The organism is Candidatus Hydrothermales bacterium (assembly GCA_039630235.1).
Lineage (GTDB): Bacteria > Hydrothermota > Hydrothermia > Hydrothermales > JAJRUZ01 > JBCNVI01.
The window spans coordinates 130,543-171,192 of sequence record JBCNVI010000001.1 but is presented as its reverse complement, the minus strand read 5'-3'; the positions used below and the strand labels follow the sequence as shown (position 1 = coordinate 171,192).

At 32.2% G+C, this 40,650-nt stretch carries 40 protein-coding genes; 30 read left to right on the top strand and 10 right to left on the bottom strand.

Annotated elements, in window-relative coordinates:
• From ABDH49_00775 to ABDH49_00725, 11 genes are all read left to right on the top strand, one after another.
• Nucleotides 1-1,103, top strand: a 1,103-nt coding sequence (locus tag ABDH49_00775) for a hypothetical protein (protein ID MEN3045513.1), incomplete at its 5' end; no start/stop codon positions are given.
• A gap of 104 nt (nt 1,104-1,207) precedes the next feature.
• On the top strand, nt 1,208-2,860 hold the full coding sequence (locus tag ABDH49_00770) for a hypothetical protein (GenBank protein MEN3045512.1): 1,653 nt from the start codon (nt 1,208-1,210) through the stop codon (nt 2,858-2,860).
• Between the two features lie 29 nt (nt 2,861-2,889).
• Nucleotides 2,890-3,030, top strand: a complete 141-nt coding sequence (locus ABDH49_00765; GenBank protein ID MEN3045511.1) for a hypothetical protein — start codon at nt 2,890-2,892, stop codon at nt 3,028-3,030.
• Between the two features lie 145 nt (nt 3,031-3,175).
• Entirely contained in the window at nt 3,176-3,661 is a 486-nt protein-coding gene (locus ABDH49_00760) for a hypothetical protein (GenBank protein MEN3045510.1), read from the top strand.
• Complete coding sequence (locus tag ABDH49_00755; protein ID MEN3045509.1) at nt 3,658-3,900, top strand: hypothetical protein; 243 nt, start codon at nt 3,658-3,660, stop codon at nt 3,898-3,900. The genes ABDH49_00760 and ABDH49_00755 overlap by 4 nt, the downstream gene beginning before the upstream one ends.
• 129 nt (nt 3,901-4,029) lie before the next feature.
• On the top strand, nt 4,030-4,950 hold the full coding sequence (locus ABDH49_00750; GenBank protein MEN3045508.1) for a hypothetical protein: 921 nt from the start codon (nt 4,030-4,032) through the stop codon (nt 4,948-4,950).
• A gap of 220 nt (nt 4,951-5,170) precedes the next feature.
• Nucleotides 5,171-5,656, top strand: a complete 486-nt coding sequence (locus ABDH49_00745; GenBank protein MEN3045507.1) for a hypothetical protein — start codon at nt 5,171-5,173, stop codon at nt 5,654-5,656.
• Between the two features lie 98 nt (nt 5,657-5,754).
• Nucleotides 5,755-6,051 (top strand): hypothetical protein, encoded by a 297-nt coding sequence (locus tag ABDH49_00740; protein MEN3045506.1) that lies wholly within the window; start codon nt 5,755-5,757, stop codon nt 6,049-6,051.
• A 13-nt stretch (nt 6,052-6,064) separates the two neighbouring features.
• Entirely contained in the window at nt 6,065-6,700 is a 636-nt protein-coding gene (locus ABDH49_00735; protein MEN3045505.1) for a hypothetical protein, read from the top strand.
• Entirely contained in the window at nt 6,676-7,401 is a 726-nt protein-coding gene (locus ABDH49_00730) for a right-handed parallel beta-helix repeat-containing protein (GenBank protein MEN3045504.1), read from the top strand. Before ABDH49_00735 ends, ABDH49_00730 begins: the two co-directional genes overlap by 25 nt.
• Nucleotides 7,402-7,581: 180 nt before the next feature.
• Entirely contained in the window at nt 7,582-8,397 is an 816-nt protein-coding gene (locus ABDH49_00725) for a NosD domain-containing protein (GenBank protein MEN3045503.1), read from the top strand.
• A 153-nt stretch (nt 8,398-8,550) separates the two neighbouring features.
• On the opposite strand, the gene ABDH49_00720 is transcribed toward ABDH49_00725, so the two are convergent.
• Nucleotides 8,551-8,787 (bottom strand): hypothetical protein, encoded by a 237-nt coding sequence (locus ABDH49_00720; GenBank protein ID MEN3045502.1) that lies wholly within the window; start codon nt 8,785-8,787, stop codon nt 8,551-8,553.
• A gap of 540 nt (nt 8,788-9,327) precedes the next feature.
• On the opposite strand from ABDH49_00720, the gene ABDH49_00715 reads away from it, so the two are divergent.
• The gene (locus ABDH49_00715) at nt 9,328-9,819 is read left to right on the top strand and encodes a hypothetical protein (GenBank protein ID MEN3045501.1); all 492 of its coding nucleotides are present in this window, start codon (nt 9,328-9,330) and stop codon (nt 9,817-9,819) included.
• 83 nt (nt 9,820-9,902) lie between these two features.
• Nucleotides 9,903-11,096 (top strand): TlpA disulfide reductase family protein, encoded by a 1,194-nt coding sequence (locus tag ABDH49_00710; GenBank protein MEN3045500.1) that lies wholly within the window; start codon nt 9,903-9,905, stop codon nt 11,094-11,096.
• Nucleotides 11,097-12,130: 1,034 nt separating this feature from the next.
• Here ABDH49_00710 and ABDH49_00705 read toward each other — a convergent pair.
• The 5 genes from ABDH49_00705 to ABDH49_00685 all read right to left on the bottom strand — a co-directional run bounded on the left by ABDH49_00705 (nt 12,131) and on the right by ABDH49_00685 (nt 19,252).
• Nucleotides 12,131-13,330, bottom strand: coding sequence for a nicotinate phosphoribosyltransferase (locus tag ABDH49_00705; GenBank protein MEN3045499.1), 1,200 nt, complete (start codon nt 13,328-13,330; stop codon nt 12,131-12,133).
• Nucleotides 13,331-13,397: 67 nt separating this feature from the next.
• Nucleotides 13,398-15,659: a vitamin B12-dependent ribonucleotide reductase gene (locus tag ABDH49_00700; protein MEN3045498.1), complete on the bottom strand. Its 2,262-nt coding sequence runs from the start codon at nt 15,657-15,659 to the stop codon at nt 13,398-13,400.
• A gap of 102 nt (nt 15,660-15,761) precedes the next feature.
• Nucleotides 15,762-16,991 carry an adenosylhomocysteinase gene (locus ABDH49_00695; protein ID MEN3045497.1) on the bottom strand — a complete coding sequence of 410 codons (1,230 nt, stop codon included), beginning with the start codon at nt 16,989-16,991 and terminating at the stop codon, nt 15,762-15,764.
• Nucleotides 16,992-17,011: 20 nt separating this feature from the next.
• Complete coding sequence (locus ABDH49_00690) at nt 17,012-18,088, bottom strand: hypothetical protein (protein MEN3045496.1); 1,077 nt, start codon at nt 18,086-18,088, stop codon at nt 17,012-17,014.
• 15 nt (nt 18,089-18,103) lie between these two features.
• On the bottom strand, nt 18,104-19,252 hold the full coding sequence (locus tag ABDH49_00685; protein ID MEN3045495.1) for an NAD(P)/FAD-dependent oxidoreductase: 1,149 nt from the start codon (nt 19,250-19,252) through the stop codon (nt 18,104-18,106).
• 21 nt (nt 19,253-19,273) lie between these two features.
• Between ABDH49_00685 and ABDH49_00680 the strand changes: the two genes are divergently transcribed.
• Nucleotides 19,274-19,660: a hypothetical protein gene (locus ABDH49_00680; protein MEN3045494.1), complete on the top strand. Its 387-nt coding sequence runs from the start codon at nt 19,274-19,276 to the stop codon at nt 19,658-19,660.
• Here ABDH49_00680 and ABDH49_00675 read toward each other — a convergent pair whose 3' ends face one another.
• On the bottom strand, nt 19,661-21,925 hold the full coding sequence (locus tag ABDH49_00675; GenBank protein ID MEN3045493.1) for a M14 family zinc carboxypeptidase: 2,265 nt from the start codon (nt 21,923-21,925) through the stop codon (nt 19,661-19,663). It abuts the gene before it with no gap.
• A 97-nt stretch (nt 21,926-22,022) separates the two neighbouring features.
• On the opposite strand from ABDH49_00675, the gene lipB reads away from it, so the two are divergent.
• From lipB to ABDH49_00660, 3 genes are read left to right on the top strand one after another with little or no spacing between them, the layout of a single operon-like run.
• On the top strand, nt 22,023-22,658 hold the full coding sequence (gene lipB / locus ABDH49_00670; GenBank protein ID MEN3045492.1) for a lipoyl(octanoyl) transferase LipB: 636 nt from the start codon (nt 22,023-22,025) through the stop codon (nt 22,656-22,658).
• The gene (locus ABDH49_00665; GenBank protein ID MEN3045491.1) at nt 22,645-23,925 is read left to right on the top strand and encodes a transcription antitermination factor NusB; all 1,281 of its coding nucleotides are present in this window, start codon (nt 22,645-22,647) and stop codon (nt 23,923-23,925) included. Before lipB ends, ABDH49_00665 begins: the two co-directional genes overlap by 14 nt.
• Nucleotides 23,926-23,928: 3 nt before the next feature.
• Nucleotides 23,929-24,936: an AIR synthase related protein gene (locus ABDH49_00660; protein ID MEN3045490.1), complete on the top strand. Its 1,008-nt coding sequence runs from the start codon at nt 23,929-23,931 to the stop codon at nt 24,934-24,936.
• Here ABDH49_00660 and ABDH49_00655 read toward each other — a convergent pair.
• Nucleotides 24,933-25,523 carry a class I SAM-dependent methyltransferase gene (locus ABDH49_00655; protein MEN3045489.1) on the bottom strand — a complete coding sequence of 197 codons (591 nt, stop codon included), beginning with the start codon at nt 25,521-25,523 and terminating at the stop codon, nt 24,933-24,935. The genes ABDH49_00660 and ABDH49_00655 overlap by 4 nt on opposite strands.
• 373 nt (nt 25,524-25,896) lie before the next feature.
• Between ABDH49_00655 and ABDH49_00650 the strand changes: the two genes are divergently transcribed.
• Together ABDH49_00650 and ABDH49_00645 are read left to right on the top strand one after the other, a co-directional pair.
• Nucleotides 25,897-27,072, top strand: a complete 1,176-nt coding sequence (locus tag ABDH49_00650; protein MEN3045488.1) for an MFS transporter — start codon at nt 25,897-25,899, stop codon at nt 27,070-27,072.
• On the top strand, nt 27,056-28,198 hold the full coding sequence (locus ABDH49_00645) for an MFS transporter (GenBank protein MEN3045487.1): 1,143 nt from the start codon (nt 27,056-27,058) through the stop codon (nt 28,196-28,198). Before ABDH49_00650 ends, ABDH49_00645 begins: the two co-directional genes overlap by 17 nt.
• 407 nt (nt 28,199-28,605) lie before the next feature.
• Here ABDH49_00645 and ABDH49_00640 read toward each other — a convergent pair whose 3' ends face one another.
• Both ABDH49_00640 and ABDH49_00635 read right to left on the bottom strand, forming a co-directional pair.
• Nucleotides 28,606-28,878 carry a hypothetical protein gene (locus ABDH49_00640; GenBank protein ID MEN3045486.1) on the bottom strand — a complete coding sequence of 91 codons (273 nt, stop codon included), beginning with the start codon at nt 28,876-28,878 and terminating at the stop codon, nt 28,606-28,608.
• 25 nt (nt 28,879-28,903) lie between these two features.
• Nucleotides 28,904-30,067 carry a hypothetical protein gene (locus ABDH49_00635; protein ID MEN3045485.1) on the bottom strand — a complete coding sequence of 388 codons (1,164 nt, stop codon included), beginning with the start codon at nt 30,065-30,067 and terminating at the stop codon, nt 28,904-28,906.
• 44 nt (nt 30,068-30,111) lie between these two features.
• On the opposite strand from ABDH49_00635, the gene ABDH49_00630 reads away from it, so the two are divergent.
• The 11 genes from ABDH49_00630 to ABDH49_00580 all read left to right on the top strand — a co-directional run.
• Entirely contained in the window at nt 30,112-31,533 is a 1,422-nt protein-coding gene (locus tag ABDH49_00630; GenBank protein MEN3045484.1) for an aldehyde dehydrogenase family protein, read from the top strand.
• Between the two features lie 101 nt (nt 31,534-31,634).
• On the top strand, nt 31,635-32,279 hold the full coding sequence (locus ABDH49_00625; protein ID MEN3045483.1) for a hypothetical protein: 645 nt from the start codon (nt 31,635-31,637) through the stop codon (nt 32,277-32,279).
• Nucleotides 32,279-32,878, top strand: coding sequence for a hypothetical protein (locus ABDH49_00620; protein ID MEN3045482.1), 600 nt, complete (start codon nt 32,279-32,281; stop codon nt 32,876-32,878). The genes ABDH49_00625 and ABDH49_00620 overlap by 1 nt, the downstream gene beginning before the upstream one ends.
• Nucleotides 32,875-34,200, top strand: coding sequence for an oligosaccharide flippase family protein (locus tag ABDH49_00615; protein ID MEN3045481.1), 1,326 nt, complete (start codon nt 32,875-32,877; stop codon nt 34,198-34,200). Before ABDH49_00620 ends, ABDH49_00615 begins: the two co-directional genes overlap by 4 nt.
• Nucleotides 34,184-34,879: a fructose-6-phosphate aldolase gene (fsa, locus tag ABDH49_00610; protein MEN3045480.1), complete on the top strand. Its 696-nt coding sequence runs from the start codon at nt 34,184-34,186 to the stop codon at nt 34,877-34,879. Before ABDH49_00615 ends, fsa begins: the two co-directional genes overlap by 17 nt.
• Entirely contained in the window at nt 34,876-36,147 is a 1,272-nt protein-coding gene (locus tag ABDH49_00605) for a trypsin-like peptidase domain-containing protein (GenBank protein ID MEN3045479.1), read from the top strand. The genes fsa and ABDH49_00605 overlap by 4 nt, the downstream gene beginning before the upstream one ends.
• The gene (locus tag ABDH49_00600; protein ID MEN3045478.1) at nt 36,119-38,158 is read left to right on the top strand and encodes a PBP1A family penicillin-binding protein; all 2,040 of its coding nucleotides are present in this window, start codon (nt 36,119-36,121) and stop codon (nt 38,156-38,158) included. The genes ABDH49_00605 and ABDH49_00600 overlap by 29 nt, the downstream gene beginning before the upstream one ends.
• Before the next feature lie 44 nt (nt 38,159-38,202).
• Nucleotides 38,203-38,406: a DUF6800 family protein gene (locus ABDH49_00595; protein MEN3045477.1), complete on the top strand. Its 204-nt coding sequence runs from the start codon at nt 38,203-38,205 to the stop codon at nt 38,404-38,406.
• Between the two features lie 70 nt (nt 38,407-38,476).
• Nucleotides 38,477-39,079 carry an isochorismatase family cysteine hydrolase gene (locus tag ABDH49_00590; protein ID MEN3045476.1) on the top strand — a complete coding sequence of 201 codons (603 nt, stop codon included), beginning with the start codon at nt 38,477-38,479 and terminating at the stop codon, nt 39,077-39,079.
• The gene (gene thiD / locus ABDH49_00585) at nt 39,072-39,866 is read left to right on the top strand and encodes a bifunctional hydroxymethylpyrimidine kinase/phosphomethylpyrimidine kinase (GenBank protein MEN3045475.1); all 795 of its coding nucleotides are present in this window, start codon (nt 39,072-39,074) and stop codon (nt 39,864-39,866) included. The genes ABDH49_00590 and thiD overlap by 8 nt, the downstream gene beginning before the upstream one ends.
• The coding region (locus ABDH49_00580; protein ID MEN3045474.1) for an aminotransferase class IV at nt 39,851-40,650 on the top strand (800 nt) is incomplete at its 3' end. The genes thiD and ABDH49_00580, both read left to right, overlap by 16 nt.

Genomic DNA, 40,650 nt, shown 5'->3' with positions numbered 1-40,650 from the left:
CTCGAGGAGATAGCTTTTACTCATTTAAAAATACCCATATAATTACCGACTCAAATTATTTTCTAATTAATGAAAAAATACCTATCACAAAAAATATTATTTTCCCTCAAGCGGAATTTAAAATTCTTTCTTTTATAGTAAACAAAGATGCAGATACACAGGAGTTAATAAGCTGGATTTTATCTCCTGAAATCGATAGCTTCTATATGTTTTCTTTAGCACCCCAAAGAATACTTACATCCGGTAACTCTATCGCACTCGTTCCTATATTTAAAAACCCATCAAACAAAAAGATAATAAATGACTCACTCTTTGTGCGAATATTGCTTTGGGGAGGTATGGACGGTTCAATTCAAAGAGAATTTATCTTAGCAAAAGGCTGGATCGATAGTGCCGGTCACAGAAACACAATTATTTTGAAAATAACGGATTACAATCTCGAAATTCCACCCATTTACATGGGCTATTGTTATAGAGGCTATGTGAATGGTAGGTTTTGCTCAGTTTTTAAAAGAAGTGGCATCCCTATATACACTCATTTTATGCTGTTTGGATACACAAGAATTATAGGGGGAGGATCTGGTCCTTATAATGATATACTTAATCCTTATGGGGGACCATGTAGGATCTTAATTCCAGGTAAATTCCATAAGTTCTATTATAAAATCTTTGGTTACACAGATCTGAAATTCAGAAGCTGGGGATATTTTAAACCACCCTCTGCAGAAAAAAAAGAATGGAACTTTGTAATTGAACCAGGAAAAACAGTTATTATTCCTGACTCATTTTATGTACCAGATAACGTTGGGATAGGGGAATATTACGGAGAAGGCAAATTCCCGTTCAACACACTAAGTGATACTCATGTCTGGGAAGTGAGATCCCCCCTAATTATGGACCTTGGAGTTCCCTTTACTATAGAAATTAAAAATCCCAACGACTCAGTGCATATTCCACTTTTAAATTACGGTAGCTTTCCAGAAGATTTGAATACTCGTTTATCCACGGAAACACTCACTACGAAAAAGAGACACTATACTTTGAACCACTTGAGACTAAAACCCTTTCATTTCGTGGATTACACTTTCCGAAAAACTCTTTAATTCCCTTAAAGCTAAGATTTCACCAGAAAATAACCGGAATAAAAAACAGCATTATGCGCAACGTGTTTTATAGAGAAGGCCCTTGTGATAGCATAAATCTAAAAATGAATAGAGAAATTTATCTTCCTCAACAAGAAAAAATTATAAATATAAGATATTTCAATAATTCTTCAATATATCCCTCTCATGAGAGAAAATTCCTTTTAAAAGTTGGCACCTATATTTCCTACATTGATTCTGTTCATTTTAGTGCAAAAGATACTATTAACTATTACTTGGTTGAACTTCAGGGTGTCAAAAACGATAGTGAAAAATTTGTTTTAGATGATACAACTCGTTTCTTTCAAGAAGACTATTATTATCTACAGTATCCGAGAGATAAAAAGGCTAAAAATAAAGATAAAACTAGTTTTAACTATACAAGTTCACGTGCCTATATCCTTGGTAAAGATAGCCTTATTTATGCCTTTGTATTAAAAGACACATTAAGAATAGCTCTTGGTAAAAAATTTAGGTGGATATCACGATTTTTAGATACCCTATCAATTCCAGGTGTTTCTTCAATTTATGCTTTAACGTTTATGGATAATTACATTTACATCACTACTGATGGAAACAGAATTTTTAAAATAAAATATGAACCTACAAACTTGAATCCTCGTAGAACAGGAAAACTCGGGTATATAGAAAGTATTTGTAGAGATTTTATTGATCCAAAGGGAATAACCTCAAAAGATGGCTTTTTGTATCTTGTAGAGTCGGGTAAATCGAGAGTTATTAAACTTGACAAAAATTTCAATCTTTTAGACGTTATAGTTGATACAGCCCTTGTTGACCTTGTCGATATAAAAATTGATAAGGAAAATTACATATGGGTAAGCGATAAAGGCAAAAATAAAATAATTAAATTAACTTTGTCGGGAGATAAAGTTTTAGAGTTCGGTGAAAAAAGCTACGAACTTATATTTATTGATCCCTTTAATTCAGTATGGGCACAAACTACTTTTGGAACCCTTGAAAGATACACAAAAAATGGAAATAAGATAGAGGTTAAAGAAGATTACTTCATAGGAGAAGCAATGGGATTCAACGTAGAGGAACTCCAAAACCCCATTCTTTATTCCCTAACTCTAACAGATACTTCATACCTCCTCGTTTCTGTTAATAAATTTTTCTTTGCAGGTGGCTTATTCGGGAGAATCGTATTCCGCGGGAGCGGAAGCTCAGAAGAAAATGAAATAAAATTTATAAATTACAAGTTTGACCATAAGGAGAACCACGGCAAAATAAGTTCATACTTTATGGGATTTTCCTGGGGATGGAAGAGAAAAAGATACGCAGAACTTTTTAAATGGTATCCCCTTGACTCTCTCCTTCAATATGTCTTCAAATTTCCATGGGGTTACAACGGATTTATATTTCATTTCTATTTAAAAAGAGATAAAATCACAGATGTTCCTCCCTCGATTTATAAATTCAACGCAGAATATACATCTGTTAAAATTAAAGAAATCTATAGAGGAGAGATATTTAAAAATAATTTTAATCCTCATAGCTCATGGGATACAACCTTTTCTATTCCGTCTTTTTACCATTTTCCACCTGGAAAATACGTAGCGAAACTTTCTCTACTTGGTAAAGACGATTTTCCACTGAATAAAAATTCTTTCCACTTTTTTGAAGTTGTTCCACAAGAATTGGGAATTAAAATTTCACCCTCTTTTGATGGCTATCCGTTTATGGTGACTCATCCTTAATAAATTTAAAAATATGGAATCTCTCTAAAGTGCCCATCTATGGTGAGATAGGATTTATCCGCGATAACGATACACTTTTAAATAAAGAAACCCTAATCGATACAGACGAAATCGAAAACTATAAGCTTAAAATTTTTAACGATAAAAAAATTATAAAACTTTTCGCTTAACTTTAAAGAAAAAAATAGAAACTTTCTACTCCACTATAAAAATAATAGTATCTACTTAATAGATTCACTAAAAATATTACCCCAAGATGTTGATATAATTCCAGAAGTATTTTCGCACGATATATTCTATTATGATCCTATATCCATGAAACTCACTCTAAATCCTTTTGCCTGTGAAGGGAAACTGTTTTCAAAGATTATATTCCAGGGAGATACAATAAAAGATACGTTCCGTATAAAAATCGGTGAGAAGATTAACCGCAACTACCATATAAAGCCAAAATTTGCAAAAGATGACACAGTCTATCTTTTACTTTCAACATATACCCAAAATAAATTATACAAGCTTAAAAAACTATATTTTAGGGGTGAAGGAAACTTAAAAGTCGATACAAACCTGATCTATGAGGATACATCATTTACACTTGGTTATAGGATTACAAATCCTTCCGACAAAAACACCTTGTATAAAACATACTTTTATATAAAAAAAGATGGAGAAATAGTAAGAGTTTATTCTAAAGAGGATGAAGTTGAGGCAAATTCTGAAAAGGAGAAAAGTATTTCCTGCAGTGTACCTTATCCCGCAGTTTATACAGTATCCGCGATTTTGAAAAAAATACTGAGATGATCCTCGACTCATCAGAAAGCGTACTCTATGCAGGTCTTGTAGGTTATGTAAAAATTGACACCATTATTTTAAAGGGCGCAGACGAAAATGGACTTATGAAATTCATCTTCCCAATTTATCTTCCCTACGCAAATTTAAGATTCTTAAGGGCGATCCTAACACACCCCTCAGGAAAAGACACTATAGAAAGATATTTTTCAAAAAATGGTACACTTATATTCACTGTTTATCCTTCCTGAAAAAAAGGTGAATATAACATAGAGCTTGACATTTTAAGCTTAAATGGTAACGTTTTAACTTCAAAAACATGGAAGAAAAAGTTTAAACCAAACTTTTATCTTATTACACAGGATACATTCTATGTTCATGTGGATGATTCTTTAATTTTGGTTCCTTTTAGCGTTAAAAACAAGAGAACAAGTAAAGGTGCTGGCTTTTTAGAAGTAAAATGGTTCGAAGAGTCTGATCTAAAAGAGTTTTATCTTCCCGTAGGCTCAACTTACTCTGATACTTTCTATCTAAGAAATATGCTATACATTCCTGAAGGAATCTATACGATGGAATTTAGTTTAAACGGTGAAACTTTATGGAGAATAGTAAAATATAAAAGTTATCGTATCTCTGCAGTGTCTTATACTGATAAAAGGTTTTACTCAAAAAATGATACTGCAAGATTTTATTTAAAAATTAGAAATTTAAATGAGCTTAATCCAAGGATACTTTCAAAAATTTCTCTACCTTTTTATGAAAAGGATACACTTTTATTTGTTACAGGATTTGTAAAAAATATAAAGGTTGATTCTACTGGACTAAAACTTCTAAACCCCGATTCAGAGGGGATCTATATCTCGCCTTTACTTTCAGCAACTAATCGAGATACAATAAGTGGAATACTTTACTCATCTTCAGAAAAGATTCTGAAATTTAGAAAATGTAATATTTACTGTAAAGCAGAGACTAATTGGGAAGAAAAACTTAACCCACCTATAAAATATTATCAGTTTAAAATTTTGATACCACCAAATGACACAATTATCAAAAAATTTTCTTTACCTGAAAAAATAATTAATTACAAATTTGTCTTAGACTCCTTGCCCGTTAACGTATTTTACGGAATTTATCTATGGCCATCGATGAACGCAATGCCTTTAAGAGAGTATCCTCTATACGAGGGTAATAGTTTAATTGCGGTTTATCCTGAAAAACCTGAGTATTTCTTCGGTGAACTGATGAAACTGAACGTTCTTGTAAAAAGGAGCGGTAAACTAAAAATCAAATTTCTAGGATAACGACTTATTTACCCTTTATATAGAAAAAGATACCTTCTTTTATAAGAGACTCCCTCCAAAGGGCTTAACCGACTTTTACAGGATCAGCTATAGGTTCCTTTCTGATACAGTAATAAGACAAAGAGAGTTTGAGATAAAACTAAGAGGGATAGATGTTAGAATAAGGAACTTAACTACATCTCCTGATACAATCTATCCCAATGATACTTTAAAGATAAGTATGCAAGCACATGTCTTTGATATTCCTCCTGAGACAACCTATATAAGCTTTGATATTTTAAAGGAAGATACCATAAGGGTTCTAAAGGATACATTATTTTTAAAGAAAGGAGTAAACCTATTAAGATTTTCCTTTGAATTTCTTAATGTTTCAGGAGGGGACGCCTTTTTAAGATGCAGGCTCAACGCAGACTCTGTGCTTATTCTTTATTCTAGAAAATGGATAAACGTCGGATTGATTGATACATCTCCTCCAAAAGTCACACTTATTTACCAAAAGAAAGTTTACGAAGATAACTCGATTTTTATAAAGGCAAAAATAAAAGATCATAACAAAACCCTTGATACACTCTTTTATAGGTTAAACGGTGAGATCTCATGGAACAAAACAAGCGGTAGAAGAATAGATGATACGTTACTTATATATAAACTAGGAAAATATAGCGGAAATAGTGAAGTTGAATTTTCGGAGTTTATAGAGACATAAAGGGAAATAAAAGAAGGGAACCTATTTATGGCGAAAATAAGATACTTATCCTTAAAGGGCTTAAAGCAGACGTATCCTTGTTTGATACTTATAACTCTTTGCCAAGAATACATTGGCAAAGTATATCAGAGGAGTTTATCGTAGATAAAGGAATCCCTATTTTTAAAAGTCTCTATGATACACTGAAATTTAGAGTTCCTTCTCTAAGAGGCAGAGCTCTTCTTTCAAAAATTAAATTTTACCTAAAAAATCCTTACGTTTATCCTTCCAATCTTAACGTTATAATTCAAGATGAAAGCTACACTTTTGAAGTTCCCGGAGATACCTCTGGTTGGTTTGAATTTTCAGTAAACAAAGATATACAAGATTCACTGAGTATAATGATAATTCCTTGAGGAGTCATTCTTTATGCAGATAGAGAAAACCCTGTTTACTCTTACTACAAAAAGTTTGGTGAATGGAAAAAAATTTATCTACGGGAATATACTTATAAGGCCAAAAGTTAAATACATATCAGATACTCTCTCACCAGTTATAAAATATAACGTTTATAGGGGAAGCGGTAGCTCGTCTTTTCTAATAAGAAGCACAAGAGATACATTCTTTATAGATAGCTTAGCAGTTGACGAAAATATTTATACATATTTCATCGGGACCTTACTAAGGGAGCCTACGAGGGAGTTTGCTGGAAAGCCCTATACTGTTATGTTTGACCATATTCCGCCAAGGTTTTCCGATACAAATATTATAAAGCTTCCTGATAGATATATATTTAAAACGAGAATTTACGACGGACTAAAAGTAAAAGATGATTCAATTTATGTTCCTGAATTTTCATACAAAGCTACTCACGACAGTACGCGCCTAGATACCTTCTTTTTCACAATTTCTGAATTTTCTCAAAATATAAAATTTTATTTGAAAGCATGGGATACTAATAATAACTTAAGGAGATTCCCTGATACAGGATTTATTTATATAAAAGAGGGAGTATTTGGAGTTATACCTGTGATACGATTTTGCAGGGTGAAATTCATTCAGTAGGAGACGTTATAGTTCCAGAAGATGTAAGGGTTGATGTCAAAGAGAGTACAAAATTTGTTATCTCAAATAGAGATATTCTAAAATCTGGAATTGATACGAATCATGTAGAAATAATAATTTATGGAGAGTTCTATGCTAGCGGTAAAAGAGAAAAAAGAATAAAGTTTGAAGTACAGGATACAGGCGAATGGTTCGGAATAAGATATCTCCCAAAAAGTAGAGTTAAGATCGAGCATTCTGTTATAAAAGATGCTATAAAGGGTTTATCCCTAGAAGCCGAAAGTGTTTACGTTGTCCTAAATGATATAAGCAAAAATCAGGAAGGAATAGAAATTTTTGGAGGAAACTCCTTTATATTTGCTAATAAAATATATTCAAACAAAATAGGAGTAAAAGCCGAAATTAAAAGTGGCTTTGCTATTTTGAGTTGGAATCATATATTTAAAAACGAAAGCACAGGTATTCTAATTAAAGATAAACCACTTTTAACACTAGGAAACGTTTATAATTCTGATACTCTCGATGATGGAGTAAATAGAATCTATGGAAATGGAAATTATGATATTATAAATTTAACCCAACATAAAATACATGCACAGGGGAACTTCTGGAACAGTAAAGACTCAACGTTTATAAAATCAAGAATAAGGGGTGATGTTGATTTCAGGAAGTTTTATATATGGGGAGAGATAAAAACATAGGACAATATGGGAGGACATAGTAAGCATTGGTGGAGATCTAACTATTACTAAAAATGCTCATCTTGAAATTAGGGGGGAACACGAATAAGATTTATAAAAAGATTTGATGCTTTAAAAACTGGAAAAGTAGATAGTTTATCTGAGTTAAGAATTTCCGGAAAGCTCATATACAAAAAACTTTTGATTACCTCGGATGGATACATAAAAGAAAAGGGTGACTTTTATGGATTAATAGTTGAAGCGGATAGGAGAAATCAATTTGAAGAGTTTAGAAAAGATGGGGAAAGCACAATATCTGAAAAACCTCCTCACATTTACAAAAATCTGGAAATAAATTTCTCCCATAGAGGTATAGAATTTCTAGAAAGTAGTAAATTTAAATTGAAAAATTTACGGATTAGAAATTCAAACTACGGCATATACTTTAAAGGTAAAGAATTAATAATTGAGAACTCAGATGTTTCTCTATGTGATACAGGTATCTATCTTTTAAAGGGTAATGGATATATAAAAGAAACGAGGGTAGCAAGTAGTGAAGTAGATGTTGTATATAGAGGAACATCTGAAATAGATATTTGTAGATCTTACATAGTAAACAACAAAATAGGAATATATGTGGATGAAAACTCTAAACCGGACCTAAGGAATGGTTATAGTTATATATGTCATAATTTGCATTATAACCTCTACAATAATACAAGATTTGATTTAGAAGCCTACATGAACTGGTGGGGTACATTAAATAAAGACTCAATATCACTTTTAATTTATGACTTTTTTGATGATACCTCAAAGGGAATAGTAAATTTTGAACCAATCTGGATACCAAATATAAAAGTTTCATCAGGTATTCAAGTAGAACAAATAGAAAAGGAAAAGACAGTTGATTTAGTTAAAATAAATAATGTTGCCTTTAGATATATAGAAATAGAATTAACTCTGAGCAAAAATCAAAAGTCTCTTTGGATATTTACGATGTTTCCGGAAAAAAGATAAGAACCATAAATAAAAACCTAAACTCGGGTACTCATAAATTAAAAATCAATAATCTTAAAAGAGGCGTTTATTTCATAGATGTCGAAGTTAACGGAATAAGAAATAGATTTAAAGTTCTAAAGATTTATAACTAAAAACTCCTGAACATTTTCTTCAAATGTTAAAATCCTGTAGTGTAAATTTTTTCAAGTTATCCATAACTCTTTTTCTTACCTCACTTACATTTTTAAACACATTACTATATTTCCACCTTACAATATATTTTATAAAAGCAAAAATCATTTCTTTCCCATATTTAGGACACCAAAGCTTTCCCTCAACCTCTGTTATATCCATCGCATTATCTATCACCTTCGCATTAGATAAAGACGTACCCAACCCAAAAACCATCAGCCCCCACCTCCACTAGCTTTTTTACCTCTATCCCAGCAAAGGCAAAAGAGGGTGAGGAAGAAATATGCGCTGATCCTGGAAATAGGAAATGGATAAGGGGAAAACATCGTTATCTTTATCTTGATGAGTTTTCAGATGATCTCTCAACTTTACTTTTAGAAATGAATAAAATAATTTTCATTAATTTTTGTCTAATGACCTTTCTTTTTTCTCAGAGTTTTTACCGCCTTTCGATTATTATATTGGTTCTGATTATGGGCCGAGGAATTTGAATGAAGTTAGCACTGGGAAGTGGGTTATAACATTCGGAGAGGGAGATATGCTTGCCTGCTTGTGCAACTGCAGAAAAAAATTTTATTGAAATTAACTGTAATCAAAGGTGGATAGAGAATAGGAATAGCGGGAAGTAATGAAAGAGGCAGAATGTATAATTCCCTAATTAATTTATTTATTTGCTCATGAATATCTTCGGCTAGATTTTTGATGAGCTGATTCGTTTATTTGAAAGTTTCCTTATTTTTATCTAATAATGTCTGCATGAACTTCTTAATATTTTTAATTTTCAGTTTAAATTTACAAATAGAGCCCAAGGATCCAGCTCCGGAGGATAAAATTACAATAAATTTATCAAAAAGATTTTCGGGCTATTTCTGGTGGATTGAAATTTCAGGCGGTGATCCCTATAAACTTATTCCACATGTCGAAAAAATTGACAATGTAAATAAGATTTCCCTAACCTCCTCCGATAAAAACACCTCTCTCATTATATTTTTCTTTGAGGATAAAAAAGGTAAGTTTATAATGGACACAAGCTTTTACATGATCTATTATAGGGAAAATAAACCATTGCCACACGCATTTTCTTTACTTGCCCTTTTCTATTTTTATGAGAAATCACTTTTTCCAAACTTTCAAAAATTTGAGTCCCTTTGGCTAAAAGAAAGGAGATACTATGAAAATCATTATGATTTCATGGATAATTTCTATGAGTTTGCCCTAAAGCTCGGCAAAAAAAAACTGAAGATATAAAAAATGAAATAATAAATAAACTTGAAAAGGAAAAAAATAATCCTTCTTTTTTACATGCCGCATACCTTACAAGTTATTGGGTTTTGAAGGATACAATTTTAACGAAAGAAATCTTAAAAAACGCTGAGAAGCTCGATGAAAATAAATATAAAATCGCAATTAAAATAAATTATTATCTTTCAAGAGATGATAGGAAGGGGCTTTTTTCATATATAAAAGATAAAAAGCTTGATCCGTTAATACCAAATTTCAGAACTTTTTCAAGACAAAAATTTCTATCTCCTAATTTTCAGCCTGAAAGTCTTATCATATGGATTAAAGAAAGAGAAAAAGAAAAGTTTGAAGACTTAGAGGGAATTATTTCTTACGTAAGTATGACAGAATCGCATTTAAAAGAAAAAGATTATAAATCTCTATATTCGTGGATATATAAAGCAAAGAAACTCGCAGATGATCCCTGTTATATTAGAAAATCATTCGCCTTTTATGCCTTACCTTTTGTTAATCATAAAGATTTTTACAAAATATTTAAAAATTATATCGAGGAATATATTGAAAAATTGAAAGAAAGCGTATACTTTAGGCTCTCCTCTTTTTATTTTGACAAGAATAATATTGATTCTTCTTATTCTTATATAAAAGAAATAGTTGAGAATAAAGATTTTACACAAGTTGACCCCTGGATTTTAAATCACTATGCCAGAGTTATGTATAAAAAAGGCATGCTCGAAAGATCAAAGCTTGCCTACGCTTACTCAGTGTTTTATCACGGTGATTCTACTCAGATAGATACTTTAAAAAAAATTTGTGGGAAAAGTTATGAAAAAGAAATAAAAAAACTTAAAGAAAAAGTCTTTAAAAAAGTAGGGAAGGTATCAGATTTTGAACTAACTTTACTTGATGGAAGTGTTTTCAAATATAGAGAAAACAGGGATAAAATAATAGTTTTAAATTTTTGGAGTACAGGATGCGCACCATGTAGGGAAGAAATCCCTGAACTTAACGAACTTGTTGAAAAGTTCAAAAATAATGAAAAAGTAATATTTATTGCAGTTACACGGGAAGGCAAAAAAACAGTAGAAAATTTCCTGAAAAAGAAAGATTTTAAATATACTATAGCAATTAATGATACTTACCTTCACAAAGAATTGAATATCTTTGGCCTTCCAACTCATTTAATAATTGATAGAAATGGAAGAATTATATTTAAACAGATGGGATACGCAAAGGGTACAGGTGAAAAAATAGAAGAAAAATTAAGAACTCTATTGAAATAAACCTATTGTCTCCAAAAATTGTCTAAATCATAATTTTTATGCTAAGCTACTAATCCATTTCATGCTTCCGCTTATTATACTCCTTAAAGCAAGGGATTCTAAATGAAAAAGTCTCATTAGTAATTCTATATATCACCTTTATACTCTTTGCTAAAGACTTATGGAGCTCCTTCCGGGATGAGGATAGAGTAGGGTTTCTTAGCTTTTATGGAGGCACTTATCTTTGTCGTATTCCAGACTTTGTAACTACAAGACTCGGGATTTCTAAAAAGCCGTCTTTGAATCTCTTATTAGCTTCTATTTTTTGTCCTATTCAAAATGGATAAGCTGAGATAGATAGTTTTATTCAAATTCAGGGAACTCTTAGATATCTTGAACATGAAAAAATGAATGTTTATTCAAAGGATGAAAGTAATTTTATAATTGAATCACTACCTGGAGAGATAAGCCATACTCCTCTTCTTCTGGAATTACAATACTTTCTTGGTTTCAGTCTAGAACATTTTCCTTCTGACTATTTTTCAATAAGTCTTGATACCCCTTCCGGTTTTTCTTTTACAAGTTAAAGTGATCTCCGACATAAACACAACCTCTTTTAGTCTCGGAAAGCATAAATTATTTATTTATTTATTCACTCCGATAATTATTAGAAATTTAAAAAGAAAGTAACTCAGTTAGTTTTTATATAATTTTTAAAATTTTTCTTGCCTTTAGTTTCAAACTCAAATTGGCACGCAGCCTTTCTAACAGTTAAAAGTCTAATTGTTCCCTCTTTTTATAAATTCTTCCCTCGTCGAACATTTTCTTTAATTTCCTACACACAAAGAGTTTTCCTTGATCTTCAGATGATATAGAGGAATGAGGGTTTATAAAGAGTCTTTCAGAAACTAAAAAGTCTATAGGTTTTTAAATAAATTAAGTCGAAAAGAACACAGCTTACACAAATTTGAATTAAAAGCCAGGCACTTCAAAAAGAATTACTTTTACTTTATATTTACAGGCAATAATCGACTATTAAAAATTTTTAGACACTTCTAAATATTAAAATCCTCCAGCGTAAAATTTTTCAGCTTTTCAATAATTCTCTTTCTTACTTCGCTTACATTTTCAAATTCATACACTATATTTCCGTCTTCCATATATTTTATAAAAGCAGAATTCATTTCTTTACCACATTTAGGACACAATACAGAGTCTTTATTAAACTCCTCTACGATTATTGTTCTATCCCTCTCACATATAAAAGGCTTCTTTTTTCCACCAAACTTCCCCTTTTTTGCACAGGGCTTTCCCTCAACCTCTGTTATGTCCATCGCATAATCTATCACTATTGCATTAGATAAAGACGTACCAACTCCAAAACCATCAGCCCCCACCTCCACTAGCTTTTTTATCTCATACTCATCCAGCCCCCCAGAAATAAAAACTTTAACACGCTCTTTACCCCTAATTTTTAACTCCCACTTTATTTCCCTAATTATCCTTGCCATATCACCCCTTCGAGATGAAGGAGTATCAAGCCTAACTCCAGCTAAATCTGAAATAGCCTCACAAGCTTTAATTGCCTGGACCTTTTCATCGCCATAAGTATCTATAAGAGCTATTCTCGGAACATCAGGTGGCATATCCTCATCAAAAGCTTTCCAAGCCTCCTTTTCGCCCATCAGGATAATAAGAGAATGCGGCATTGTGCCTCTTGGACTTTCTCCTATCACCTCAGCCCCCACTAAGGAAGAAACTCCATCACAACCACCCATATAAGCGTAAAAATCTATAAAGGGTGCTAAAGCAGGATGCATCCTCCTTATTCCAAAGGAAAGAACGATATTTTCTTTCGCAGCCTTTCTTATCCTAATTGCCTTAGAGAGTATACCAGAAGCATGACATATAAAACCAAGTATCGGAGTTTCATATTCACAAAATTCGACATATTTGCCCTCTATAGCCATTACCGGTATTAAAACTCCATTTATATCAGATGAGGGCACAATTTCACCTTCTCTAAGAGCCCATAAATTTACTTTTTTACCCTCTAAAAGCTCTAAAACTTCTCTTATCCCAGCAAAGGCAAAGTAAGGATAAGGAGGAGATGAGACAGTAAATTCAGCCCATACTCTTTTTTTAATCCCACGTTTCTCAAGTATCTTTTTTGTTCTAACAAAGTATATATCAGTCGTTTTACCCTCTTTTATTAGCTCTTCCTTTGCGACTAAAAAGGGAAATTTGTCTTTCATTTTCATAGATCTTAAAAAAAATTAGTCACACTTAGAAAAACCACAGTGTGGGCATGTTAAACAATTCTCAGCAAGTATCATTGCACTTCCACATTCTGGAGCAAATCTCGCCTGTTGTTATAAAGTTAATATTTCTTGAACCAAACTCATATGCTATCCTTTTTTGTTTTTTGTCTTCCGGAAAAATTCCTAGCTGTTCTCCTTTTATATGTTTTTCAAGTATTTTACCTATACCATCAGGACAAGACAATATAACTTCACCCTCATCCCAGGTGGGAATTGACCTTATACCCTTTAGCTGATCTACTACTTCAATTGGATCAATACCTGATCTAAGGGCAAGAGAAATCAGTCTCCCTATAGCTTCAGTTAGGGCATTTGCTGAACTCCCGCTTTTTCCTAGTTGAATAAAAACTTCATGAGGTCCGAATTCATCTTCGTTAATTGTTATGTACACTGTCCCTAATTCTGACTTTATTTTATATGTTTTACCAGATACAACCTTAGGTCTTGGTCTGGGTTTTATTTTTTTAGGTTTTTTCTCCTCTTCTTTTTTTACCGTATCATAAACTTGACCTGGACGTGAACCCCACCTGTAAACTGTTATCCCCTTGCAACCTAGTTCATAGGCAAAAAAATATACCTTTTCCACATCTTCTGGTTTTGCTTCTTCTGGAAGGTTAATTGTCTTTGATACCGCATCTTCAACATACTTTTGAAAAGCTGCTTGAATCTTAACATGTTGCTCTGGTGAGATGTCAAAAGTAACCTCAAATATTTCTCTTATATGAAGAGGAATCTCTTCAAATTTTTTGATAGTGGGAAACTTTGATAGAGTATCCATTAATTCTTCAGAATAAAAGCCCAATTCTTCCGCTGCTTGTTGAAAGTATTTGTTTACATAAAGTAATCTCTCTCCACCCATTACGTTTTTTACATATACAAGAGCAAAATTAGGTTCAATCCCCGGAGAAGTGTCCACAATCATTGAAATTGTTCCAGTAGGTGCTATTGTCGTAACTACTGAATTTCTCCTTTTTGTTCCTCTAAAAACACTTTTGTCTATCGCTGGAAAAGGCCCCTTTATCTCACCTATTTCTAAAGATCTTCTATGGGCATTTTCTTGAATGAATTTCATAATTTCTTGCCCCGCCTTTATCGCGTCTTCAGATGAGTAGGGTATACCAAGTAAGTAGAGAAGATCAGCAAATCCCATCACTCCTAAACCTATTTTTCTTGTAAGTTTTGTAACTCTCTCTATCTCTGGTAAAGGATAAGTATTAGCATCTATTACATTATCAAGAAAATGAACAGAAAGATCAACAATTTCCTTTAAGCCCTGCCAATCAATCCTTTCTTTTACCTCCTCCCACCTCGAGGGTCTCTTATGTTCAAGATACCAGGGTGTTCCTAAATAGAACTTAGCAAGGTTAATTGAGCCAAGATTACAAGATTCATATGGCAAAAGAGGTTTTTCTCCACACGGATTTGTTGCCTCTATCTCTCCCATTTCCCTAAGTGTGTGAGTCTCATTAATTCTATCTATAAAAATAATTCCTGGCTCCCCATTTTTCCAAGCTTGATAAACTATTTTTTTCCATAAATCTCTAGGATTTACCTTTTTTACTACCTCTCCATTTCGGGGATTTATTAAATTAAATTCACTTTCTCCCCTTATTAGAGCCCTCATAAACTTCTCTGTTATAGCCACAGAAATGTTGAAGTTAGTTATTTTCGTAACGTCATCCTTGCATGTTATAAATTCCTCTATATCGGGATGGTCAATACGGAGAATTCCCATGTTAGCTCCTCTTCTTCTTCCTCCTTGTTTTACGGCTTCTGTTGCTGCATCAAAAACCTTCATAAATGAAACAGGTCCAGAGGCAATTTGACCTGTGGATCTAACGACATCCCCTTTTGGTCTTAGTCTAGAAAAGGAAAATCCGGTACCTCCACCAGTTTTATGAATTAGTGCTGCATGTTTTAATGCTTCAAAAATTCCTTCCATAGAATCATCAACAGGAAGTACAAAACAGGCTGAAAGTTGACCCATTTTAGTACCCGCATTCATAAGTGTAGGAGAGTTTGGTAAGAAAAAGCCCTGTGACATCATATAATAAAATTTTTCCTCTATTTCATCAACTCTATCCCTAAAGTAAGGATAGTTCTTATCAACTTCAGCTATAGCTTTCGCAACTCTTTCAAACATTTCTCTAGGAGTCTCTATCACTTCTCCTTTTTCATTTCTTAGGAGGTACCTTTTTTCAAGTATCTTTTTAGCATTTTCAGTAACCAGAGGTTCTGGATAAGATTTAATCTTATTTTCCATTCTTAGCAAAAATTTTATAGGGATTTGAACCCTATATAAATCTAAACAATCTAATTTGTCCGAGTTTTTTCTTTATCTACTACATATGATAATTTTTTTAAATCAAGTCCCTTCTTCCCAGGATTTAAGATATTTTTCCTGTTCTTCTGTTAGTTCATCAATTTCAACTCCCATTGTCTTAAGTTTTATCCTTGCAATTTCTCTATCTATCTCCTCCGGAAGAGTGTAAACTTTCTTTTCTAATTTCTCGAAGTTCTTGATTATAAATTCACAGGCAAGAGCCTGGTTTGAAAAACTCATGTCCATAACATCAGGGGGGTGGCCTTCTGCTGCAACCAAATTGACAAGGCGACCCTCTGCAAGCAAGAATATTTCTCTGTTATCCTCGAGAACAAACTTTTCAACATTTTCTCTCACTTTCTCAACTTTCTTTGCAATTTCCCTTAATTTCGATACATTTATCTCTACGTTAAAATGGCCTGAATTTGCTAAGATTGCACCATCTTTCATTTTTTTAATATGATCTATATCAATTACGTTTTTATTCCCTGTAACTGTTACAAAAATGTCACCGATTTTTGCAGCCTCTTCTATTTTCATAACATCAAAACCGTCCATTTTAGCTTCAAGTGCCTTAATAGGATCAACCTCTGTAACGATAACTTTTGCCCCTAATCCTCTTGCTCTTATTGCTACACCCTTACCGCACCATCCGTAACCGCAAACTACAAAGTTTTTCCCGGCAATTAAAATATTTGTTGCTCTTAATATTCCATCTATAGTACTTTGTCCTGTTCCGTACCTATTATCAAAAAGATACTTGGTTTTAGAGTCATTAACTGCAATTATCGGGTATCTTAAAACGTTATTTTTTTCCATACTCTTCAGCCTAATCACTCCAGTTGTTGTTTCCTCTGTTCCACCTTTTACGTTTTTACCGAATCTATCAAAATTTTGGTGGAGATAAGAGGTTAGATCTGCTCCATCATCTAAGGTTATATCAGGATTAATAGTTAATGCCTTTTCAATGTGACTGTAATACTCTTCCCTTGTGGCTCCATATCTTGCAAAAACTTCGATTCCGTATTCTTCTCTTAGAGCCATAGCTACGTCATCTTTTGTAGAAAGAGGGTTTGAGGCACAGAGATAAACGATTGCGCCTCCTTCTTTTAGTGTAATAACTAGTGCTGCAGTTTCAGGTGTAACATGTAAACAGGCTGAAATTTTAATACCATTTAAAACTTTCTCTTTTTTGAATCTTTCCCTAATACTCAATAAAACTGGCATGTTTCTTTCAGCCCAATGTATTTTGTTTAAACCTTCCTGTAGCATTTTTATTCCTCCTTAATTGATTAAGGTCTTTTTAGGTTAAACCCCACTAAAAATTCGAAGTTTATTCCCTTTGGATTAATTTCCCTATATGTTAGGTCTATATCAGATACTAAGGTGTCTCCCCCCCTTACTTCATACGAGAAATTTCTTAAGACTCTTCCAAGGAAATATTCTGCTTTAACTGATACGCTAATATTTTTGAATTCTTTTTCATAAGTAATGGATGGTGATATAAGGTAGTCTAGGGCCCTCACTTCTTTGCCGTTTCTTTCTGGTTGCCAAACCAGGAGAAAATCAAGTGAAAAGCCAAGTTTAAATAAATTGTTTAAAATATAATTGCCTGTAATAGATAGTTTTTGTGATTCTAAATAATTTGAAGTATAAAAAAATATTCCTGGATTGAAGTAGAATAAAGAGAGGGGTTCTTGAATTTTTAATCTAAAGCCAAGACCATAAAGTAGGATTGAGCCATCCTTTATGTTTTTCTCTACCCCGTAGCCTCCTTTTTTAGCCTTTATTAATGATACTCCAGTGGATAGGTAAATAGTGTATATATAGGGTATACTTTTTATTTTTACTAATTTTTCTCCCTTTTCAGGTTTTCTATTTTTAATTAAAAGTTTACAGATTGACTCATTGGGATAAACGTTTTTAACTTTTAGGTATCCAGAGGGGTTAGTTGACTCGCCGTATATAAAAATTTCGTTTTCTTTTACTCCTTCTAAGAAACCGTTTTTTATTTTGACTAAATCATTTTTTATCTCAATTACTTCGGGAGGTTCAAAAAATATGGATTTGAGGTATATTAAAACGTTTTCACAAAATTTTTTTATAGCTTCATCAATTCCTTTTTTTGAGTAGCCCGTTATAGTTTTGAAACTCTTAATTTTATTTTTCTTTATATAAACAGATCCCTCAACCCAGAAGTTTTCATTTTCGATCACAAAATTTTCAAAAAAAATCTCGATGCTATCTTTGTATTCTTTTATATAATCCTTTTCTAAAGACTCTGAAATAGTTTTTTTTCCAAGTTCAAACAGAGAGTCAGGGAAAATAGGTGTCTTATAAATATAAAAAAACAGAAGATAGAAAATCATAGTGCAACTCCCTTTTTAGTAGGAATAATTTTCCGTGATTTTAAACTCTCTTTGCAAATTCAAGAAAAACAAAAGATTAAATATAGAAAATGGTTTAAAAAATAGGTAAAAAAATACTCTTAGCCAAGGAATTTCTTTATAAATTCTTCTGTTCATGAGTCTTCCAATTTCATCCCACTCTTTCGAATTTTTTGAAAAAAGTCTCTTTTGTCTATTCCAAAGTTTTTTTCTAAATATCGGAATCTCTTTTAATTGACTGTAATAAAAATAATTTAAATTTTTTGATTCAAAAAATTTTATAATAGTTTCAGCTGCTATTCTTCCAGTTGTAAGAGCACCATGTACTCCGCCGGCTGTAAAAGGATGAACTGCACCAATTGAATCTCCAACCCTTAGAAGTCCTTCAGGATCACTAGGAAAGGGCGGTCTTGAAAAAGGAATCTTCCCTGCTACTACTTTAATCTTTTCTAACTTGTTAAATTTATAATGACTCATTAACTTTTCTAAGGATCTTAGGTTATTTCTTCTTCCATAAAAGCCCGAACCAATTCCGGTTTCGTCGTTATGAAAGAAAACCCATCCATAAAAGGGCTTAAAATCGTTACCAAAATGAAAATGGAGGTACTCATCATCTAAATCGTTTTTTTTGAACCTAAACTCAATTGCAATAATCTCTTTAAACTTAGGGTAATTAATCCCCCTTATTCCTTTATGAGTACCAGTTGCCAAAATAACAAATCTACTATAATACTCATCTTTGTTAGAAATCACTTTAAAGTAATTATCTATTTTATTGACACATAGGACAGTTTCATCTTTTTTTAATTCTGTACCCTTTTCAACTGAAATTTCAGCAAGGTATTGGTCAAATTTGTTTCTTTTGATAAGATAGCCCTCTATTGGGAATTTAAGATAAAATCCAGAAGGAGTAAAGGTTTTAGATCCTTTTATTTTTCTATCTATGAAAATTTCCTCCTTTTTTATTTTGTTTTCTTCCAGTGCATATTCTGATAGTCCTTCACCACATTGAACAGGTTCACCTATTATTCTTTTTTTCTCAATTAAAAGTGTTTTTATTCCCTTTTCTGCGAGCTTATATGAAGAGAAACTTCCTGCTGGCCCTGCTCCTATTACTATTACATCATACGTTTTATTCACTTTCATCTCCTTATTATAATTTATTTGATGAAAGAATTCTTTACTTTTTTAGCCATCTTGATTTTTCTTTTTAGATCTGACGATTTTGATAAATTTGTTATAAAAGAGGGGTTTTTTAGATCTAATCTAGTTAAGTATGAAAATCCCACGATGATTAAGAGACTAACTAAAAAAATTGAGAAAAATTATCATATTTTTACCAGAATTCTTAACTTGTTGTCCATAGAAAAAAAAGATGTAAAAATAAGTTACTATTCTGCCTTTCTTACAGAAGATAACAAAGAGATCATAATAGTCTATTTCATTGATTTACAAGATTTAGTGCTAAGAGGGATAAAAGTTGAGTTCACATACAATTTAGAAAAAAAGAGATTTGAAAAAGTTATCTATTACATAAAAGTTCCATATGAATGATTAGTTAACAATGAATTTACCAGTTTTTCTAAAATGCTTTGTTTCAATAATATAAAAATAAAGACCTTTTACCTTCGGTTTAAAGTAGTACTCTTCACCCTCTTTCAAAAATACTCTTTCTTTTTTAATCTTTTTTCCTGAAGCATCATAAAACTCTATTTTGTAAACATTGTCAATCTTCGACTTCAAAAGGAAGCTATTTAAGTTTTTTATTCCAGGATATACACTTTCTCTTAAGACATCACTTCCCCTTTCAGAAATTTTAGTTACCTCACATACTGCAAAGTAAGGTTTTTTATATCCAAAAACTTTCACATCATCTATATAAATTCCATCTTTAACTACAGATTGATCTGTTTGTAATCTAAATCTTATATAAACACTTTGTCCCTTATAGGGAGTGAGGTCAAACGTTTCTTTTCTCCAACTGTTTCGTATTCCTGTAAATGAAGCCAATTTATGCCAAGTTAAATTATTAGTGGAAACCTCCACATAAACAAAATCATAGCTATTTTCAGTGTTATATTTAGTCCAGAATACGAGTTTAAATGAATCTAAATTTGAACTAAGATAAATGGCATTTTTAGTTCTTATCCAGGTGTCTTGATAATTAGAATAATTAGAGTTAGGACTATCGGTAAGCGAGTAATAGCCAGAGCGGCGAGTAGAATTTGTTCTCTCCCAAGGAGTACTTGATCCTTCCTCAACCCAATTGGAAAGTCCTGTTTCAAAACCGTCTTCAAAAATTACCTGGGAACGCCTATTTTCTATGAAAAAGCTTTCGGTTCTTGAATAAAAAGGATTACCCTGTATTTTAAGTAGAAAAGGAATAGCTGATGTATCCGGAAAAGAGCTATGAATAATAGCTCTAAGTGGTAACGTATTACATACAGAATTACCTGGAAAAGCAGGAATATCAGGAAAATCTATTAAAGTGTCTATAACATAAGCACACAAGCCCCCAGATTTTAAAATTAATTTAACATCTGTTAAGTTTCCGTTAACCCCTAAGTTTTTTAACCAAAGAGTAAGACTTAATGTATCCCCTGGATCAATATGAGTTGAACCATTTTGATCAACAAAGTAAATGGAGTCGATTATTACATAGTGACCTGCAGCTTTGAGAGCAAACATGTTCATAGGTAGATTTTCGTCTATTTGATCCTTTATTATGTTAGTATCTGGTTGCCAAAAAGCCTCACCTACCTCTGGAGTAAAGGCTAAAATTTTTGGTTTTTCATTTTGTTCTCCATACATCCAATCATCTGATGTTCCATTAGCGTTATACAAAAGTTCCCAGCCTGTTCCATATTCATAACCATTTTTTATAGTCATTTCCTCGCTCATCGCCCTGTAAAGATTATTATCCGGCGTATAAATGTCAGCATAATCCCAAGGATAAAGCAGAAGATTTGAGTAGGAGTGATAATTTAGAGCAATTACAGGTTTAACTTGATTACATAAAGCTCTGATTGCCTGCGTTTCAGGCTCTGAAAAGGGAGAAGGGCCCCTATAAATTTCAGAAGATGGAGTGCCTGAAGAGCCGTAATTGTCGTATCCCCACATGTATCCATAATTTCTGTTTAGGTCAACACCAAAGGATCCATCGCCATTATTTCTTCTATTTTTTCTCCACATTCCCGAAGAAGAGCTTTCGTTGTAGACATATCCATCGGGGTTAACAACAGGAACAATCCACAGCTCTCTATTATTTAAAAGCCATGTTGCATCTGGATCGGTTCCGTACCTTGTAAGTAAATATTTTGCAAATTCAAGTACAATTGAACAGCTTATAGGTTCTCTTGCATGATGAACACCTGTTAAGAGAACCACGGGTTCGTTCTCGTTTTGACTAGGATTGTCTGAGATTTTCATAGCATAAATATTTCTTCCCTCCCACGACAGCCCAAGGCTTATAGGGGGTGACGTAAGATTAGGAAAAGTAGTATGAATTTTATTTAACTCATTAACTGCTTCTTGATAGGTATAGTAGGGTCCAAAGTTTATCTTATTCTGCATTTTGGTCTTAAAGTCATGCTCAAGATCAGAAATCTTTGTTATGTAGCGGATTTTATTTTTTTCGAGAAATTCAAAAATTCTCCTTTCACAGACACCTTCTAGGATTCCCTCTTCCCTATAATACCTTTTTATTTCCTGAAGTCCCTCTCTATAAAGAGAAGGTATTATATCTTCTGAAGGGATAAATATTTGTAAAATTGAGAGAGTCTCTGTGTAAATAAAAAGGGAAAGGATGAAACCCAACATAATATTTTTAGGTTTTAAATTTAGGACTCTAACCTCACTTTGATATTATAATTAAACTTTAAAAGGAAAGTAAAACTTAACTAAAATATTTATTGCTATGAAAAAAATTGAAATCTTTAACTTAGGGATGAGAGAATATAAAGAAATTTGGAATTTTCAAAAGGTGTTAGTTGAAAAAAGAAGTAAGGATATTATAGGAGATACGCTTATTCTGTGTGAACACTTTCCTGTTTATACTACTGGAGCAAGAGGAAATAAAAGAAATCTTCTTGTAGATGAAAGTCTCCTCAAAGCAAAGGGGATTATGCTTTACCACGTGGAAAGGGGAGGTGATATCACTTTTCATGGTCCAGGGCAACTCGTAGCCTATCCAATTATAAAACTTGTTGATGCTCTTATAGGTATAAAAAAATTTGTTTACAATTTAGAAGAAGTTGTTATGAGAACTCTAAAAGAATATAAAATAGAAGCTGAGAGATTAAATAATAACATTGGAGTTTTTGTTAAAGAAAAAAAAATTGCCTCAATTGGTGTTGCCGTAAAAAAAGGTGTAACTTTTCACGGTCTTGCCTTTAATATAAACATGGATCTTTCATATTTCAAACTGATAAGACCCTGTGGACTTGATGTTGAGATGACCGATTTATCTAAAGAACTAAATAGAGAAATTAACCTAGAAGAAGTAACCCCTTTATTTATAGAAAAATTCAAAGAAGTCTTTGAGTATAACTGAAGAAAGAGTCTTGGCTTATAAAATTTTAGAGAAAGTGTTAGAGGAAGATAAATTTTTATCTCCTCTTATTATTTACTATTCAAGAAATCTTGATATAAGGAAAAGAAAATTTCTGCAAAAGATCTGTTTTGAAACAATAAAGAATCTTGTATATATTGATCACATTATAAAGTTATTTTATCGAAAGAATTTTTCAAAGCTTGACCCCAATGTTAGAACTATATTGAGAGCCTCTCTTACTGAACTTTTGATATTAAAAAGAAAACCATACGCTGTTTGTGATTCTTGGACAGAAATTACAAAAAGATTCAATTTCCCTGCCTCAAAACTTATAAACGGAATTTTGCGTAACGTTCTAAGAAAAGGGGTTCCACAGTTTAAAGAAGATTGGATAAATTACTCTATACCGAAATGGATTTACAAAAAATTAAAAAGAGATTTTGGGGATAGCTTTACCGAGAGTTTTTGCAGATGGTTCCATTCGGATTCTCCTTTTTATTTTCGAGTATATTTTGAAAAAGACGAGGAGGCTATAAGGAGTAAAATTGAGGAAGAGTATTTTAAAAAGGGCTTTTACTTAGCGAGGCTTAGTTTCCCCCCTTATGCGTACAAAAGTTTCTATCATCCCTGGGAGGTAGGGTTGGATGAAAGTCTCTATTATGTTCAGGATTTTTCCTCTCAGAGTGTAATGCATTATAAAGCTTTTGATAGGGGAATTTCTGTTTGGGATATGACAGCAGCCCCAGGTGGAAAAAGCCTATATCTTAGTTTTATCTTAAAAAATGATTTAAAAATTTTAGCAACTGAACTTAGAAAGGGTAGAGCACACCTTTTAAAAGAAAATTTTAAAAAATATAAAATAAATGGTTATGTTTTGAACACGGATGCAACTTTGTTTTTTCCAAAAGCTTTTTTTGATCTTGTAATAATTGATGCACCCTGTTCTGGACTTGGTACAATAAGAAAAAAGCCAGAAATTCTAATAAGAATGAACCAAGAGAAAATTAGAGAACTTGTGAAGCTCCAAAAAAGACTTATTGAAAATGCTTATAGATCTCTTAAAAAAGGTGGTTACTTATTTTATATAACTTGCACTATAACAAAGGAGGAAAATGAGAATCAGATAGAAAGGGCACTTAAAAAATTTGATTTTGAATTAGTAGAACCCGAGCTTTCAGACTCCTTTAAAAATGGTAAATATTTTTTTTGCAAAGGTTTTGACTTTGACTCAGATTTTATGTTTTCTTCTATTTTAAGAAAATTATAAATTATGATGGAATTAAAAGAAGGTAAGTTAAATATAGATTTACTTAAGGAACTTTTAAAAGTTCTTCCGATTAGTTCTAAAAAAGTAAAGGTAAAACCGGGTCCAGGTGCAGATGCTGCTGTTGTTGATATAGGAGACTATTTTGCTGTTATAACTCAGGATCCAATCACTTTTACGGAAAAAGAGATAGGATATTATTCTGTAATGGTGAATATGAATGACGTTCTATGCATGGGTGCCAAACCCCTTTTTTACCTCTTTACACTACTTATTCCTAAAGGAAAGGATGTAAAAGAAATTAAGAATATTTTTATGGAGATTTCCTCAGTATGTAGAAAATACGAAATTTCTGTAATTGGGGGGCATACAGAAATAACACCAGGTTTAACAAGATTTTTAATATCTGGAACAATGATAGGTTTAAGAGATAAAAAATTTGGTATTTTTCCAAAATCTGTAAAAGAAGGAGATTATCTTCTTTGTGTTAAAGAAGTTCCTATTGAGGGAATATCAATAATAGCTAAGGAAAAAGAAAAGGAGCTTAAAAAGTTTGTTGATGAGAGATTATTAAATAAGTTTAAAAATTATCATAGAAAGCCTGGAATAGGAATTTTTCGTGAGGCTTTATTACTTTTAGAAAATAAAAATGTACTTGCCCTCCATGATCCAACTGAAGGTGGAATAATAAATGGTATCTACGAATTCTGTGAGTTTTTAAATCTTGGAGTTTTAGTTTATGAGGATAAAATAAAAGTTGTAAAAAAAACTGAGAACATATTTAAGTATTTTGGGATAGAACCTTTAAAGACAATTTCTTCAGGTGCTCTTCTTGCTGCAGTAAGAAAGAGTGGAGTTAATAAAGTTGTTGAAATCTTAAGTTCAAATAAAATCAAATTCAATATAATAGGTGAGTTTAAAAAGAAAAGTTATGGAAGATGGTTAGTTAAAAAAGATGGTAAAAAAGAAGAGATTTATTCCTGTCAAGATGATATTTCTAAAATTTTTGATTAGAGTTTAATTGAGATTGAAAGGCCCTGTGGATCAGTTTGAAGCATTAAAGTAAAGTATTTTTCTGGGTTTTCTATTTCTTCGATAAAATCTATAAGTTCCTCTTTATGAGAAAAAACGTTATGAGCAAGTATTAGTCCCCCTCTTTTTATAAAAGGCTCAAATTTTTTTAGTGTGTTAAAATAAAGTTTTTTATCTACATCAAGAAAAACTATATCTATATCGTTGCCAAACTCATTACCCTTTAAATCAGCAGCGTCCCTATTAACAATGTTTAATATTTCAAAAATATTTAAATTTAAAATTTTAGAGAATTCGCTAGCTATATTCAGACTTTCTCTAAAATATTCTTCATCCTTTTCAACAGCATAAATTTTTCCCCTTTTCCCTGAGTCCAGGATTCCACAGAGCATCCATAATACTGAATATAAAAAACCTGAACCAAACTCTACAATCTTAACTTTTTCTCTACTGTAAATGTTTGTAATAAAATATAGAAACCTTGCCGACTCTTCAGGTAGTGCCATAATACCCGAATTTATCGATTTTTCTCTAAGAGATACCAGAAACTCGTAAATCTTTTTGTTCATAAATTGTCTACATAACGGTGATAACCAGATGAGAAACGATTAGCTCTATTAATTTCCATCTAACCTCACTATAATCCATTCTTGCAGAATCATAGCCTTTTATTCCTTATATGGGGAGTATTATTATTTTAAGATAACATATATAGTGCCGTAGAATCTATTAGCACCCAATATAGCTATTATACCGTCTTTTGAAAGTACTGTATCTTTAAGCTGAAATTGTTCATTCTAAGAGATAAGCGTTTTTTGGTATGATAAACAACGTATAACATTACTTTGATTAGCTGCTCAGCCATAATAGCTCTTTAATGAAAAAATCACGGGAATTTTTTTATCATTTATTGAAAAATTTATCTATAATCCCTTAAGTAAAATGTCAATAAAAAAGGAGATAATTTTTATTTCTATTGCAAGGGCATTTACGGCTGCTTCATTTTCAGTTTCCATTCCCTTTTTAAATATATACCTTTACAGTGAAAGGGCGATTCCTATGAAAGTAATAGGCCTTTTAGTTGGGATAAGTTCTCTTTTAGGCGCCTTTTCAAGAGTTCCATCAGGATATATAGGAGATAGATTAGGTTGCAAAACTATTATGGTCCTTGGGCTTTTATCAAGATTTTTTGCTTTTTTACTTTTTACTCTTTTTATTGTGTTTAAAGTTCCGCCCATTTTATTTTTATTTGGTTTTATTCTTAATTCACTTGGTTTTTCTCTTTTTGCCATTGGATCAGACTCCTATGTGGGAATTTATCTGCCAGAAAAGGAAAGACCCTCATCTTATGGAATAATAAGAATTGGAACAAATATTGGTTTTGCAATCGGTCCTGCAATAGGGGGGTATCTATCTTCCCTCTCATATACCTTGCTTTTTGCAGTTTCTGCCTTATTTACTATTTTGGTTTTACCTCTAATTCAATTTGGTGTAAAATGTCCCAAAAAAGGATTTTTATCTAATAAAAATTTTATCGTAGAGATAAAAAGTGTTTTTAGAGATAAAATTTACTTTCGCTACATTATTGCAGTATTTATGCTTTTTACTTTAGCTGGACAGATGATATCAACTTTATCAGTCTATGCAAAGGAAAAAGGTTTATCAAACACTCTTATAGGCTATTTATATACAATAAATGGCACATCTGTTGTTCTTTTTCAAATTTTTTTTACAAAACTCTCTGAAAGAATAGGTTTAAAAAATTCTCTAATTTTAGGTATTTTATTATACATTTTAGGTTACTTTTCTTTTTCTTTCGCTTCAAATTTTTATATTTTTGCATTGTGTGTTTTTATATTTACGGTAGGAGAAATGTTGAGTTTACCGATTGTTACGACTTTTGGAACAATTTATGCTAAAAGGGGAAAGGAAAATCTTTATCTTGGTTTTTTAGGACTTGCAGAAGGGCTTGGTTGGGCAAGTGCTCCCTTTTACGGTGGAACTATTCTTGATTTTTTCATTAAAGTTCCTGTTTTAATGTGGGGAATAATTACTCTTCCTGGGATCATCTCTTTTATAATAGTTACAAAAATTTTTAGAAATGAGAAGGTGGCTTAATAAAAATGTTTTTTTTCTTAGTCTTACCTCTTTTTTTAACGATATTGCTTCTGAACTTATTCATCCGCTTCTTCCCTTATTTATAGTTGAGAACTTAAAAAAGGGACCTATAGGGCTTGGTATAGTTGAGGGAATTTCTGAACTTACATCAAGTTTATTTAAACTTCTCTCAGGGAATTTATCAGATGTAGTTAAAGAGAGAAAAAAAATTATAGTTTCTGGATATCTTTTAGCTGCAGTTACAAGACCGTTAATTGGTTTTTCTGTTAACTTGCATCAAGTAATTTTTTTAAGGTTTTTAGATAGACTTGGAAAGGGAATAAGAGGTGCCCCAAGAGATGCCCTCATTTCTCTTTCTGTACCTGAAAGTGACTCAAGTAAAGCTTTTTCGTTTCAAAGAGCTATGGATCATTTTGGAGCCTTTATAGGACCCTTATTTACAATTCTACTTTTACAATATTTTTCCATAAGAGAGATTTTTTATTTCTCGATTATTCCTGGGCTTATTTCTGTCCTTTTGATTTTAATATTTGTAAGAGAAGAAAAGGTTAATTTTGGAAAAATTAAAAGTATAAAAATTTCGTTTTATTTTAAATTGCCCCTTAAGTTTTATTTTTTTCTCTTTATTTTTTTCATTTTCACTTTAGCAAATGCCTCTGATACTTTTATACTGTTAAAGGCAAAAAGCGAGGGTATGCTTTTAGTTACTATTCCACTTTTTTGGTCTATTTTAAATTTAATAAAGGCATTAAGCTCCCTGCCAGCAGGATATTTTGCTGATAAATTTGGAAAAAAGAAGGTTCTAATATTAGGTTGGTTAATTTACTCTGTATCTTATTTAGGATTTGCCCATGCTAGTTCTTTTTCTTCTTTCATAGTTCTTTTCGTGCTTTATGGAATTTATTTTGGTTTAACTGAAGGTGTTGAAAGAGCGTTTATATCCAGTTTTTTACCAGAAGAAAAAAGGGGAACTGGATTTGGTCTTTTTTATTTTGTAGAGGGTTTAGGACTTTTAATTTCCTCTCTTTTTTTCGGAACTTTATGGGAAATTTTTGGTATGAAAGTGCCGTTTCTCGTATGCTCCCTTTTATCACTTTTTGCCTCTTTACTCCTGATCATCCTTTAATTCTTTCTTATCTTTCTTATAATTTTTTCCTAAGTAAGCTAAATTTTTAATTATAACCGATTTCTTTTCTTTATGCTTTTCGACCATTTATCACATAGAGGATAGGATAGAATTGTTTAAATAGTAATATCCATGTTCGTGAATGGGAAACCTTAGAGTCCAGATTCTAAATTAAGGTGAAAAAAACTATATGCGTACTCGGAAAAACAGAAAGTATCTAAGTTTTTTTAAATAAAAGGTATAGCGGTGGATGTCAAGGACTTTAATGTTTGTAACTAATGCATTTTTTAAGGAACTCAGATTTTTGACAAGTGTAGGAGTCTTTTTCTTGGAGTAGAGAAGGGACGATAGGAATCTAAATCAATTTAAGTTATTAATGTAAAAGTCCAAATTTTTAGTATTCTTTACTAAAGTCTCTCTTCAAATCTACGATGGGGTGAAGTTGGAAAAGTAAAGTTACAAAAAGCACATTTATAAGGTGAAAAGTTTTCTTCTACTAAAAATTCATTTTTACAATCAGGACAAATAACTTTTTTTCTAAAATTAATTTCTGGCTCGATTTTTACCATTTTACCTCTACAAAGAGGACAAAAATTTGGCTCTTTATTTTCCGCTATACCTATTAAAGTTGCACAACTTTTACACTCAAAAGATGAGATAGTCTTCTCCCTCTTTTCCATAGTATATTATAAGTTAAAAATTAGATCACGATATTTCTTTGTAATATAACCTGTAGACTTTATAGGGCACCCCTCCCAGTCTTTTTATTAAATTATTAATTTCATAATTGTTTTCTAGGGTTAAGGAACCCTCACCATATTTATAGCTTAGCTCATAGCCCCTAAGTAAAATTTTTGCTGCCATTAAAACTCCAACACCTTCTTGATACTCCCTCTTTACACCAAGAATTAAAAGTCTTGCAGATTTTAATCTTGGCACTCCCGATGAAAAGGGAAGTTTATTTAAACGCCATAACAGCTTAATAGTATTTATTAAATTTAAACTACCTCCAAAATCCCTTATTGCCTCAAGAAAATTTGGAATACCTATAGCAACTCCAATAGGCTCACCCCCCTTTTCTGAAATTAACGCCCCCTCATTAACAATTAAAGGTTTCAAGTTATCCGCTATATATTCAATGTCCTCTTCTTCAAGAGGAACGGTTCCAAAATTGTCTTTCCACGCACTATTATATATCTCCCTTACTTTCTCTAGCTCTTCCCTAAATTTTTTCAAATTTGCCTTTCTAATTTTTATACCATTTTCCTTATAAAGTCTATCTTCTATGCTTATTATTTTTGATAGCCTTGGATGTATTACATACAAAGGAATGAACCATCCAAAAAAATCAATAATTTTTTTATATCCACACTCTTCAATAAGATCAGAGTAATACTCAGGATTCCATGGGGTCATAATCATTGGAAAATACTCAAACCCTTTTATTTGAACCCCATACACCCCATCATACGCAAAACTCGCAGGTCCTATAATTTTTTTACAATTTAAATCTTTAAGAAAAGCCTCTGCACTTTCAAGTAATGAAGATGCTACGTCCATATCGGGAATCGAATCAAAATGTCCAAAAAAACCCGTAATTTTCTCATCTATCCCAAAAATTTTATGAAATGCCTTATATGCACTTATTCTTCCCACAGGCTTATCATTTTTTAGAGCAATAAAATAATTTACAGCAATTTTCCTAAAAAGAGGATTATCACCCCTTGGATCTAAATGCTTCTTCTCTAAGTCTTTTAGAGGCTCTACATATCCCACAAGAGGCAAACTCTTATAAACCTCACTCTGTGTTTTTATGAAAAGCTCAAGATCCTTACTATTTTCTACTGTAACTATTTTTAAATTTCCCATAGAATTTCCTAAAATTATAAACTAATCTGCCGAGGGAGGTAAATATGAAAGAAAAAATTTTTTTTGAAGGAAAGTGGCAAGAGGGGATTAATTTTTTTCCTGTTTATAAAAAGGGAACTAAGGAAATTTTGTACAAATTTCCCGAAACAACCTATGAACAAATTGAAAGAGCAATCTCTTACATTGAAAGAAAAAGAGATATCGTAAAAGAACTCACCTCTTACGAAAGATATAAGATTCTATTAAAAGTAAGAGATTTAATTGAAAAAAGATCTGAGGAAATTTCAAGAATAATTTCACTTGAATCTGGAAAGACAATTAACGAGGCAAGGTTTGAAACAAAAAGAGCAATTGAAACCGTTACGTTTTCAGCTGAAGAAGCTAAAAGAATCTACGGAGAATATGTTCCAATGGATGCCTCTGAATTTGGAAAGGGAAGAATGGCCTTTACAATTATGGAACCTGACCCCATAGTTTTAGCTATAACTCCATTTAACTTCCCACTTAATCTTGCACTCCACAAGATTGCTCCAGCTATTGCAGCAGGCTGTAGTGTAGTTTTTAAACCTTCAAGTTTTACACCTATGACCGGAAAAATAATAACGGAAATTGTTTTGGAAGCAGGCTTTCCTCCCGAAGGGTTTTCATTTTTAACAGGTGGAGGGGGAACTGTAGGCGAACAGCTCTGTAAAGATCCGAGAATAAGACATATAAGTTTTACTGGTTCAAAAGAAGTTGGAGAAAGAATAGCTAAAATAGCAGGATTGAAGAAGAAAACCTTTGAACTGGGTTCAAATTCTGCTTTATGTGTATTTTCAGATTTTGAATATGAAGTAATGTTAGATAGAATATTAAAGGGAGCCTACTCAATTGCAGGACAGGTTTGCATTTCCATTCAAAGAATTTATGTTGAGAAAAAAATTAAAGAAAAGTTTATTGATGACTATGTGAGAGCACTTAGAAATTTAAAAGTTGGGGATCAACTAAAAGAGGATACTGATGTAGGGCCTATGATTTCTGAGGATGCTGCAATAAAGGCAGAAGAGATGGTAAAAAAAGCAATCGAAAGAGGTGCAAAAGTTCTTCCAGAATTAAAAAGAGAGGGTTCCTTTTTATATCCTCTTTTAATTGTTGATGCTCCAGAAGACTGTGAGGTCTGTGCTAAAGAGGCTTTTGCTCCACTTGCTGTCTGTAACGAGTTTGAAACAGAAGATGAACTTATCTTTAAAGTTAATAATTCTGAATATGGATTACAATGTGGAATTTTAACAAATAATATTAAAAGAGCTTTAACGCTTGCAAAAAAAATTGAGGTTGGTGGTGTGATAATAAATGATATACCTTCCTTTAGGGTAGATCATATGCCCTATGGAGGAGTAAAGGGCTCAGGTATTGGAAGAGAGGGACCAAAATATGCTCTAAGAGACTTTGTTGAAGAAAAAATTATCGTCATTAAAATTGACTGAATCTTATTGATTAAATTCTGCAATATTTTGAACAAAATTTTACTATTTTTTTATAATAGAAAAGGAAAATGAATTTGAAGATTTTTAGTAATATAAGCCAAATGAGAAGTTTAAAATTAGTTTTGTTTTTAAATCTATTATCCTGTTCAGTTTCCCTTTATAAGGGAGATATACAGATGTTAAAGGATGATTTAAAAAGTATAAAAGCTCCCTATCCTGATCATCCGATGATAGGTCTTTCTTTTGATGCAATATCTAAGGATCAAAACGCTATAATTTCTGCGTCTTTTCAAGTTGGATATACGTGGAAAGGAGAAGCAGAACCATACAGTTCTCCCAATATTTACAAAGCTGTTGAAACAAAATTTACCTATTTTCAGGGTTCTTTTAATTTTGGGATCTTACCATTTCCAAAGGTAAAACCTTATATCTATCCCTTAGTCGGTATAGGACTTGGAATATTTAACTCACAGGCTTTTGGCTTACATGATGTAAGCTTCACCACCGTACTTTATCCATTTTTAAGAGGCGGTCTTAATATATCCTATCCAATCTCCAAAAAGATAGGAAGGGTAAAAATAAGTGACTTTTCTCCTGGACTTAATTTTTCTGCAGGTTACCAATTTTCTTTTGAAAGGTGGTTACAGGGACCCTACGTAATCGTAGGATACTCTGGATTTTTCCCTCCCGAAGGCATATGGGCAGTCTTACTTGGAGGACTGCTTCTTGTACTAGGAGGTAGATAATGAAAGTTTTAATAATTTTATTTTCCTTACTTTTAAACTCCTGTATAGCTATATATCTAAACACGAATTCCCAATTTCTTGATTTAAGAGGTATAAATAGTGAATTAAAACTCTTAGGTTGTGAAACTTTGAGAAATTTTTCTCAAGGATATTCCTTCGGTGCCGGTCTTTTTATGGAGGATAAAGGTTTAATAAGACTAATCTTTCAACAAAATAGATTTTCTTCGCCTAACAATTTAAATAAGTTTTACTTTCAAACTGGTATTATAGATGGTGGAGCAAACCTTTTAAGATCAAAATTTTTCGGTCTTTACCCAATAGTTGGTATCGGGGGAACTTTTCAAGAGTTAAAAATAGATGAAGTTAAAAGAATTTATAGAAATTATATTTATCCAGTAATAAAAGCAGGAATTGAATTTAATGTTAATTTAACTCGTGAAGAACCCGGAATATTCACCCTTTATCTAGGTATAGATGGAATATATACCTCTGGTTATTTTCTTGATAGTCCTGATTTAACTGATTTTATAATTTCAAACCCCCTGAGAGGCTCTAACATATTTTTTGGTATTTCAATGGGATATAGTCCTAGGGAATAGAAGCCATAGTAAAAAAGATTTTATTTAATAGTTTAGTTATCGGAACGTTATGGACTACGGTGGGGCACATAGTGCAGTCTTTTTTTTATTTTCTATTTCTGTCTTTTTCAGGCAAAGTAATCGGTTCTGAGGGAGTAGGAATTCTTGGAGTTTTCTATTCCTTTTATAATTTTACCTCATTTTTACTTGGATCAGGCTTTAGAGACTATCTTTCAAGAAAAATTGTCGAATTAAAAAGTAAGGGCGAAAATGAAAAAATTAAAGATCTAATAGATGAATCTTTTACATATACTCTTTTTGTGTTCTTTTTGTCCCTTTTATTTTTCCTAATTTTAAAAAATTTCCTTTTAGAGAAATTTTTTAATAACAATTCCTTTATACTATTCAGCGCCTTTTTAGTACATCTTTTTTCAGTTTTCTCTTCAATTGGATTAGGTTTTCTTATAGGAAAAAAACTTTTTTATGCCTTTGCTTTCGTACACACCTTAAAGGGTCTAATTTTTCTATTTTTTGGTTTCTTTTACTTTATTAAAAGAGTAAGTAGCACTAATTTGTTTGTAACAGTTTACATTTTGTCAGAATTTTCTAACTTTTTCTTCTTTCTTGTTTATTTAATCTATCTTAAAAAAAGCTTAACTTTTAAAATAAACTTGAACTTTTTGAAGGAAGGAATTCTCTCGATGGGCTTTTCAAATACAATCATTCAAAGTTACTTTGGTTACCCTATTTTACTTTTAAAACTAAAAAATGTCCCTGATGATTTAGTAGGGAATTTTACTGCCGGAATTTCTGTCTTTCAAGCCGTAAAACTTTTATTTAATTCTTATTTTGTACCAGTCTACCCCCACATTTCAAGTTTCTACTATGAGGGAAAAAAGAAAAAATTCTTTAAAACAATAATTTTCTCCTCAATTCTCATTTTTATCTCCCTACTATTTTTTACTCTCTTTATTATCTCAATTGGAAAATCCATTCTTTATTTATTTTTCCCAAAACATAAGTTTAAGTTTTATACTAGCGAATTTTTACTCCTCTCGGTATCTCTTCTTTTCTACCTTTTTTCAAGATTTTTCTCAAGAGTTTTCTTTGCAATACAAAAAGAGAATATCGTTTTTATAAACTTTCTCCTTTGGCTTTTAGTGCTAACTTTGCCCTTTCTCTTATTAAACTTTAAAAACAAAATAATTTCTCTGCTTATTTTAAATAGCTTTGCCACATTTGTAAATGCTTTAATTTTCACAGTAATTTTTATTAAAATTTTTTCACCTAAAGGTTCTATCCCCTTAAAAGAAGAAAAAATAAGAAATGAAGATATTTGCTGATACCTCAAATCTGGATGAACTTAAAAGGTTTAAGTCCCTTGGTATTATAGAAGGAGCAACAACTAATCCCACTCTCTTATCAAAAGAAATTAAGAGGATTTATCCTGATTTTAAACCAAAAGATAAAAGAGAAATTTTTGAAAAAAGTAAGGAAATTTTGGAAAAAATTTGTGAAATTGTTGAAGGACCTGTCTCAGCTGAGGTTATAGCCTTAGATGAAGAAAAAATGGTAAAAGAAGGCATAGAACTTGCAAAAATTCATAAAAACATTGTTGTAAAGATACCCTTCGGAGAAGAGGGCCTCAAAGCCACGAGAAAGCTTAGCTCAGAAGGTATAGATGTAAATATGACTTTAATATTTTCCCCCTCCCAGGGTATCTTATCTTTAAAAGCTGGAGCAAGATTTATCTCACCCTTTATCGGAAGACTCGATGATATCTCAAATGAGGGAATGGAAATTGTTAGAATTCTCTCGGAAATTTTATCTTATAACAGTTTTGATGCAGAGCTTTTAGTAGCTAGTGTTAGACATCCAATCCATGTTATTGAGGCATTCAGGCTCGGTGCACATATTGTTACAATTCCTCCAGATGTTATAGACAAAATGCTAAAACATCCTTTAACAGATATAGGCATAAAACGTTTCCTTGATGATTGGGAATCACTGATCGAAAAATGATTTTTGTAGCTTTACTATTTTTTCAGAAAGAAATAGCCCTAGATAGAGAAAATACAATAGTAAATGCTGTAAAAAAGTGTAGAAATGCTGTTGTTTCAATAACTTGTTTTACTACTAGATACGTTTCCCTTGCACCCTCAATTTTTAATGATCCCTTTTTTAGAGATTTTCTTGAATTTTTTGAGTTCCCAGAATTCAAAGAGAAGGTATCTTCACAAGGTTCAGGCTTTATAATTTCAGAAGACGGTTATATTTTAACAAATGAGCATGTTATTAGTAATTCTGATAGTATAGTGGTTTTTTTACCTGATGGAAGAAACTTTATAGCAAAAGTTTTAGGCAAGGATTATTCTCTTGATATTGCTCTTTTAAAAATAGATGGAAAGAATTTACCTTATCTTACTTTTGCCGATTCTGATAAACTTGAAAGGGGAGAGTGGGCAATAGCAATGGGAAACCCCTTTGGATATTTATGGGAAGATGTTGAACCAACTGTTACCGTCGGAGTAATAAGTGCTTTAAATAGGACTTTTAAAGGAGAAGGTGACAGGATTTATAGAGGTATGATTCAAACAGACGCCTCTATAAACCCTGGTAACTCTGGCGGACCACTTCTTAATTTAAAGGGTGAAGTTATCGGTATGAACACATTTATTGTTTCAAAATCAGGGGGATTTGAAGGGATTGGATTTGCAATTCCATCGAACCTTTTAAAAACTGTCGTAAACTATTTGAAGCTTTATTCATATTATCCCAGGGGATTTTTAGGACTTGAGGTAAAACCAACAGAAAAAGGTGTTGTTATCGTTACAATTCTTGAAGGTGGTCCAGCAGATAAAGCTGGTTTAAGGCCAGGTGATATCATAATAAAAATAGGGAAAGATATTATAAGAAGCTATTCTGATTTTAGAAGAAAAGTTGATTTATTAAGAAAAGATGAGAGCGTTCCTTTGATGTATGAAAGAAATGTTAAAAGGAACGTGACAAATATAATTCCAGAATCAAAACTTGAGAATTTCTTGCATGTAATGGGAATAACCCTCAAAGATGAAAAAAATGGTGTTGTCATAAATAGTGTAAAAAGGGGAAGATATGCAGAAAGGCTAGGTCTAAAAGAAGGAGATTTTATAGTTAAAGTTGAAGACATAGAAGTAGAAAGTATAAAAGATATTGAGAGAGTACTTTGTGAATACGTAAAAAAAGAGAAAAAATGGACTATAAAAAGAGGGAGATACTATTATGACTTTGTCTTTAAGGAAATGGATTAGTATTGTTTTAATTTCCATAATTTTAATTTTCTTGTTTTTTGGATTAATTTTTTACCACTTTTCACGCGATTTACCACCCTTAGAACTTGTACATCTATATAAGCCAGCAAGAGTCACTCATGTTTATGATAGGGAAAATAATGTAGTATATGAGTTTTTTATCGAAAAAAGAGAGCCCACTAAACTTGACTCAATTTCACCTAAAATACAAAGAGCCTTTATAACTCTTGAAGATAAAAGATTTTATAGTCACTTCGGAATAGACCCTATAAGACTTATAAAGGCTTTCTTTGTAAATATAAGGGAAGGGGAATATGTACAGGGCGCCTCAACCATAACACAGCAACTTGCCAGAAATATGTTCTTAACTTTCGAAAAAACCATAGATAGAAAAATTAAAGAAATAATCTTAGCCCTGATACTAGAAAGAAATTTCACCAAAGATGAAATATTAGAAAAGTATCTCAACCAAATTTATTTTGGCGACGGAATCTATGGAGTAAAGGCCGCCTGCAAATACCTCTTTAATAAGTCACCTAGTGACGTTACATGGGCCGAAGCTGCACTTTTAGCCTCAATACCTAAAAACGCAAACCTATACTCACCCTTTAAAAATCCCGAACTTGCGAAAAAAAGAAGAGACTTTGTCTTAGAAGTACTCTATAAAAACGGCGTAATTGACAAAAAAACTTATCAGAACTCGATAGCTGAACCTTTACCGGAAAAAAAGAGTAAAGAAAATAAGAGATCGAGACAAATTGGAAGATACTACTTCGAAGAGGTTCGCAAATACATAAATTCCCTATATGGTGAAGACTTCCTGTATAAAGAAGGTGTCAATGTAAAACTAGCTATGGACATAAGACTTCAAGAAGTAGCTGAAAAAGTAATAGATTCAATCTTAAGTAATTTTGATAACAGGGTAAGAGCTTACCATAAAAAAAGGTACAAAAAAGCAGATTCTCTAAGACTTGAGGCAGCTCTAATAGCTGTAGACGTTGAAACAGGTGATGTTTTGGCACTTGTCGGTGGAAGAGATTTTCTAAGATCGCAATTTAATAGAGCTACACAGGCTAAAAGACAAGTCGGCTCATCTTTTAAACCCTTTATTTATTTGGCAGCAATTCACTCTGGAATTTTCCCTGGGGATCCTATAGTAGACTTACCCTACGTTGTAGAAAATGATGGATCAGGTAAACCCTGGAAACCGAGAAATTTTGATGACCAATTTTTGGGATTCATTACAGTAAGAGACGGCCTCGCTCTCTCAAGAAATCTTGCCACTGTCCATATACTTGAAAAAATCGGTCCAGGATCTGTTATAGAATTTGCCCACAAGTTAGGAATAAAAGAAAATATTCCACCCTTTCTTTCTATCGCACTTGGCTCAACTTCCCTTTCTCTATGGGAAATGTGCGAAGCCTACTTAACAATTGCTAATTTAGGAAAAAGAAAAAAAATGCATCTTATAAAAGAAATAAGACTTGGAGAAGAATTTATAGTCGAAAAAGCAGAATATAAAGAAGAAAAAGTCTTTGATGAAAAAGAAGTATATATTTTGATTGATATGATGAAGTCAACCTTTAATTACGGAACTGCTATTTATGCAAAGGATTATGGCTTTAGGGCAATAGCTGCAGGTAAAACAGGAACCACAGACAACTATACCGATAGTTGGTTTATCGGTTTTACTCCAAAAGTACTATGTGGTGTGTGGGTTGGATTTGACACAGTTATGACTCTATTTGATAAGGCAACTGGTGCAGTTTTAGCGTTACCAATATGGGCAAGCTTTATGAAAAAAGCAAATGAAATCTATAATCTCCCAGATACCCTAGACTTTACAAAACCAGATGGTATCACTTATAAGACTATCTGTGTAGAAACTGGTAAACTTGCGACAAAATTTTGTCCCAAAAAGAGAAACGAAGTTTACATAGAAGGAAAAGAACCTAAAAATGAGTGTGAAAAACACCTTTATCGTACCCCATTTCTTAAAGAGAAAATTTAATTTTAAAACTTGAAATTTCTCTACTTTCTAATTATAATAAAAATATGAAAGGAAGGCTCAGAGAAACAGAGCTAAACCGAAAAAGGCACAGAAAATGGAAAATAAAAAAATTAAGAGAAAAATATTTAAAAGCTAAAAGTGAAGAAGAAAGAAAAAAAATTATAGAAAAGGCACTTAAAGTTAATCCCTACATTACAGTTGAGCAGTTTTTAAAACCTATAGAAGGTCTATTAAAAAAAGGTTCTTGATATTTTTATTAAAAAAAAGCCTTAGCAACAGAGTGTGCAGGGTTCGATTCCTTTTCAGTTTGCCTTTGAAATGAACACAAAAAGTGTTATAGTTCCAGAGATTCCCTACCAAAAGGGAGTGATTTTAAACTCTAAGGAAAGTGCCTTAATTATAGTTGATATGCAAAACGATTTTGTTGATGAAAAGGGCGCGCTTTTTGTACCAGATGCTAAAGAAACTGTACCTGTCATTAAAAATTTAATAAATAAGGCAAGAAAAAGTGGTGTTAAAATTTTTTTCACACAGGATTACCACGAAGAAGAAGATATTGAATTTCCAATTTGGGGAAAACACGCTGTCAAGGACTCATGGGGATCTGATATTATCGATGAAATAAAACCACAAAGGGGCGACTTTGTAATTAGAAAACTCAGATACGACGCTTTCTTTGGTACACCACTAGATCACCTACTAAGAATAAACAACATAAAAAACCTCGTAATAGTAGGAACTGTAGCTAACATATGCGTTCTGCACACAGCTGGATCAGCCGCTCTACATGGATATAAAATAGTCATTCCCAAAGACGCAATCTCAGCTGTAAACGAATTCGATTACTATGCTTCCCTAAGACAAATTTCTTTCTTATACAAAGGAATAATAACTGAAGAAAAAGAGATAAGCTTTGAATAAACTTCCCTGTGTCTTAACAATTGCTGGAAGTGATAGTGGAGGAGGCGCTGGAATCCAAGCTGATCTAAAAACCTTTGCTGTTCACAAAACCTACGGCCTTTCAGTTATTACCGCTGTTACCTCTCAGAATACAAAGGGAGTAAGGTCAATTCAAATGATAGATCCCGATATAGTAAAAGATCAGATCGACATGGTTTGTGAAGACTTTGAAATAGAGGCTTTTAAAACAGGTATGTTATATTCAGAAACCATAATAAAAGTAGTTGCTGATAGAATAAAACATTTTAAATTAAAAAACTATGTCTTAGATCCCGTGGTGTTTGCAGGTTCAGGTGATAGATTACTTTTAGAAGATGCAAAAAAATCACTTATTGAAGAGCTTTTTCCTCTTGCTCTTGTAGTAACTCCAAATCGCTTTGAAGCAGAGGATTTTTCCGGGATAAAAATTGAAAATATAGAAGACGCAAAAAAGGCTGCTAAAATTATAAAGGATTTTGGACCATCTTACGTTGTAGTAAAAGGTGGACACTTTGGAGACAAAGCTATAGATGTTGTTTACGATGGAAAAGAGTTTTTGCTGATAGAAAGCGAAAAGGTGTTAATAGACAAAAAATTCCATGGTGCCGGATGTAGCTTTTCAGCAAGTATTGCAGCAAATCTTGCCTTGGGCTATAGCGTCATAGATGCAATAAAAAGAGCGAAAGAGTTCCTCTATGGCGCACTAAAAAATTCCTTTGATTTAGGAAAAGGATCAATACCAGTAAATCCCTTATGGGTGATAAGTTAATTTATTACAATGGTAAATTTGTAAAATCTAAAATCTATTATAACTTATTAAAAGATAGAGGCTTTAACTTTGGTGAATCAGTCTATGAGGTAATAAGATTTTGTGACGGAATTTTTATATGCTTCGACGATCATATCGATAGATTGGAAAAAGGATTAAGTGAACTAAAAATAGAAAATCCCTTAAAAAGGGACAAGTGGAAAGAAATATGTTTGAGGCTTGCTAATCAGTATGGAAAAAGAGAGTGTATTGTCTATATCCAAGTAACAGGAGGTTCAGCCGAAAGAGAACATTTCGTAAAAGAGAAACCCAAGCCAAACTACTTTATTTTTTGTCAAGATATTCCATATGTTCCAGAGCAATTTAATTTGATTTTGTTTCCCGAAATAAGATGGAAATGGGCACATTTGAAAACTACAAATTTACTTGCAAATGTGATAGTAAAAAACCTTGCTAAAGAAAAGGGTTTTGATGAGGCACTATTTTTTGATAAAGACGGAGCAGTAAAAGAGGGTTCCTCTACAAATATTTTCTATGTTAAAGACAGAGTTTTCTTTACACCCTCCTTAAACGGAATTTTGCCCGGTGTTACAAGGAAAAGATTTATTGAATTTTTAAAAACTAAAGGATACAGAGTTGTAGAAAGTAAGGTTATGATCTGGGATCTATTTGAAGCAGACGGTGTCTTTTTAACTGGCACCTCTACCGAGCTTAAACCTGTAAAATCAATAAACAAAATTAACATTAAAATTTTCCCTACTCATAAAGAACTTGAAAAAGAATT

Excerpts from the sequence above, each read along its gene's own strand:
- ABDH49_00770 (MEN3045512.1), top strand. The coding sequence starts at position 1,208 with ATGAATAGAGAAATTTATCTTCCTCAACAAGAAAAAATTATAAATATA.
- ABDH49_00760 (MEN3045510.1), top strand. The coding sequence starts at position 3,176 with ATGAAACTCACTCTAAATCCTTTTGCCTGTGAAGGGAAACTGTTTTCA.
- ABDH49_00755 (MEN3045509.1), top strand. The coding sequence starts at position 3,658 with ATGATCCTCGACTCATCAGAAAGCGTACTCTATGCAGGTCTTGTAGGT.
- ABDH49_00745 (MEN3045507.1), top strand. The coding sequence starts at position 5,171 with ATGCAAGCACATGTCTTTGATATTCCTCCTGAGACAACCTATATAAGC.
- ABDH49_00735 (MEN3045505.1), top strand. The coding sequence starts at position 6,065 with ATGCAGATAGAGAAAACCCTGTTTACTCTTACTACAAAAAGTTTGGTG.
- ABDH49_00720 (MEN3045502.1), bottom strand. The coding sequence starts at position 8,787 with ATGGTTTTTGGGTTGGGTACGTCTTTATCTAATGCGAAGGTGATAGAT.
- ABDH49_00715 (MEN3045501.1), top strand. The coding sequence starts at position 9,328 with ATGAACTTCTTAATATTTTTAATTTTCAGTTTAAATTTACAAATAGAG.
- ABDH49_00705 (MEN3045499.1), bottom strand. The coding sequence starts at position 13,330 with ATGAAAGACAAATTTCCCTTTTTAGTCGCAAAGGAAGAGCTAATAAAA.
- ABDH49_00700 (MEN3045498.1), bottom strand. The coding sequence starts at position 15,659 with ATGGAAAATAAGATTAAATCTTATCCAGAACCTCTGGTTACTGAAAAT.
- ABDH49_00695 (MEN3045497.1), bottom strand. The coding sequence starts at position 16,991 with ATGCTACAGGAAGGTTTAAACAAAATACATTGGGCTGAAAGAAACATG.
- ABDH49_00690 (MEN3045496.1), bottom strand. The coding sequence starts at position 18,088 with ATGATTTTCTATCTTCTGTTTTTTTATATTTATAAGACACCTATTTTC.
- ABDH49_00685 (MEN3045495.1), bottom strand. The coding sequence starts at position 19,252 with ATGAAAGTGAATAAAACGTATGATGTAATAGTAATAGGAGCAGGGCCA.
- ABDH49_00680 (MEN3045494.1), top strand. The coding sequence starts at position 19,274 with ATGAAAGAATTCTTTACTTTTTTAGCCATCTTGATTTTTCTTTTTAGA.
- ABDH49_00675 (MEN3045493.1), bottom strand. The coding sequence starts at position 21,925 with ATGTTGGGTTTCATCCTTTCCCTTTTTATTTACACAGAGACTCTCTCA.
- lipB (MEN3045492.1), top strand. The coding sequence starts at position 22,023 with ATGAAAAAAATTGAAATCTTTAACTTAGGGATGAGAGAATATAAAGAA.
- ABDH49_00660 (MEN3045490.1), top strand. The coding sequence starts at position 23,929 with ATGATGGAATTAAAAGAAGGTAAGTTAAATATAGATTTACTTAAGGAA.
- ABDH49_00655 (MEN3045489.1), bottom strand. The coding sequence starts at position 25,523 with ATGAACAAAAAGATTTACGAGTTTCTGGTATCTCTTAGAGAAAAATCG.
- ABDH49_00650 (MEN3045488.1), top strand. The coding sequence starts at position 25,897 with ATGTCAATAAAAAAGGAGATAATTTTTATTTCTATTGCAAGGGCATTT.
- ABDH49_00645 (MEN3045487.1), top strand. The coding sequence starts at position 27,056 with ATGAGAAGGTGGCTTAATAAAAATGTTTTTTTTCTTAGTCTTACCTCT.
- ABDH49_00640 (MEN3045486.1), bottom strand. The coding sequence starts at position 28,878 with ATGGAAAAGAGGGAGAAGACTATCTCATCTTTTGAGTGTAAAAGTTGT.
- ABDH49_00635 (MEN3045485.1), bottom strand. The coding sequence starts at position 30,067 with ATGGGAAATTTAAAAATAGTTACAGTAGAAAATAGTAAGGATCTTGAG.
- ABDH49_00630 (MEN3045484.1), top strand. The coding sequence starts at position 30,112 with ATGAAAGAAAAAATTTTTTTTGAAGGAAAGTGGCAAGAGGGGATTAAT.
- ABDH49_00625 (MEN3045483.1), top strand. The coding sequence starts at position 31,635 with ATGAGAAGTTTAAAATTAGTTTTGTTTTTAAATCTATTATCCTGTTCA.
- ABDH49_00620 (MEN3045482.1), top strand. The coding sequence starts at position 32,279 with ATGAAAGTTTTAATAATTTTATTTTCCTTACTTTTAAACTCCTGTATA.
- fsa (MEN3045480.1), top strand. The coding sequence starts at position 34,184 with ATGAAGATATTTGCTGATACCTCAAATCTGGATGAACTTAAAAGGTTT.
- ABDH49_00605 (MEN3045479.1), top strand. The coding sequence starts at position 34,876 with ATGATTTTTGTAGCTTTACTATTTTTTCAGAAAGAAATAGCCCTAGAT.
- ABDH49_00600 (MEN3045478.1), top strand. The coding sequence starts at position 36,119 with ATGACTTTGTCTTTAAGGAAATGGATTAGTATTGTTTTAATTTCCATA.
- ABDH49_00595 (MEN3045477.1), top strand. The coding sequence starts at position 38,203 with ATGAAAGGAAGGCTCAGAGAAACAGAGCTAAACCGAAAAAGGCACAGA.
- ABDH49_00590 (MEN3045476.1), top strand. The coding sequence starts at position 38,477 with ATGAACACAAAAAGTGTTATAGTTCCAGAGATTCCCTACCAAAAGGGA.